This window comes from Paenibacillus vandeheii (assembly GCF_030433635.1).
In the GTDB taxonomy this organism is placed as follows: Bacteria; Bacillota; Bacilli; order Paenibacillales; family Paenibacillaceae; genus Paenibacillus; species Paenibacillus vandeheii.
This window is the reverse complement of the sequence record NZ_JAROCD010000007.1, coordinates 340,393-398,063: the sequence shown is the minus strand read 5'-3', so window position 1 is coordinate 398,063 and position 57,671 is coordinate 340,393. Positions and strand designations below refer to the sequence as shown.

The following is a 57,671-nucleotide window of genomic DNA, read 5'->3' as shown; positions in this document are numbered from 1 at the left end:
TCGCCCGATCCTCCGCTGCTGCTGCATGCCGTTGTTAATACCAGCAATGCCGCCATCATCAGGAATATTGCCTTTTTCACCATGCCAATCTCCCCTTTTATGTTGATATGGTTGTGTGAATGAGTTACCTTCATTTTCTGATAACGCTTTCACAAACTTTATATTGTCATTTTCGCAAATGTGAGACCATAGTTGAATACACAAAACCGTCTTGTTGGTTCAAAAAACAGAGGAGGACAACTGCACCCTCCCGGTGCGGTTCGTCCCCCTCATACTCCGACTACATGATCGTCAGTTGATTGTTATAAGCCAGTTCTACGGAATTCGGTAGGTGTCATGCCGGTCCACTTTTTGAATACCTGACTGAAATATTGCGAGTTTCCTCCGAAGCCAAACAATTCGGCAAGCTCAAATACCTTCACATCCCCACCCCTGCGAATATGGTCGCAGGCACGCTCAATACGCAAACGATTCACATAATTGGAGAAGTTCTCGCCGGTCACTTTTTTGAAAATTTTACCTAAGTAATCTGGGTTCATATATAACATCTGATGAGCGACACCGTTAAGGGATAGATCAGCTTCGCCATAATGACGGTCTACAATATCCATCATCTTCTCCACGGCAGAAGACTGACGGCTAATGTGGTTTTTGTAATAACCGGAGGTTAACCGGGCTGCGCTGCTGGCTACAAAGGATTTTAAGCCAGACAAGGTATCGATATGGGGCAGCTCTGCCATGCGCTGAGTGAATTCCGTTGCCTCCTCAGGTGGACAGACATGAATCATAGCGGAGTACAACTGCACCACATACGAACGGGTAATCCCAATTTCAAGCTGCTGACCGGATAAAAGATCGAAGAGGCGATCTACTTCCGCTGCAGCTTCTTCGGTATTACCTGACTTAATCAACTGGCACAGCTGCTCTGCATCCTGTTCAACGTGTACCCCAGCACATTCCCCGGCCAGGGCCAGATCATTTTTGGTAATCAACTTGCCTTCGCCAATAAAAAAGCGGTGGTTCAGGCATTGCAGCGCCTCACGGAACAAACGCCTGGATTGAATCATTCGATCCGCCTCACTAAGGGCAGCCGTAACTTCGAGTTTATACAGTCTGGTAAAAGCAGCCCGCACTTCCTCAATGCTCTCCTTTAAACCGACCGGATCGGAAGAGTCCCCTAGCAGAATTAACAGTTTGCCTTCAATGGTCGTGCTTAACAGAACATGGGGCAGCAGATCACTGGCGATGTTTTTGATCGCAAATAAATGACTATAATCATGTTCATCTGCAATCCGAAACAGCAGCAGCCGAACTTCGCTATCTTCCAGCTCCAGTTCAAACAGCTCCTGATAATACTCCAAATCAACCGGACCATAGGTTTGGTTCGTCATGAACTCCAGCAGGAACTGCTCCTTCACATGTGGGAGCACCCGCTGCAGCCGCTGTTTCATCTCTCCGGCCACATGTTCCTTCACCTGGGCATCCTGGTGTTCCTGAAGCAGCTCGGACAAGGCATCGTGAATCTGGTTCTCGTTACACGGTTTGAGCAGATAATGCTTCACTCCATATTGCATAGCCCGGCGAGCATATTCGAACTCTTTGTAACCAGACAACATGATAAAGCGGAGTCCAGGGTAAGCTTCGGACGCCTTTTCAATTAATCCAAGACCATCCAGGCCCGGCATCGAAATATCCGTAATGATAATATCCGGTCTGGAATGACCGATTTTATCCAGCGCTTCAATCCCGTTTCTTGCGGTATCCACCAGCTCCGTTCCTGCTGCGGCCCAGTCCACGACTTGCGAAATCCCCTCCAGAATGACACGTTCATCATCTACGAGCATCACTTTGTACATCGTCATCGTCCTCTCTGATCCAAGGTATTCTGATCGATACTACGGTCCCTGATCCGGGATTGCTGCTCATGATCATTTCGCCTTCGTCCCCGAAGGTCAGCCTGATCCGTTCCTTGATGTTCGACAGTCCGATCCCCTGTCCCCTCGTCTGAATACGTCCCTCCTGCAATTGCTCCAGAAATTCGGGAGTCATGCCTGGACCATCATCTTCCACTTCAATCACAACGTTGTCTCCATCCGCTCTCGCTTTGATCCGAATACGGCAAGGTTCTATGCTTGGCTCCAAAGCATAATGAATGGCGTTCTCCACCAGTGGCTGCAGGGTTAACTTCGGAATGCGTGCAGTTCCCACTTCGGGCGCAATGTCCATGTCAAAATCAAGCCTTTCCTCGAATCGCGTGTGCTGGATTGTCACATAGCTGCGGACAATTTCTATTTCTCGTTCCAAAGTAATCCACTTCTCGGACATGTTCACGGAGCTTCGCAGCAGAAATCCGAGGGCCTCAACCATTTCAGAGATTTGATGCTGCTTCTGCACTTTGGCAAGCCAGTTGATTGATTCCAGTGTGTTGTACAGAAAATGTGGATTAATCTGCGCCTGAAGCGCTTTCAATTCAGTCTCTCGTATCACGAGCTGCTTCGCATAATTCTCATCAATGAGTTCACGTATGCGCTGTAACATCATCTTGAACGTGCGATGCAGCAACCCAACCTCATTCTGCGAAGATACCGGAACGTTGCCAAGCGCTGCTTCCTCCAGCTTATCCAGATCCCCTTTTTCGATATTGCGCATTTTCTTGATCAACTGGGCGATCGGCTGTGTAATACTACGGGAAAATTTAGCCCCAAATACAAGCGCCGCCAGGAATATCATGATAAAAATGACAGTCACCAGCTGTTTGACAAACTGGATCTGCTTAAACATCTGGTCAAAGGGCGTCATGTACAGATACACCCAATCCGTATAGGAAGAATGTGCACGGGCGACAAAATTTCTACCCTGCTCAAACATGGCGATCCCATAAGGCTGAGACCGCTTCAGTTCCGACTCAATTTCAGATTTGCTGACAGTCGACTCTGTCGGGTAGATCACTTCCCGGCCATCTGTAATTAATAACTGTGAATCCTCTGCCGGATGCTGCATCTGGTCCTGAACAATCCGATCTAGCCGTACACGAATAACGAGGGTGCCAAGCTTCTCCAGCGTGAATGCTCCACCGGTAAAAGACTTTACCTGTCTAACCGACAACAGCCTGGCTTGCTGGTCCCCACCCGTGTACCAGGCATTGGAGCCCGAATATTGTTGTCCCAGAGCAACCAATTCACTCTGTTTTGCTTCCGAGATTCCCTCACGGTTCCCAGCCGCCATAACATTATTATCATTATCGATAAAGATCATGGAATAGACGTATTTCTCTGAACCTGCATAAGCCACCAATCTGTTGGTGATTTTTTTGCGCAGGCCATTTTGCTCATATCCCGTTTCGGCATTTTCCAACTGGAGAAGGTATTGCTGTAGTGGTTCGTCAGACATGACTTTAAAGGATAGATTGGAAATCTCACGCAGCTGGTTCTCGATGCCCACCGAAGACATATTAAGCACCTGTGAGGATTTCTCATAGATTTGTCGGTCATAAATGTTGAACACGTATCTCAGGACAGATACATAGAATGCGAAGCTGATCAACATCAGAAGTCCGATGAGAAGAATGGTTTTGTGATGAATCGGCAATCTCGTGAAAGCGTTCTTAATTTTTCTCATCCAAAGCGCTCCTTTGGCTGGCGAAGGGTGCTGTCCATTCGAAATGGTTTTCGATCTACTGTAAGTTATTTTCATATTTACACATCCATGGTCAGATGACAAGCCATATTATATTTGGGCTTTACCATGTGTTTGAATCTCTAGTCGATTAACTGATTTAGTTAGTAAATCTAGAAAAATCTCAGGTAAATCTTAGAGATAGTTTTTCGACCGATCCATATTGGGGGAAAGAATAGATGCATAACTAAAGTGTTTTTTACTTATTTACCAAATGTCCACTAACTGATGGAAATCGATGAACAATGATTTATATCAAAGTTCCGTTCATTTTCTTTACTCAGGATAGCCGGGTCTGCCAGTCCGCGCAATCCATAATTCGTCAAGGAAGCAAAAGGATAATCTTAGTATGTCTAGTAAACAATCTTATGTTCTAGCGTTAATGTTCTTCAACGTCTGTCATTATATTTTTTCAGATAATATGTTTTTTCGCTAAGAAACGGTTTAGTTTCACCTTTGTCCAGCAATGGCATCTGCAGTTCAGCAAAGCGCCAGCATTCCTCCATAGTTGTTTACTTGAAAACGATCCAAACTATTGACTAGAAATATAATTACCATCGCTGGACGAACTATATCAATGAAGGCAGCAAAATCCAAATGATAGCTTTTCAATGTAGAAACTACTTTACAAGTAAACGGAATCTATATGTTCAAGGATAATGGTAAAGTTTAATTAATATATTTTTCCAATTGCTTATTCGTGTTCGGTGGGGAAAAACATCCGAAGACTTGCCCTTCAAAAAAAGTTAGTTTTGGTTTTCTAAACTACTGTAACTGTAGATAGAACTCAATTGTTTTTTACTCCTATCTTTGAATACTAATTATCATTTTTTTCTAATTCTAAAATCCTTCTGTCTCTTTTAAAAACTATAACCCCATAATATGGTATCCATTATAGAAATTCGCAATATTGATCTAAATAATTTGAATCGTATTTTTTCTATTTCGGGTTGGTCGTCACAAAAAAACAAGTTTTCCTAAAAATAATAAACGACCGTTTTTCCGGTCGTTTAAATTGACATATCAACATTCAAAAAAAAGTTCCTAGAACAATAAAAATATTTCTATCTTTTTATAAATTTCTTTAGAGAGGATTAACTTTCAGATATCATAAGATCAGTTCACTATTTTTTGCACAGGTATAAACTTTATTTAGTGAATCAATTAACTCTTGAGGTTGAGGTAAAGACGCTTCAGAAAATAATATATTCCCACTAGAAGCTTCTATAGAATGAGCGGAGACATTTAAGAAATGAAAACCATCTTCTTTTAGTTGTTTAACATTGCGTTGTACAGAATGTGAGTTCCACATTAGAGGATTCATATTTGGGGCTACACACACAGGACCACCATAATTCAAAATAGCTAATGTCAACAAATCATCTGCAGCTCCATTGGCTATTTTAAACAAGAAATTTGCTGTTGCTGGTAATACCAAAAATAAATCTGCATCTCTTGGTAAATTAGCATGAGGAATTTTAACGCGGCTATGATCATTCATATTTGTATAAACATATTCTACATATGGGAGACATGCATTACTTACTAAGAATTTCTGAGAATTCTCCGTCATTATTAGATTTATTTCATATTCTTGTGCCAAATAAGCTAAGTAAGTGGGGACATTTGAAGCACCTATCGAACCCGTAACTCCAAACAATAATTTTTTCTTATACATATAATTCTTCCTCATGTATTAAATTTATATATCTTTTAATATTTTTTTTAATTGGTGGACAAGGTGTTCTATTAGCCTCTATTCTCTCTAAAGGACAAGCATTCCCTTGACAAGAAGGCCTGAAATAACATTTTGTGCAGTTGGAATCTTCATTGGCACCACCAGTTACCCACAACATTAATCTTTCCTCAAAAATTTCAAGGAATCCGTCCTCTTTTAAATTTCCTACGTGGTTATCTTGGTTATTAAAGGCAACCGTACATTTATAAATCATTCCATCTGAACCAATTACTAAAGAGTTTGGATTGGAAGCATAACATTCAGATCCATTAGGTCTAAGCGGTCCCTTATAGAAATCAAATGAAAAACCTTTTTCTTGAGCGTACTCATAGTACGGAAATAATTCTTTTGTATCACATAAATGGAGGTCTCCTGACTGTGACCCCTTTAGATCTTTTACTGTAACAAAATGGATGTCAAATCTTGGATCATCTTTGAAATATTCGTCTACTAAATCTATGTAGTTTTCCATGACCACCTTAACTGGATCACTTACATTAGTTCGAAGTAAAATGTGAAATTGATGAGAAGTATTTCGTAAGTTTATTAGATTAGAGAATATCGTAGCAAAAGTAGCTTCCCCCTCTTTGCCCACTCGGAGTTTATCATGCGTTTCATCGATACCATCCAAAGTTATCTGAAAGCTTCTAACACCAAGTTTATTTAATTTATCCATTACATCAGGCGTAAGCAAATATCCATTAGTGGTCATTCCACTAGAGTACATAACGTTGTTTTCCTCACAAATTTTTATTATTTTATGTGACAGGAGCTCTAGTGCTCCAAGCGAAATTAATGGTTCCCCACCAAACCATTGAACTTGAAGATAATCATAGTGTTTTATATTGTTTAATAGAAAGTTTTCTATCCCTTGTATTGTAATGCTCGTTATCTCTTTCTTTTTAAAGTCTTCATAACAGTATACACATCTAAAATTACAATCCTCATTAACAAGGATGATTAACTGCAGTGTTCTATCTGATGAAACTGATCTCAATTTTTGTGCAGTCGCCCTTTTGAATTCATCCAATGATTGATCAACCAAATATTCATTCTCATATAAATATTTAATAAGTTCATCAGACTCAATATCTAAATCAGTTATTTTATTTTGTAATATTCTTTTGGCTTTATCGTAATGTTTCGAATCTATTTTTATAATTTTTCCAGTTAAACTATTATAAAGTTTAAGACCTCCATCCTTAGTATCTGAGATTACATTATATCGTGAAGCTTTAAACCCTTTCTTCAATTCTTTATTTTTAAGAAAATTACTATCTCTATTAAACATAGCTCTCCTCCTTATTAGTAAAACACACCACCCTAATTTCTTAGGTGGTGTGTTTTTGGGTTTCCTTAACAAAAAGCATTAATTACTGTTGGCTTATCATTGTTTGCTTGTTCGATCACAACCATTTATCTCAACTCCTTCCTTCAAATCAACTTACAAGTAGATTATAACAAATATTACCTTGCGTTGTAAATATTTTTTTCGGTAAATTTTTTTTTAATTTGCTTTCTCCTCTAATTTTACCCCTGTTACTAAGTGCGAAGAATTGCTTGCAGTAGATATTCCTCTTAAATTTGGATTCGATAACCAGTAAAGCGAGACATATATCAGACCTATTCCAGCTCCGATAAAAGCATATATACTTCCTAACCATTCAGAAACGAATCCACCTACAAGATTACCAAGCGGTGTGGCTACTACAGTTAAACTAACTATTAAAGAAATGACCCTGCCCAAGATGTTCTCATCAACAGAATTTTGAATAAGTGTCATAAAAATCACATTTGTTATCCCCATAATAATTGATGCTAAACCAAGTAGGATAACCGATATATAAGGGTTGGATATTAATCCAGAAGCCAGCCAAACTAAACCACTAAATAAGAAACCAATTATAGTTAGTTTACCTATTTTTACTTCCTTTAATAATAATGCTAACAAAGATCCTACAAGGGATCCTGCTGAAAAAGCTGCTAAATAATAACCATAGAATTCTACACCACCTCGATCTTGAGCGTAACTAGGTAAACTCACGATAAAAGCACCTATTAGGAAATTTGCAATGATCGATCCAAGCAATATCTGTGGTATAAGGGAATTCCTAATATAACTAAATCCTTCAGTTAGTTCAGAATAATAGTTCTTAATTAATTCATATATGTTCTCATTTGGATTAGGATTTTCATGACTTCTCAGGTTTTTATATCTGATCTTTGTAAATAATATCGAGGTCACCAAAAACAAAAACGAGTTGTAGAAAAGAACTACATGAGTCGCTGTAATTGTAATTAACACTCCTGATATAGCCATAAATAGAATATCTGTCCCTTGATAGGCAAGTGCCATTAAAGAATTAGCTCTGGTCATACTATTTTTATTTACAATTCGAGGCAAAAGGGACATTTGTGCTGGATAGGCAAAAGCACTGGCACAAGAGGCAGCAAACATGATGAATAATAATGTGTATACATTTAAAAAGTTATAGTGGTAAAAAATAGGAATAGAGATTATCAATGCAAATTGCGTTAGTTGAGAAACAATCATTACCTTCTTTAGATTAGCTTTGTCTATATATGGTCCAATCAGAAACTGTAATCCTGATGGAACCATAGTTAAAAAGCCAGCTATACCTGTGAATACACTATTGCCTGTTAATTCAAAAATTAACCACATCGCTGCTACCGAGTATAGACTATCTCCAATATTGCTAAAAAGTCTCCCAGAGACTAAATACCAAAAATCTCGTTTAATAAGTCACTCCTCCATTTAAATTAATTTTAACGTTTAAAACAATTTTATTTCCATTTTTTTATTTTGTCAAATGTTTATATTTTTAGTTAATTACATAAACATAGTACGTAATAAATTGAACAATAAATACTTCTACTGTATGCTTTAGTTGAAGTGCTGGTTATTGTTATTGTATTAATTTAATGCTTTCAAATGAATTGAATATAGGAGTGATTTTCTTTGGAATATAATCATGAGAAGTTGGCAAAGGCTTTGCTAGATAAAACCAAGCAAAGGATTTTAGAATCAATTAGTTCTGAGGAAAAAACAATTAAACAAATTGCTGAAAGTTTAAACGAAGACGCATCCCGTTTGTATTATCATGTAAAACAATTGAAGGAATTAGATTTAGTTAAGATATCTCGAAGTGAGAATTTAAATAATCTAACTCAAAACTACTATTTATCGAATACTGAAAAAAATGTAAATATAACTTTTGATGGAACATTAGCTAAAGAAAGTGCCATTATTCTAAGCCAAAAAATTAATGAAATTTATACTAAGGGTATCTGGGTTTTGAACAGGGATTTTAAAAGAGGGGCGTCTAAAGAGAGTTCTGATGTTGAAGTAACTGTTACAACTTTATCTCTCACTAAAAAACAATGGAAGAAGGTCAATGAGGAAATTCGTCAAATATTAAATAACATTTACACCGAATCAGAAGAAAACTGCGAAGGCATAGAAGATAATCAATTCGAATATTTATTTCTAACTTATAAAAAAGAATTTTGAAACAATATTATGTGAACCTGAGTCTTACCATCAGATATTCACAATCAGAAAACAACTATATGTTATATTCATCATGAAAACGAGCCTTAGAAAAATCCTATAGGCTCGTTTTATCTGGCTATAAATTTGATTTCAAGTTGTTGTTTACGTTACGGATTCACAAATACAGTTTTTAACTTGGCTACATACTGCACATCAAAGCCAAGACCCTCGGCTACCATGGCGAGAGGTACATACGTTTTGGATTCTGTGCCCACTTTGTTCAGGAATGCAGGTGTATCCACAGTCACGGATGCTCCGTTCACTTGAACGGCAGCGGCACCGATCTTCACGGCAACCTTCCGGTCTCCGTATGTAATGGTTGCAGTTGAGGTTTTATTATCCCATACCGTGGTTGCGCCAACAGCGTTCACGATATCCTGGATCGCCACAAAGTTTTTGCCATTACGGATGATTGGTTTGTACGGTGTATCCAGCGTTTTACCACTTACGATGATATTCATCGGTTCACCACTTGCAGGAGCTGTCAGCTTGGTGTAATCGCCCCAGATCGTTTCTGCGAATACTTTGGCAATCGCTTCATATCCGAGCTGATTCGGATGGAAATCGCGGTCCTTAATCATGTGCGTCATCGTGCCTTCTCCGCCAATAAACTCCTTGGCGACATGAGCCACTTTTACATCCATCCCTTTAGCGGAAAATTCAGTAGCAATTCCATCAATGGTCTTCGTAAACCCTTGGGAAGCTTCCATTAGTTTCGCATAAAGCTCCTTACCAGCTACTTCTGGCATAGGTTGGTATTGATCTGCGATTACGATCTTGGCATTAGGATTAATCTCATGAATATCATTGATAACTGCGCTAACATTGGCTGTATAGGATGATAGCAATTCTTTCACTTTTGCTTCCAGTTCCGCATCACTCAGCTTATCTGCCGAGCCGAGCAGCTCGGATACATCGTTTCCTCCGATTGTGATAGCAACGAGATTCGCTCCAGCTACACTCTCCTGGATGGCAGCAATATTGGCTCCAACTTGTGCCGCTCTTGGATCAGGAAGACTCGGTTGAATGGCTTCGGAAGTGAGCGCTTTCCCTTCTTTAATCGCATCTGCAAAGTTTTTCAGACCACTGCTCTTCAATCCGGCTATACCATAGTTGTCCACCTGAGTACGTCCGTGAAGCAGGCCTTGTTCCTGTAACCGTTCCACATAACCATACGGCAGTTCTTTCAGGTTCGGCTCGTAACCCACGGTGATAGAATCGCCCAAAGTGACGATGCGGAATTCCTTAGTTACTGCTAGGGCATCCTTGTTTACAGGTAAAGATGCTGTTGCAGTTCCCGCAGGTAACGTATTGCTATCCGCAGCAAGAGCGGACTGGGCGGTTGATGCCAAAATCAGCATCCCTGCCAGCATACTTGCCGTTAATCCCGCGGCGGTACTTCTCCATATGCGTTTACGCTTCATTCTTAGAACACTCCTTGTCTCGTATCTATACTAAGTAAACAATAATTGCATATTACACTTTCCACTCCGATGACAGAAGTTCGTGTAACTCTATTCTAACATTATTAAAGGGGTGCTGTCGTCTGTACGAAAAAGGAGGAGCTCTCACTATACACGTAAATAGACTGCCCCGAAGTCGTTCACCCACCGGTCGTCGTCGCTGGACCCTACGCTGACGTTCAAAAGGAGCTTCCCGTCATATTCATGACTATTGGAAGCCCCTCATTTAACACAGATAAAATATCAACCTGTCAATATTTCTGTTTACTTCGCGTCTCCAGAATCAGAACCATCCGTGTCGATTTCCGGTTTGTTCCCGGCAGAACGCTCTATATAACGATCATAGCGATCGTCCACTTCACGTGCCATATCCCGGTACTTCAACGTTTCTTCAACAATCGGGTCCCGTTCTGTCTGGATGCGCACCTCGTACTTGGGAGGAATGAGCTGGCGTTCACGCTTATCAGCATCGCCGGACTCCTCCATGTCCCCTTCAGTCAGCATATCACTCAAACGTCGTTCCAGTTCTTTGGATTCATCCATTGTTGTTCGCTCCTTAGATTAAAGTCACAAATGCACTAATCTTACTATTACATTTTCACTTCGTGGACAGAACAATCTTCACTCACTCCAAGCCGGTTGCCTTTGCTTCCTTCAGCACATCCGTCAGTGCATTATGAATCTTGCCATTGCTGGCCACTACATGACTCACCGAGAGTTGATAAGGCGTTCCGATGGTGTCAGTGACCTTGCCTCCGGATTCCTCCACCAGCAGTGCCCCTGCGGCGATATCCCATGGTTTCAGGCCAACTTCGGTATAAGCGCTGAGGCGACCGGCTGCAACATAGGCCAAATGCAGGGCGGCGGAACCGCCTGCCCGCAGACTGCGTACTTGCGGTGCAAGCGCCTGAACTGCGGCCATGTTGATCGGCAAGGCGTAAGTCGTATCCGCCGGGAAGCCAACCGCGATCAGGCTCTGAGCCAGTTCCTGTTCACCAGATACAAGCATCCGGTTTCCGTGGACGTAAGCGCCTTTTCCTTTTTCCGCAACAAACATCTCATCCCGGGAAGGATCGTAGATTACTCCCACAATTACCTCACCGTTATGGGCCAAAGCGATGGATACGGAGTAGAACGGAAAACCATGTACAAAGTTCGTCGTTCCGTCCACCGGGTCCACAATCCAGAGAAACTCTTCTTCCTCAGCTTCTTTCAGTGCTTTTGCCGAAGCTTCCGGTCCTGGTTCCACGCCTTCTTCACCCAGAATGGCATGATGGGGAAAATGCGTCAGAATCAGGCGGCGGATCATCTGTTCCGCGCCTTTATCCACTTCAGTAACGAGATCCTGCGGGGAATACTTGGTTCCGGGCTCCCCCACAGTTCCGAGACGGCTCTTGATCCACTCTCCAGCTTTGGAGGCTGCATTAATGGCGACGGCAGTATAGCTTTTGCTTGTCACGACATAAGGTGTTTTTTCCTTCTCATTCAAAGCGTTCACTCTACTTTCTATATCAATCTACGAAAAATTAAAATACTTGTTAAAAGTATACGCCCCGAGGCTCGTAAAGTTTCTCGCTGCCCAGGCCCCTTTTGGCGCTACGGATGAATGATAACCGTCGACTCGTCCACCCACTCCACACCCTCTTCGTGATAGAATGCTAGTTTCTGCATCAGTTGAACCAATGCTTCATCCTTGTGCTTCGCCTCAATCATCACATCAAGGGCGGGCGTATCTGCTGCGATATGGCGCAAGAAAGTGAGCAAAGGCTCCACTTCAACACCATCAGCATGACCTCGCAGGTCCTTCTCACTCTTGGGACTGGACACGTGAATTTTGGGCGGCAACGGCTTGTCTGCCGATGAATCCGCTTGGGCAAGCGGAGATTCCCATGTCTTCAATATATCAGGCCAGAGATCCCACGGCTGTTCGCCTTCATTGTTCACCCATTGATGATGAATATCCAGCACCATGGGCAGCCCCATACGCTGACATACTGCAAGTGTCTCGGGTGCATTGAAGGTCTTGTCATCATTTTCGAGCGTCATCCGCTCCTGAATATCCCGATCCAGCTTTAGAAAATTCTCCTCAAAACGCAGCGCTGCACTAGGCTTGTCCCCGTATGCACCACCAATATGTATATTGTTCTTGGCAGTGGCATTCAGCCCCATGGCATCCAGCATACGTACATGATGACGAAGGTCGCGCATGGAGTTGCGCAGCACTTCCTCCCGAGGCGTGCTGAGTACTGTAAAATGATCCGGGTGGAAAGATACACGCATCTCGTTCGCCTTCACAAAATCGCCAATCACAGCAAAATCCTGCTTAAGCGCGGGAAACGGGTCCCAATCACTCAGATCCTCATGAGTAGCCAGCGGAATTAATTTGGAGGAGAAGCGATATACATGAATATGGCTGCCTTTATTGTGTCTGAGCAAACGTAATGTATTATGCAAATTCTCGGCTGCAATCCGTTCCAGCTTGCGAATTGCCGCTTCTCTATCATCAATTTTCTTAAAGCTGGACATGGTCATCGTCCGGGAAGGTGAAGCATTCTCCACAAGCACGGACATCGCCACATAGCCAAAACGTACGAGCATGAATTTCTTCCTCTCTATTAGGGCGGAATTCCTTCCCCGGCATATGAAGCCGGCAGACTTCCCTTCACTGTATATAACCAAGTTTTACCCTAAAAGAGTGACCATAATCGTAATTTCGACAAATCCGTCCATTCATTCCGGTCCACGTGTAACAAACTACCCCTGTGCCTGTTCACCAAAGAACATCTCGTCCGCAAGAGCGGTCTGAATGCGTGATTCTTCCTCGTTCAGTTTACGGATCAATTGCATCTCCACTTCGGTCACTTCCTGCCCCTGGAAGTTAATCTCTGCAATGGAGACTACGATTTTTACGATGGCTACCGCCACGTTATCCGGTGTGTAAGCAATGACTTTTTGTCCGGTAGGAAATACACGAAAGCCTTGTTTGACCATTTTGCCACGGCCGTATTCAAGCAATTCGAACAGCTCTTGTTCATTCTTGAATTTGCACACGGAATTGAATTCGGTCTGAAATCCCATTCATACCCCTCCTTATATTGTCGTCCTCAGGCTACACCTGTACGCCGTTCTCGTAGTTCAGCGCCTGCTTGCGGTTGTAGCGTTCCAAAGCCAGGTCAATCATGCGATCCAGAAGTTCTGCATACGATACGCCCGTCTCACGCCACAAGAGCGGATACATGCTGTAGGGGGTGAAACCAGGCATGGTGTTTACTTCATTAATAAGCAATACCCCATCGGATTTGCGAATGAAGAAGTCGGCCCGGGAGATCCCATTGCCTTCAATCGCACGGAATGCCTGCAATGCGGCCTCGCGGATGCGATCTGCTGCTTCCGGGTCAAGCGGAGCAGGGATCAGCATCTGAGACTGACCATCGATGTATTTAGCTGCATAGTCATAATATTCACCAGAGGATACAATTTCTCCTGGTACGGAAGCCATCGGTTCATCATTGCCAAGCACACTAACCTCGACTTCACGCGCCTCTACAAACTCCTCAATGACAACCTTCGTATCATAACGAAGAGCAAACTCCACTGCTGTCTTCAGTTCACCCCGGTTACGCGCTTTCGAGATCCCCACGCTGGAACCGAGATTGGCCGGCTTAATGAAACACGGATAGCCTAACTGATCCTCCACCTGCAGGATCATTTCATGTTCGGTCTGCTTCCACTGCGTAGCGTTAAAATACGTAAAGGCACATTGGTCGATTCCAGCCTGTGCGAACAGTTTCTTCATGACCACTTTGTCCATGCCACCTGCCGAAGCAAGTACGCCTGCACCAACATAAGGCATATCTGCCATCTCGAACATTCCTTGAATCGTACCATCCTCACCAAACGTACCGTGCAGCAGCGGGAACATGACGTCCATCGCCTCTTCTCCGCCATATAAACGGCCAAACAGCGCGTTCAGCGCTTCCTGGGTTCCGCCCGCCGCCTGCTCCAGCTTCAAATCTTCAATCTGCGCGAATGGCGCATGCATGACAGATCCTTTTTTCCACGTACCCTGCTTGGAGATATAAAAAGGAACCAATTCATACTTCTCATAATCAAATGCGTTCGTTACAGCAAACGCCGTTTGCAGCGACACCTCATGCTCGCCTGACTTTCCGCCGTAAACGACGCCTACTGTTAATTTATCCATACTCATGTGTAACCTCCGATTATCTGTGCAATGATGCTGTCATGCCTGCATGTTCAGCACCACTTTTATTCTGTTATCTAGACTTATTTTACACGGAACCGGATGTCCACGTCACCGAATCCCGTAAAATCTTTGACCATCAAAATTCATCTGCAATATGAAAAAGCCGATACACCGTCCGCTCGTTCCAAGCGTAAGAATCCCGGTAATCCCAGAAACGGTGGCGGCTGCTGACTGTATGTGCATTCACAAGCGGCATTCCCCCCGCATCAAAAGCGGTCACAACGGTACTGTGTTGAAACCTGCCATCCCCATCCCAGTCGTAGAGAATGACATCTCCAAGCATCAGCTGCTCGGGACGCTCCACTTCGGTTGCTGACAACCCCCAGCTGCTGCCGGATAAATAGCGCTCCAGGCTATTGGAGACCGCCCAACTGTAGCTCCACATTTCGGCGCCATTCACATAGCCTTTGTACCACCATCCTGCTTCTCTTTTACCAGTATAGTGGATGGGTGCTCCCCCTGCAAAGAGACATTGGGACACATAGTTGGTGCAGTCCACATCGAATTCCTCAAAGGCCGGATTACCCGCATTCCACCACCGATCCGCGTAGGCCACAGCAAGATCCCTGCGATACAGCTGCTGCTTTGATTTCCTACCCTGTCCCAGTACTTCCCGGTTAAGCAGCGGCCGGTTCATCGCCTGTACAAAATCAGCTTGTTGAAAAGGACGACCCTCGCCTACCGGACGACGCTCCGGCACCTCACGTTCCACACGTGCAATGGTCCAAGCTCCACCTTGCCTAAGAAAGGTCAGGCGTTCCCGCTCAATCCGGTCTTCCCGATGGGTCAAACCGTTCTTCTCATAGAACAGCCTGCTGTACAATTGCACGTCCACCACCGATTCATCTGCCCCATCCATCAGTGTCCGCACAAGCTTGGCGCTGGTCTCACTGCGAAGAGGCACGGCCCGCCGCTTGCGATACCATTGGTCCAGTCTGGCCATCCGCTCTCCCCGTTCCAGCACAAATTCCGGATCGGTTACAATCCGTTCGCTTGTCTGTGGACGGTAGTCGATCTCACAGCGATTATACTGGTTCACGTAGGTATATAAGGCACTCTTCCATTCGCGTTCCAAGCCTGTGTCCCCCTTTGGCATGAGTTATGTCCGGAATGCTCCATTGCATGAAAACTCTTTTTTATTTATATGAGAGAATTTCGGTTGTATGTGTCTGGTTCTGTTTTGAAGCCTTAATAACGGGGATAATGCGTACGGAAGAGATCACGTCCATTCCCTTTACTTGAGAACGCATTCAATGTCTAATTCGCTTGGCTGGACAGGCAAAAAGCCCTTTACGTACGGCGTTGAAAACGGTATACTTAAAACTAAAGTTACGATTATGAAATTACGTTTCACCTAATGAAACCAGTGAACAAGGACACGGAACGATGAAGGCCTGTTCTTCACCTATATGGACGTTTTCTTCATCTCACCGACACATTTTAAGGAGGTACATGTATGTCAGCCAAGAATCATTTCTCCGCGGCCCGCAGTCTTGAGGTCGGAGGCAAGTCTTATCGCTACTACAGTTTAGATGCTCTTCAGGAAGGCGGCTACGGCGACCTTTCCAAGCTTCCTTTCTCCATTAAAGTGCTGCTCGAAGCAGCTATTCGTCAATTTGACGGACGTGCAATTACCGAAGAACATGTTAAACAACTGACCGGCTGGGCAGAAGGCCGTGACAATAACAAAGAAATTCCATTTATCCCTGCACGTATCGTTCTGCAAGATTTCACCGGTGTACCGGTTGTCGTTGACCTTGCAGCAATGCGTGATACCGTGAAAAAAGCAGGCGGCGATCCCAAACAAATCAACCCACTCGTTCCCGTCGATCTCGTTATCGACCACTCCGTTATGGTTGATGCGTTCGGAACGAATGATGCACTCGACTACAACATCAAGGTTGAGTTCGAGCGTAATGAAGAGCGTTACCGTTTCTTGCGCTGGGCGCAAACGGCATTCAACAACTTCCGTGCAGTTCCACCATCCACAGGGATCGTTCACCAGGTTAACCTGGAGTACCTGGCTTCCGTGGCTGCAACCAAAACCATTGACGGCGAAACCGTTGTATTCCCGGATTCCCTCGTAGGAACGGACTCCCACACCACCATGATCAACGGACTCGGCGTTGTTGGTTGGGGTGTTGGCGGGATCGAGGCTGAAGCAGGCATGCTGGGCCAACCGCTTTATTTTGTAACACCGGACGTTATCGGTTTCAAATTAACAGGCAGCCTGAGCGAAGGTTCAACCGCAACGGATCTGGCACTCACAGTTACCCAAATGCTGCGTAAAAAAGGCGTTGTCGGCAAATTTGTTGAGTTCTACGGACCAGGTCTTTCCAATATCAGCTTGGCTGACCGTGCGACTGTTGCCAACATGGCACCAGAATACGGTGCAACAATCGGTTTCTTCCCTGTAGATAGTGAAACACTGAACTATATGCGTAATACCGGCCGTACCGACGAACAGGTGGATCTGGTTGAAGCTTATTACAAAGCTCAGAACATGTTCCGTACTGCTGATACGGTTGACCCTGAGTTTACAGATGTGATTGAACTTGACCTGGCATCTGTTGTACCAAGTCTCGCGGGACCTAAACGTCCACAGGATCGCATCGAGCTGACTCAAATGAAAGAAGGCTTCAATAGCATTATCCGCACGCCGATCGACAAAGGCGGTTATGGACTGAGCGACGAGAAAATCGCTGAGAAAGTGCCTGTGAAACACCCTGACGGTTCCGCTAGTGAACTGTCTGCTGGTGCTGTCGTTATCGCGGCAATCACAAGCTGCACTAACACATCTAACCCTAGCGTTATGGTCGGAGCGGGTCTGCTTGCGAAAAAAGCCGTTGAACGTGGTCTGACCACGCCTGGCTACGTGAAAACCAGCTTGACTCCAGGTTCCCTCGTTGTTACCGAGTATCTCCAAAAAGCAGGTCTCATTGAATACCTCGACAAACTCGGATTCAACGTAGCCGGCTACGGTTGCGCAACTTGCATCGGTAACTCTGGCCCACTGCCAGACGAAGTAAGTGAAGCAATCGCTGAGAACGACATGACGGTAGCGGCTGTATTGTCCGGTAACCGTAACTTTGAAGGTCGTGTGCACGCACAGGTCAAAGCCAACTACTTGGCTTCACCGCCGCTCGTTGTGGCGTATGCTCTTGCGGGTACCGTTAATATTGATTTTGCAACCGATCCAATCGGCTATGATACCAACAACGAACCTGTATTCCTGAAAGACCTCTGGCCTAGCTCCGAGGAAATCAAGGATACCATCGCTAGCTCGCTGAACGCACAGATGTTCCGCAACAAATACGAGAACGTATTTACAGCTAACGAACGCTGGAATACGATCCCTGTACCGGAAGGCGAATTGTATGAGTGGGATCCTAACTCCACGTACATTCAGAATCCACCATTCTTCCAGGAGCTTGGCGACAAGTTAACTGATATCGCAGATATTCGTTCCGCACGTGTCATGGCATTGCTTGCTGATTCCGTAACAACGGATCACATCTCGCCAGCGGGTAATATCGCACCATCCAGTCCGGCTGGACTGTACCTGAAAGAACATGGCGTAGAACGCAAAGACTTCAACTCCTACGGCTCCCGTCGTGGTAACCATGAAGTCATGATGCGTGGTACGTTTGCCAACATTCGTATTCGTAACCAAGTGGCTCCAGGTACTGAGGGTGGTATTACGAAATACCTGCCAACGGACGAAGAAATGTCCATCTACGATGCTTCCATGAAGTATCAGGATGAAGGACAGAACCTGATCGTTATCGCTGGTAAAGAATATGGTACAGGAAGCTCGCGTGACTGGGCGGCAAAAGGAACATTCCTGCTCGGCGTCAAAGCCGTTATCGCAGAAAGCTTCGAGCGTATTCACCGCAGTAACCTGGTGGGCATGGGCGTAATGCCATTGCAATTCCAGGAAGGTCATGGCTGGTCCAGCCTCGGTCTGAACGGTCGTGAAACGTATGACATCACAGGTCTGAGCAATGATGTGAAACCAGGTCAAGAGCTGACAGTTACCGTAACCCGTGAGGACGGCACCAAGTTCGACTTCCCTGTCATCGCTCGTCTGGACAGCATGGTGGACGTGGACTACTACCATAACGGCGGTATCCTGCAAACCGTATTGCGTCAAATGATGAAAAAATCTTAATTGCCTTTATATTTAATGCAATTAAGTTATACAGAAAAGCTCCCCGTCACGTGCGCTCTGCACGGTGACGGGGAGCTTTTTGATTTTGTTATAATCGATATATGCTTAAAAATCAATCTTCAATCCAACTTCCGAATCATCAGGTGGCTCGGGAATGCGATACACACCTCTGCAGTTCAATTTCTCGACGTTGATCCAGTCCATAAAATCATCCCCTCCGTAACTACGGACAAAAACAGCGTATTCCAACTTGCCCTCATAATTAATGGACTCTGTATATTCTGTGAACGGATGTTTCCCTTCTATACTCTGCAAAAAATCTGAAAACTCCCTTCTCCACTTATCTATTTGCTCTGCATATTGATCGGGAACATAATAATAGAAACCATCTGGCGTATAGTAAGAAATTTTCATTATCATCTTGCAGACCTCCTAGATCCTAATTGGCAGACTAAAGTTTCAGGATTTCCATACCTTCTTTTAGTTGTTCTGACACAGCCGTATAATATTCGATGCCATGGGCAAGCTCCTGTTTGGTCTTATGTACCAGATAGTAGGAATATTTTCGCATCAACTCATGATTGTTCAACTCAATCGGTAAGTTAATGATTTCAATTTCATTTGAATTAAAATGATATCGATACCCTCTCTCCGATCTTCCAACTTTCATTACCGTTTTGATGACCAGCAACTCATCACGTGAAAAGGTTTTTATCAAATCTGACCTTTTCTGTTCTAAATCACGTACAAGCTTTTCACCTTGGTGTTCACTTTCTCTTTCAGCTTCAGCAATATCACTTTCAATTTCCATGATCGCTTTCATTCTTCCTGCGAGTTGTTTAGCCAATGAATACAATATATGTCCTCCTTGTAAGGATCTAGGTAAATAGGGTTATCCTCTCTACTCTACCTTATTAGCAATTCCAATCGCAAACTGTACCATTATTTGCTCCCACTTACTTCACCCTATCTGGCACTGACGTAAAAGCTCCCCAACACGTACTTAGTACGTGTTGGGGAGCTGCTCTTATTAATATGAAAAAGGCTGTGTAATGCCTTTACACTTCCTTTTAATGTCCAATGTAATGTGAAGCTTGATCCCGGGGATTGCGTGTACGCCCCCTCCTTACACGCGACTCTGATTGGAATTATACTCTTCTCTCGCGGTGCCAGCCGCTCCACCTACGATTATGCGTTTCAGACCGATAAGCATCGTATACAGGACATAACCAATCACCCCACCAAAGGTATTCAGCATAAGATCATCCACGTCGAATATGCCCATGCCCGTCAATAGCTGTGTCACTTCAAAAGCAAAACTTAAGAGCAAGGAAAGTACAAGTACCTTTGCCCCTGACAATAGCTTGTTACCCATCAGCACTGGAATGAAGATACCCAGCGGGATAAAGGCCATGATATTACCGAGCAGATGAATTGCGGTTCCGGGACGATGTAACGACAGGCTATGCCAGTCTCTTGAAATTTCCTGAAATGGCGTCAGGTTAACGGTACGCGTATGAATCAGATCCGGCTGTTGCGCGAACGTCATAAGTTGAACTCTAACGACGTTCCAATCCATCGTATGTCCCTTGAACAGGATCAGCTTGGTCAACAGATACAGATAGATGATGAATGCCGCCACCCAAACGATCTTCATATTGAACTCTTTAGGTTTCATAATGAACCTCCGTGTATATCTTGTTGTTGTTTATTCCTCCACCGTCACGACAACTCCGTTCATGTTGTCTCCCGATATCTCATATTGACCGTGTTCAGGTACGTTAATGCTCTTCTCTTTGGATGCATCGTAATAACGCACATGATAGTGCTTGTCCCCGACTTCAGCGGAAATGCTCTTTTTCTGTTGCAGCAGATCCAAATACTGCTCCAGCACCAGGTGATTATGATACATGATGGCACTGTGCGGCAGTCCCACATACCTAAAATGCCAAGGTTCATATTGAATGCCAGTGATGTGCACTTTATCCTTCGGGTAACGTAAAATGAATCCGTATTTCCATGCATTCTTCTCCAACCAAGCTCCTTCTGGCGCTTCACTCATGGCAGCCAGGGTAGAGCCGATATCCATGGACAAGCCCAGATTATGTTCACTGTGACCCGCAGGAAGCGCATAGTCCGAACCCTTTTCCTCGTAAAGCTGCTCCTGTTTCGTAAAGTCTCGATAACCACTGCTGATGAGGAAGTAACGCACGTCATCTTTCGCTGCAGCTTCAATCATCTTCTGGAACGCTTGCGCTACGTACTTTGACAACATGATACTCTGATCCAGCAAGCCGTATCCACGAACCAGATCTTGTTGTTCAGCCAAATTCACAATGTCCGTTCTAATACCCTCCGCATGAACAGGATACTCCGAATTGACGAGCAGTAAATTCCCTTTATGTACTTGATTCTTCATATCCACGTTAATGGTTTTGGTATATCCCGCCCGATTTTCAGCCGTATTCTGAATTTGCAGATTCGCTTCTTCCTTCTGCTCAAACAATGCAGGTGACTTGGAAAAAATATATCCCAGTACAATGATACATATCAAAAATCCCCACTTCTTCATCCCTTGTTCCTCCTTTACCTCGTATTATCAAGGATAGAGAAAACTAGTTAAAAAAAAGCAGGGCAATTCTAAAGTTTTTCTTAAATTTGGCATGTAACTTCATTCTAATGCAGGTAACCGAACTTCAAATACGGTCCGTACGACATCACTCTGGGCCGAAATGGTCCCATCATGCTGCTCCACAATATTTTTGGCGATAAAAAGTCCCAGACCTGTTCCACCTTCCTGAGGTGTCCGCGCTCGATCCCCGGTATAATACATATCGAAAATATGAGGCAGATCATCTGGATGAATATGTCCCCCATAGTTCATGATTTGAATGATAACCTGTCCTGCATCACGATGCCCATGAATATCCACATAAAGGCCATCGGTACCGTGACGCGCCGCATTGATTAACAGGTTCTCAAACACGCGTGCAAGCACCTCACCATCGCCGGAGATGGTTAATTCGGAATCGATATGCAGTCGGGTGACCAGATGGTTCTTTTCAAAAACGGGGTACAGCTCTTCGTTCATCTGTCTCAGCAGCTCACTAAGATCAAGTCTCTTTTTCTCAATTGGCAACATGCCATAGTTCATTCGTGTAATCTCAAACAAATCATCAATCAGTTTCTCAAGACGCTGGGATTTGGTAAAAGCAATCGCTGTAAAGTGTCTGACCTGCTCTTCCGTCAGCTGATCATCCTTCATCAACAGATCCAGATAACCCAATACTGACGTTAGGGGTGTACGCAAATCATGCGCCAGGTTTACTACCAGCTGGTCCCTGCTGCTCTCCGCAAAATCTCCCCGCTCTACCGCTTCCTTCAGCTTCAGATTTGCCAGATTGATATCCTCTGCAATCGCGCCCAGCTCGTCCTTCGTCGAAATCTGAACACGGTGCTGGAAATCTCCACTCGCGAGTTGCCGGATACCAGTAGAGATATCTTTGAAATAGGTAACATAAGGCTTCGTAAACCAGAAGAAAAACAGTATAGCAAGGGGTATGAACAGGATAAGGAAAAAGTAAATATCCCCTATGCTTTTCATAAAGTGACGATATTCAGCTAACTGATCTTCCGCACGCACTCCGGTGTAATAGTATTGCATCAGTTTATATACCCCAAAGGTAATCGCGCCAGATGCCAGCATGCTTAGACCAAGCAACAGAATCATGGTTGTTCGAAAACTTCTGCGTTTATTCATTGAATGTGTACCCCACACCCCAGATCGTTTTGATAAACTTGTTCTTGTCTACATCTTCCCCCAGCTTCTTGCGCAGGGTCCGAATATGAACCATCACGGTATTGCCGCTCTCATAATAAGCCTCTCCCCACACTTGTTCAAAGATGCTCTCTGCACTGAACACCTGTTTGGGATGATTTGCGAGCAGATACAGGATGTCAAACTCCTTCGGTGTTAATTCGATGGGCTTGCCATAAAGGGTGACGCTATGCTGATCTGGCGAGATAATGAGGCCGCCTTTCTCCAGAATGGAACGCTGGATCGGTACAGACTGGCTGAATTGAAGTGAACGACGCAGCTGGGAATTGACCCGGGCGACCAGTTCCATCGGGTTAAATGGCTTGGTCATGTAATCGTCTGCGCCCATCACGAGCCCAGTGATTTTATCCATATCCGAGGTTTTGGCGCTTAGAAAAATAATAGGCAGGTGATACTGCTCTCGAATTTTGCGGGTTACCTCATATCCATCCATACCAGGCATCATAATATCCAAAATAGCCAAATCGATTGTTTGTGTCTGAACGGCTTGAACCGCCGCTTTCCCATCGAATGCCTTGATGATGTGATATCCTTCTTTTTGCAAGTGCAATGCAACCAGATCAGCGATCTCAACTTCATCATCTGCGATCAAAATCGTAATACGTTTCATTGCTTATTCCACTCCTATATGTGATGCTCAACAATATAACATATCTGAATCCAACTTATAAATGATTGAAGGGAATCCAATATATGAAACTGGATCGTTTATTAGCCATTGTTGTGCTGTTGATCAATCGTGGCCGGGTGCAGGCCAAGGATTTGGCGGATACGTTTGAGGTGTCCATTCGTACCATCTACCGGGATATAGACACGCTGGGTCAGGCGGGTATCCCTGTCGTCACCTATCAGGGTGCAAGCGGTGGTATTGGCCTTGCAGAAGGTTACCGGCTTGACCGAAATGTGCTGACCGACAAAGATCTGGCCTCCATTGTCACTGCGCTGCGCAGTGTCTCCACCTCCCATACGAATGTGGCACGAGACCTGTTGATGGAGAAGCTCAGCAGTATCGTGCCTGAAGCCAAAAATGAAGATTTCCAGGCCAATACCAGCCGCTTTATTGTGGATTATTCCATGTGGACCCATCCCGAAGCGCTGCAAATCAAGCTCCAGCTCATTGAACAGGGCATGGATCAACTGCGGCCCATAACCTTTACCTATTGCAGTGCCGAAGGTACCCAGACCCATAGAACGACCGATCCGCATACCCTTGTGCTCAAAAAGCATTCCTGGTACCTCTATGCGTTCTGTCACGAACGCAACGAGTTCCGTATGTTTAAGCTGGTCCGCATGCGAGACGTCGCTCTTGCCCAAGGAAACTTCGAACGCAAGCCGATTAACCTGCAGGACAGGCCTTGGCTGCAAGAGTGGGCAACTCCAGATAACAAGGTGGCCCTGAGCCTGAGATTCCATGCTCGTATCCGTCACATTGCGGAGGAATGGTTTGGCATAGAGAACGTCATGCCGGATGGTGAGGGGTATTATATGAGCCAGGTCGCATTTCCGGAGGACAACTGGCTGTACGGGTTCATTCTTGGGTTTGGCGCCGATGTCGAAGTGCTGGAGCCTCTGCATATTCGGGAAGAGATTCGTAGAATTGCTGAACAAATTGCGCAAAATTATAATGCCCCGCCTCGAACCTGACAGACAGGTGTCCAGTTCCTCCCGTTATACTTCTATTATATTCAAGCTGTACATAACGAGGAGGAATTGATTATGAACGTCACCGTATGCCAGAGCTGTGGAATGCCACTCACTACGCCTGCCCAATTCGGAACAGAAACGGATGGTACTACAACCCGCGAATACTGTATCTATTGTTATAAAGAAGGCAAGTTTGAGCAACCCGATATTACGCTTGAAGGTATGATTGAAATGTGCACCGCCATCCTGAATCAGGAAGGTATGGATGAAGAATCAGCAAAGTCAATGCTGCGCAACCAACTTCCTTTTTTGAAAAGATGGAGTACGTCTGCCTCTGAACGGAACGCGGCATTTTCGGCAGAACATTCAGCTAAATCTGTTCATCCCGGTCAGGTAGATGACAATAACTCCCTATCTGCCCAACCCGTGAAATATGTCACGCTGCCAGGAAAGCGCCTTGCGGGTATGTCCGCCAGAACAACCAATGCCATTGAAATTAGTGGCACAGGCTGTATTCAGGGACTCTGGAACAGCTACTTCGCCTCAGACTATCAGCCAGCCCCTGAAGCGGCCCGCTATGGCTGTTACGCAGACTATACGGATGGCATACATGGAGAATATACCATACTGGTGGGTCATGAGGTGGGCTCGGATGAATCGTTGCCTGAGGGGGTGGATTCCGTTGATTTGCCCCCTGCAACTTATGCAGTGTTCACCTCCAGAAAGGGACCGATGGCCGAAGTCGTGGGTGAAGCCTGGGGTGCGGTGTGGTCCTGGAAAAATCAGGGGGAACGCACGTTTACCGGAGATTTCGAATTGTATGATGAGCGGAGTCTCGATCCTGAGAACGTACAAGTGGACCTGTATATTGCTGTTCACCACGAAAAATAAGTAGAAAAGTGATCATGTTCATTTCTTGATCCAAATTAGACCGTTTCGATCGGTATCTTACCGATTGAAATTCAATCCCAGATTTATGCAAAATGCTGTTAGGCTGCCAGGTTTTCCTGGCGGCTTTTTGGTGTACTCCGTTTATCTGCCTTTCGAAAAATGCTCTAATATGCACCCGACAACCGACCATGGTACCAAGTTAGCTAGCTTGCGTCGTACCTATTCAACCAGATAATAGGTCTTAATTTCGACACCATTGGCATTCCCAAAACTGGGTCTATTCACTTAACAACAGCTTCTATCCTCCCATACGAAACCTCACATATGCGGTCCTTTCCTCCTGAATTTCCTTAAAAACGTTTACATCTCCTGAATACGGGGTAAAATCACTACAACCCAATTGGAATTACACCTTAAGTTGCCTATTTCTTCTAACAAGTCACATATACCTATTTGCGTAACAGGGACGATAACCAGTCGGAATACATAACCTATTTATTAATCACATATGCATATTCGAAAATGCATTTAAGGAGGAACCAAGATGATCCGCATGCCTATTCAGCAAATGATCCCGTACCACCACCAATATCCGCGCAACACGGCGACCGTTGCTCCTAAAAAGGAGAATGAGAACACTCAAGGTCTATCCTTTCATGAAATTTTACAGCAAAAAATGGCTAAAAAGAACGCTTCTCCTTCCTTGCGATAAATGAAATGATAAGCAAAATGAGAATCGCTTGCGTGGCTGCACCGTTCTTCTGCGAAGTTGTAGATGAACGGTTATTCGCGTTTTCCCGCTAAATGTTATTACCTCAGTATTTTACTTATGTACAGTCTATTGTTACATCCCTATAAACCTCTATAATGGGTTAAACATCTGCGACACTTTATTGAATCAACATCCATTTCAGGGGGCAAATATGATGATGACTATCGGCTGTTTTCACGCTCACTATTCCAACATTGCATTGATTGAAGAAGCACTCGCTCCTTATGAGGTTGAACTCGTACACTATGTCGATCCGGGTCTGGATCGCCTCAAACATGATGCTGATTTCACAGAGGCAATGACGCATGAGAAAGTATCCCAAACGCTGCAATGGATCGCACACTGTCACGCAGATACCATACTCGTCACCTGTACCCTGTTTGCGGCCGTACTTGAGCAGGAGGCACAACATATTCCCGTCCCGGTGATTGGCATCGATGATCCATTACTTCAGGAAATGAAACGAGTACCGGGGAAATACATATTGGCGTTTACCAACCCTGCAACAGTTGAAGGAACGCTGGCACGGGTGAATCAGGCTTTGCAGCAGGATGATGAGAATGGACAGCGAAACGGGATTGACACTGTAGAAGCTGAAGCGGTATTGATCCCGGGTACATTCTAGTTAATTATGCGAGGCGATAAGGAAGGTTATCTTGCGGAAGTGAGTGCTGGATTGCAGCAGATTGCTGAGCAGTCCCCGGGAAGCACGTTAGTAGCTGCTCAACTGTCCATGGCTCCCGCAGCAGCACGAGTTACAGCAGCTACCGGCATGTTGATCTTTAGCCCGCTGGCATCGCTTTCGACTTATTTGGAGAAGAAGTTGAGCATAGTTCGGCGTTAATGTTGAGCGGTGAGCGGTAAGTGTTTTTTGAGCGGTGCGTCGATATTTGAAAGTGATTTTCCAGACTGCTTATATCGGTAACGTCACGCCAAAGATGAATCAGTGATGCGACATCTCATCTGAAGAACTTGTTCCAGAAGTTCTCTTGCTCTAGATTGGAGCAAAGGCTCTAACGAACCCAGCGCGTCTTATTATCAGAATTATCGTGATCTGCTAAGTTTAACGAATCTCAGCCACGCTATTGGGGTCCAGACATGCGATTTCAGTACAGCAGGACATGCATTTCAAGAAATAACGTCTCTATGATTCGTTAAATCGCAGACCTGTGGAAATTACGGCAAATAGCGTGTGCTCGGTTCGTTAGGGGCTGAGCTACTCTTTCAACGACGTAATCATGTTCACAATGTTAATTATTGCGCTCCTCACATACATAGACCGTAAAAAGAAGTGACCCGCACAGGTTGACGGCCTGACGGGTCACTTCGTCTGAACTAAATAGGTTGTTTCGTACTTCTTGTCCTCTTAGATTAAGTGTGCACACCACATACCGGGTTAAAGCCGCTCTTCTCCACGATCACGGAGAGGAACGGCTTTTCACCATATCAGGCTGCCCAGATTGCGTTGTAACAACGCTTAGGAGCGTGTTCGGTATTCCTCAGCCTTTTCCTGCATGCCAGCAGCCAGGGCCTCATTCTCGGACAATCCTTTGTCCGCGGCAAAAGCACGAATATCCTGCGTAATGCGCATGCTGCAGAATTTAGGCCCACACATGGAGCAAAAATGGGCCTCCTTGGCCCCTTCAGCCGGGAGTGTCTCATCGTGATATGATAGCGCCCGTTCCGGATCCAGCGACAGGTTGAACTGATCCCGCCAGCGGAACTCGAACCGTGCTTTGGACAGCGCATCGTCCCGTCGCTGGGCACGCGGATGACCTTTCGCCAGATCGGCAGCATGTGCAGCGATCTTGTAGGCGATAACCCCTTCCCGCACGTCATCCTTATTGGGTAGGCCCAGATGTTCTTTTGGCGTAACATAACAGAGCATCGACGTACCGAACCAGCCGATCATCGCTGCTCCAATTGCTGAGGTAATATGGTCATATCCCGGTGCAATATCGGTCGTCAACGGTCCCAACGTATAGAACGGCGCTTCTTTGCAAATCTCCATTTGCAGATCGACATTCTCCTTGATCTTGTGCATCGGCACATGTCCCGGACCTTCGATCATCACCTGCACATCATGCTTCCAGGCGATTTGCGTCAGTTCACCAAGCGTAGCCAGTTCCGCCATCTGGGCTTCATCATTGGCATCGTAGATGCTTCCTGGGCGCAGCCCGTCTCCAAGAGAGAACGCCACGTCATACCTTTTCATAATCTCACAGATTTCTTCAAAATGGGTATACAGAAAATTCTCCTGATGATGCGCAAGGCACCATGCCGCCATAATAGACCCGCCCCGTGACACAATGCCCGTCATGCGTTTGGCGGTCATCGGGATATAACGCAGCAGCACGCCTGCATGGATCGTAAAGTAATCCACGCCCTGCTCTGCCTGCTCAATGAGTGTGTCACGATACAACTCCCAGGTCAGTGCTTCGGCTTCACCATTGACCTTCTCCAGCGCCTGATAGAGCGGCACCGTTCCGATCGGTACCGGAGAATTGCGAATGATCCATTCCCGAGTCGTATGAATGTCCTTGCCTGTGGAAAGATCCATCACCGTATCCGACCCCCAGCGTACCGCCCAGGTCATCTTCTCCACCTCTTCCTCGATAGAGGACGATACGGCAGAGTTTCCGATGTTCGCATTAATCTTCACATGAAAATGACGCCCGATCAGCATCGGCTCGCTCTCCGGGTGATTGATGTTCGACGGAAGGATCGCCCTGCCACTCGCCAGCTCCTGTCGCACAAACTCCGGCTCCACGCTTTCACGAATGGCGGCGAACTCCATTTCCGGTGTGATGATTCCCTGTCGTGCATAATGCATCTGGGTCACGCTGCGCCCAGCTATTCCTCGCAAGGGTTGACCACGCAACCCTGGATACTCCTCGGCTCCAGCTCGCTTCCCTCCTGGCTTCAGACCGTTATCTTCCGGCTTTACCGTCCGTCCCCGGTAAGCTTCAACATCTTCACGCTCCGTAATCCAGCGTGTACGCAGCGCTGGCAGACCCGCCCGGATATCGGCATGAAATCCGGGATCGGTCATCGGCCCGCTCGTATCGTAGACACGCAGCGGTTCGTTATGCTCCACTCCTTGGGGAGTATTCGTGTCATGAAGGGCAATTTCACGCTCCGGTACAGCAATGTCCGGTCGAGAGCCATAAATGTAAACTTTGCGGCTGCCCGGGAAGGGCTGAACCCGTCCTGTTGTCCCTTTTTCCTTTGCCAACTGCTGATCCTGCTCGTCCTGTCCCATCGTTCTGTTCCCTTTACTCATCGCTCTTGTCTCCTCCTCATTGGTGATCGTCTGGATTAAAATGCTTGCGCACTTGTCCCGAATCATCCACAACATAGATAAAGAAAGAGCGACCATACGACAGAAAGCAGGGACATCACATTTAGTAATACGTAGGCAGTCAATGCAAATGAACTCTATCCCAGAAGCTTGGCAGATGCTCCCGGGTACTTTGCCCAAAAGCAGTTCTGGCAGCTTCTTCCGCCTGTTTACTGTATAAAAAAAGCCGGTTCCCAAGGGAACCGGCTTATGTCCATCACCAATAACGCACCTTATAAAGGCTCCATAGCGGAGCCCATCCATAGGCCACATCATGTGGTGTTCGTGGTCGTATCGCCGATTACTTCCCTACGCTGGTATGATCCAGATCAGGTGCAAAGGGTCCGGAATCTCATGCGATTCCGTCTCAGTCCGGACAATTCGGACTCCCCCAGTAACGTTAACAAGTTGCAGCATCTAAGCCGCAAATGCATATTCAATTATGCTGGCCCCGTTGGGCCGTCCATTACAGAGTAGCGCAACCGAATCATAAAAACAACCTTTATATTCAAGAAAATAAAATCAGGATAACATAAGCCCCATCTGGGTGGCCGCTTCCTTCAACACAGGTGCATATTCATGCAACGTCTCCTGTGAGAGACGACTGACAGGCCCGGATACCGACAGGGCAGCAGCGATGTTGCCTCTTCGATCCATGATAGGTACAGATACTGCCGCAGCTCCCGGCTCACGCTCCTCATAACTTGTGGCGTAACCGTTCTCCACAATATCCATCATCTGTGCCAAGTATACTTTGGGATCAATAAACACCGGCCACTCCGGTCCGTTCATCAGCTCTTCCCGGTCCTCTTCGGTTGCAAACGCCATGAGCACCTTGCTGGATGCCCCTACAGACAACGGAAGTCTGACCCCAACCGGTGCCACCCGGCGAATCGCCTGATCACTCTGCACGGCTTGAATCCGAATCCGCTCACTGCCATCACGCAGATACAAGCTCACGGTTTCGCCCAGTCGATCTCTCAGCCGCTCCATCGCAGGAAGGAGCAGAATGGCCGGATCATCACTGCGAGACATGTGGGCAGACAGCTCCCAGATGCGTATGCCGAGTCGATACTTCTCGGTTGCTGCATCCCGGATCACGAACCCTTTCTCCTCCAAAGTAGCCATCAGACGATGGACTGTACTTTTATGCAGACCGATCTGAGTGGCAATTTCAGTGAGTCCCAGATCACTGCGCGTTGTAAAACACAATAATATATCCAGCGCCCGTTCTACAGCCCGGACGGTTAACTTTCGGTCTTCCATGGCATATTGCCCTCCTCATGTTTCATCACATGAAACTTGGTTACATAAATTATATGAGAAACGGTCTCATCTGTAAACTAAAAAGCGCCAATTGGAATAGGGATAATTGTAAATATTTTCTTTTTATAAATATAAATCCCCTGCAATTTGCACCCTCAGGAAATGTTAACCATATATCTTCAGAACTATATAACAATTGCGTAACAAATGGCTCCAATCAATTGACTTTGACTATATTGGAACATACGATAAAGATATATTAAATTAAGATTTTGCTTCATACGTAGTCAGTACAATCATTTATCCGCTCTGTTCGTCTCGTTGTTATCTTCATTTGATTTTTTAAAGGAGGGGCAATCATGTATCCGACATCCCAGAGCGAAGCCCCGCTGCAAACGAAAGTGTCAGATCTGCCTTCTTCGTTATCACCGAGGCTGATCCGGTTCAAACATATTGTCGTGGCGTTGCTGCTCTCCGTTGTATTTTTTCTGCTCTTTTGTTTCATTGCACTACACGGTTATATTGCTTGGGTATTATCCAATCCAACGGTAGCGCCTGTCTTCTCTAATCCCATGCAGGCCAAGAACATGAAGTATCAAGACATCACGTTTCCAGCAGCAGACGGCAGTCGAACGATGCAGGGTTGGTATATCCCGGCTGACGATAATGCAAATAAAACCATCATATTCAGCCATGGATATGGTGCAAATCGTGAAGAAACCTGGGTACCGATGTATGACCTGGCCCATTATGCTCACCAACTCGGCTTCAATGTGGTCATGTTCGATTACGGCTTCGCTTCACAGGTGAACAAAGCCGTCGCCACAGGCGGCAAAGCCGAATCCCAGCAGCTGCTTGGCGCAATCCAGTTTGCGAAGCAGCGCGGAGCTCAGGAGCTTGTTGTATGGGGCTTCTCCATGGGTGCAGGTACAGCCCTCCAGACTGGGCTGATTACCAAAGATGTGGATGCGATGATTCTGGACAGCACGTTCCTGCTTGAGCCGGATACACTGTACCATAACATCCATAATCAGATTGATCTGCCGCGTCAGCCTACGCTGCAGATTATGAATCTGCTGTTCCCAATTCTGAACGGGACCGGATTGCAGCAGATTCCGTATCAGGAAGTGAAAAAGGAAGATTATCCGTTCCCTATTTTCTTCATCCATGGTACCGAGGATGAGAAAGCTCCTTACCCGATTGCGGAGCTGCTCGCTGCCAACCAGACCAATCCGTATTCCGATGAATGGATTGTGGATGGTGCGCATCATGAGCTGATCTTCCGGGAGCATCCGAAGGAGTACCTGCGCCGCGTCTCTACATTCCTGAGTCATGTGACAAAGACGAGCAGCGATGATGTGGATAATACCAATAATGGAGAATCGTGATGATTCGGTAATTCAAGAGCCCTTAGGGGCTCTTTTTTTTATGTACACATAGGACAACATGCCGGGAGAATATACTCTTGGGACGTAATTAAAGACAGCTCTAGCTTGTGTATTACAAAATTGAGCGAACCGGGGGGTCCAATTTCATTTCTGCTGCTGGATCTAGATTTTAATTCATTTGAACGGAGGTTTACCACTTATGAATTGGTATGGATATGGACATCTGCTGCCTCTGCGGGTACTTGAAGAAGTTCGTTTCTGGAAAGAGCAAGAAAAGGAACATACGATTATCATCCGTGCATTGATTCCTGATCTTGAACCCTCATATGTCCAATGGCTTGCGGAATGGGAAGCCATCTTTGAGAACAGCGAAAGAGTCGCGAATCAGTTGTTGAAGCAAGTACTGCCGGGAACCCAGCCTCCTGCCCCCTACATCATCCGCTGTATTGAACAGCTCGTGGCTGAAGCCTGCGCACAATCGCGAGAGTTCATTAGACAGCTATATGTCCTGTTGGAGCAAAGCACTGCTGTTCAGTCTGTCCCGCTTGCCAAAATGGTTATTCTGCATTTCATTCGCGAATCCGAGTATTTCCTGGGGGTACTTGAAACGCTGAAACAACATGGAGCTATGCGAGATTCGGTGTCTGATTCTACTTTTTCACTGGAACATATTCTTCAAACCTCGGGGCAACCGGCTGATCCCAACCTACACGTTGCCTCCACGTCCGTGTCTGGACAGTCCCATCGTGAAGCTGTAGAAAATCCGTCTTCGGCTGCGGGAAAAGTCAACACCCCCCATCCATCCGTACAGGCGCAGTCTTCAGCTGCTGTTCAGTCTCCCAATGCAAACGAAGAGGGCACACCCAACTCTAACGCAGCGGGGGTCAAGGAGAAACCTGTGCCTATTGGCGGACACACATTGCCACCCTTACCTTATGCCTACAATGCGCTGGAGCCACATATTGACGAGATGACCATGCGCATACATCATGACAAGCACCATCAATCCTACGTCGACGGACTGAACACCGCGGAGAAAAAGCTGGCAGAATCGCGGAAAAAGAATAATTTCGAACTCGTCAAACATTGGGAACGAGAACTCGCGTTTAATGGTGCAGGCCATTACCTGCATACGATCTTCTGGACGATCATGAATCCCAAAGGTGGAGGCAAGCCTTCCGGCATGCTCGCTGAACAGATCAAGCGGGATTTCGGCAGCTATGAAGCGTTCAAGAATCAATTCACCGAAGCCGCGAACAAAGTGGAAGGCAGCGGCTGGTCCATGCTGGTCTGGAGCCCACGGGCACACAGATTGGAAATTTTGCAGGCGGAGAAACACCAGAACTTATCCCAGTCCGACATTGTGCCTCTCCTGCCGCTTGATGTATGGGAACACGCCTACTATCTGAAACATCAGAATGAACGCAAAAAATATATCGAGGACTGGTGGAAGGTTGTGTACTGGCCAGCTGTGGCCGAACGTTACGAAACTGCACGCAAGCTGTTATGGCCGCCTTATTAGGATTCTCGGGCTAAGCATAGCATCGGGGGAGTACTCTGGAGCGCATTGAATCTATCGTGCAATATGTTGATGTAAAAAAAGAGATATCTCCAGCCGAATGACTGAAAGATATCTCTTTGAGTTTGAATACAACTATTTACTTGCGGATAGAAGCTGCCTCAATCGCTTCAGAAGCCCAATGTGTGGCAGGTACATCCGACCACTGTCCTGCCGCATTCGTTTCAGCTTGAAGTCCAATCAGCTTATTCAGCATTGTAACAGCTTCAGCGCGGGTTATCGGCTGACTTGGACGGAACGTGCCATCCTTGTATCCGGTAACTACTCCCGCCGAACTTAATTGTTCTACTGCTTGTTGCGCCCAATGCTCGTTCACATCGGTAAATGCTGTCGGCGCAGTAGTCATCTGATTAGATGTTAATAACGGCTGTAACACGACAGCCATTTCCGCGCGGGTAATCGCTTGATCCGGCTTAAAGCTGCCATCTGTATAGCCTTGAACAGAACCGGATTGGGCTGCTGCTGATATAGCCGCCTGTGCCCAGTGGCTGGATGTAACATCTGTAAATTCATGACTTCCCTCAAGAGTAGATGTTCCCAGAATACGCGTGATTAATGTTGCCATTTCCGCACGAGTTACATTACGCTCTGGTCGGAAGCTGCCATCCGTATACCCCTGAATATAAGGTTGTGCTTTCAAGGTGTTGTCTGTCCAGCCTTTGACCTTAACAATGGAGAATGTACTGAATTTGTTTACTTCAATCTCGACGCCTTGCTGATTGTCACCGTTTAGGGTAACCCGTTTGCCGTGAACAAGCTCCTTCGTTCCATCACTATGCTCAATATATACACCTAGCTCCTCAGACTTCACACCTGCAACCTGATTAGCATCTAAAGGCAATATGAGCGTAACAGGTCTGCTCTGTAGATTCGTTTCGATCGTCATTGGACGTCCAATGATCTGGATATCTGTTGTGCCTACGAATTGGATGATCGACTCATTCGCCTGTGCTCTCGTTTGGATCTCTAAACGTTGGGATTCCTTCTTCACCGGTACAAGACGGAAATAAATATCATCTGTGCGTCCGTTTAAGGAACTCGCCGGAATGGTAATCTTCACATTAGGATTGGAAATAACCAGATCCACTCCTTGCTCAGCCAGCATTGCTGACGATTGTGGAGAGAGCTTCAGATCCCACTGTGATACTTCATCTTTTGCGTCTGGAATCAAGACAACCGCTGTGCGGGAGCCTGTCTGTTTCAACTGGTCGATAATGGTTTGCGTTTTGCTCTGATCAAGAAGAAGTTCATCCTTAACCGTACCATCTGTTCCTCGAGTACGATTAATCTCCAAGGAAGCTATGGTTGAAGCCTGATCTCCATTCTCCACATTTACTTTGATAACTTCTCTCTGTGGAGTTGGTGGAGTTGTTGGCGTTACAGGAGTAGGAGTAATAACTCCCCCACTTCCCCCATTACCTGGCGTTTCTGGATTGGATGGAGTTATGTTAATCTTCACTGAATTAGAAATTCCATATTCGGATACGCCATCTTCATATACAGCTCTAACAGCGAAAATATATTTTCCGCCTTCTCTAAGATCATTAATTTCCCAACTACTATTCAAAATATTAGAAGTAACAAGTACCCATTGTGAAGGGTCTACTGGTGCTGATGAACCTTCGTACATATAGACCGAAGCTAATCCGTTCATGATTGGATCCCAAGTTAACGTAACCTTTTTCTCACCTTTTGTTGCCACTACATGCTGTGGTACAGGAAAGTTCGGGTCTGGGTCTGGACTCGGGATCACAACGTTAGATGCAACATAATCTGAATTTTCTTCATCGGAAGTATACGATCTAACTGCAAATATATAGGACTGCCCATTTGTCAGATCACTGATATGTCCATCACTGTAACTGTCCGTCACATCTGTCCACAGATCGGGATCCTCAGGCGCTGCTGTTCCTTGGTACATATACACGCGATAATCTAATTCTGGCTCTGTAGTCCATTCAATGGCAACCTGACCATCACCAGGTGTAGCCACTAAGTTTTTTGGAAGAGGAGTTGAGTTTGCAAGTGTTGAATATCCCCGATCTCCCATGTTCTTGAGCTGACCATTCTTATCTTCTACCGCCAGGAACACTCGGTACCAAGTGTTCTCGTCCAATCCTGTGAACAAGAACGATTTTTCTTCATTAGCTTCTAGATCAACATAAGATAGATTAGCTAAGGCATGTAATTTAGTATCTTCTTCCGACTGTCCTACGATTTCCTGATCAAACAATTGATTGTCATAATAAAATCTACCAGCTTCATTAAGCTTCACCGTAACTTTAGATGTGGACTGAGTAACTGTTCCGTACATAGGATATGGATACAGATAACCTATTGTAGGATCGGGCAGTGGTGGAGTCGGTGCATTCATAAGCTTGGATGAACGCAATATCGGATACCCATCATTGATGCCTTGTCGAAGTGTCCAAACTTCATCGAAATCCCATCCGCTGTAATTGGATTGTTGTTTCATCTGTTCGGTAAGAACTCCCAATGCGTAGATCGAATTGCTCTGCTGGCTAGTATTACTTTTGTTCAAATCATAATAATTACTGGACAAGCTTACTTCACCTTCTGGATCATCAAAAGAACCTATGACTGACCCAATGGTCTGTTCATCAATCGGTGATGATGAATGATCAGGAACAGTGATATCCATAGACGCAGCCATATAATTATTTTGAATATTGATTTTTGCGGAGGCTGTTTCTCCATTTTTTTTCACTTCACCAATCAGTCCGCCAATGGCTTCAGCAGAAAAATCATTATACCCTGTAGCATTAGATCTCACTGAACCAACCACATAGTTATCCGCAACGGTTTGGCCAAGTTCATAATTAAGTTGGCCAATCAAGCCGCCTACCTGGTAGTTACCCGTCACCTGTCCTGAAGCGTAGCTCTGACGAATGAAATTATCATTCGACTCTCCGATTAGTCCACCTATAGCCTCATAACCACTCACTGTACCCTCAGCAGCATTTGCAATGAACGTGCTTTTATTACTTTCTCCAACAAGTCCCCCGAGTGAGTCGCCATCCTCACCTAAGGCGATTACCGCGACATTAGTGCTGTTATTTATATATTCACTTTCGTCCGATAAACCTGAAATACCGCCTACTCTCATATTCCCTTGTATATTTCCACTGATGTGGACCCCTTCAATGCGCGACTCTATACTCCGTCCGGCAAGTCCGCCTACGATCACATTTCCTTTTATAGAGACATCGTTTAATATAAGATTTTTAACCTCAGCACCTTGTAATACAGAGAACAGCCCCACATCGTTCTGATTCTCATCCGTCGTTTTCAAACCGGAAATCGAGTAACCATTCCCATCGAACTTGCCTGTAAAAGGTATACGTTCACCTTCTACTTCATCGGCAATCGGTGACCAAGATCCCCCATTCAAATACGTACTCATCACTGCTTCAGTAATATCATTCTTCAGCTTGTAATTACCGTTTAAATCTTCTCTCACACAAGCTAGTTCTTCAGGCGTACTAATGAGCTTCCACTCAACATCATCAGAATCCTTTTCCGTCAGGTCATAGCAACTCTTGGCCTGTACGACACCTTGTTGAAATACGACTGGCAGCATGCCGAAGACCATAAGGAATGTTAGTATCACAATCCCTATTCGTCTCAGGAGCCTGGAGCGCTTCTGGTGATCCTTTTTTCGCATGTTCGAATCTTCCCTTCTCTATCTGTTGTAGGAAGATTATACCTATCAGCTCTGAACGGATTCTGAACATTTATCGGCATTTTTCGTGAAAACATGCCTTTTCTCGCATTTTCGCAAAAAACTTTCAAATGAGCATGTTTCTTCCCGTGCAATTGTTGTTCAGCGGGGCGCGCCTGAATCGAATAATCCAAATGCAGATAAAAAAAAGCAAGCCTCTATACTAGAGACTTGCTTATCATTTGAGGCCCACTATACAGAGCGTTTACCTTAAGAGGCGCAACCCTCACAGGCAACATAATTGTCGCCAACCTGTTTGCTAATCGCGATCAGATCGCCCAGCTTGATATCTTCCTCACCTGTAAATTCAAGATCAGCGATACGTGCAATGATCAGAGCAGCTGCTTCTTCTTTGCTTGTTGCCATTTGACTGAACTCAGACTTTTCGCCTGTGGAAATGACCTCATATAAATACGTATATCTTAATGTTTCCATGTAGACACTCTCCTTCCGAAATCACATCATATCATCTCTATTACCCAATTCCAAGTCCAAGCTTCTGAACCTAATCATAACGCAGCTTCATCTGCTCAGCCGTCCGTCTGACAGCTTCCTGATCCACGGTCAACACTCGGCTTGTCTCCGCCAGGGGAAAACGCTGACGCAGTGTGCGTACCAGCGAAGCGGTATACGCCGCAGCAGAAGGGACACCTGCCAGCTCCTGCAAACTGGCCATCGTTCCGGGCCGAACATCTGGATACCCTTCGTTGGCACCGTCTGCTGCGTCCTGATAGAACTGACGCACATCTGCTGCCAGTTGATCTCCTTGTCCCTCCACGATGATAAAGGCAGTAATAATATAAGCCTTGGCCTGTCTGCGCTGGGCAATACCACAGAATTTCAGTCCACCCACACTGACATCATAATCGCCAGGACAGAAAGCACCCTCGATCTCCCCCGTACGTGCCTGACTCGACCATGGGGTTAGCGATTCAGCGATCAATGAGGCCATCTCCCGGAAATCGTCGTGAATATTAATGGCACGTCCCGGGTTAGGCAAAATTAAAGACACGTTAACCACCCCTGGATTCAGGGGAACTGCTGCACCACCGGATGGACGAACACAGACCGCTGTGCCTTGGCTTCTCATGCGTTCCATGGCTTCTACGGCCTGTGGCAACCTCCTGTCTCGCAGTCCCGCTACAAAGGCATCTGGATGTCGCCAAATGTGAGCAACAGGCAACTGACCTTCACCCACTCGGCGGCACATGACTTCTTCCCAGGCAAATGCTTCAAGCACACTGCTCCCGTGCCGCAGCAGCGGGGTCTCCCAAATCTGTAGACGCAAGGAATGATTCAGCTGTATCTGCTGCTCTGCTCCCGGCGATCCGGGATGATCTGAATTGGACGGTACACTCATATAAGATAGCCTCCGACTAAACTAATCTGGATGAATTAAAGTAATTGCGTGATCCTTATGTATCCTCTTGTGTGAATGCAAAAGTAATATATAAATAAGCCGGTTCCCCAGGGAACACGGCTCATTTATGAAAGCTTCCATTGGCACAAGCATCATTCTTCCATTTCAGATCCAGCCAAATTGCCGAACGTAACCAACATGATGGCGCCAAAGGATTTAAATGCTTCCGGCTTGTCCAGCAAGTGGAACAAGCCAATCTTAATCTTTCACCAGCGACAGGAACTCGGCACGCTGTGCCGGATTGTCACGGAAAGAACCACGTACAGCAGACGTCACCGTCTTGCTGCCAGGCTTCTTCACGCCGCGGGAACACATGCACAAGTGCTCGCCTTCCACCACGACCATGACACCATTCGGCTCTACCGCTTCAGTCAGAATATCAGCAATCTGTGAGGTAATGCGCTCCTGAACCTGCAGGCGGCGGGTAACCGCCTCCACCAGACGGGCCATTTTGCTCAGTCCCACAATCTTGCCGCTCGGTACATATCCAATGTGCACCTTGCCGAAGAAAGGCGCCATATGGTGTTCACATTGGCTGTAATAGACAATGTCCTTCACTATGACCAGTTCTTCATGATTCTCGTCAAACGTAACCCCAAGTACATCGCGCGGGTCCACTTCATACCCGCCAAAAATCTCTTCATACATCCGGGTTACGCGTGCAGGCGTTTCCAGCAGCCCTTCACGCGTACTATCCTCACCGATCAATTTCAGGATCTGCTCAACGTGATACTCGATCTTCTCCCGATTGTCGGATACTTTTGAATTCAAATAATCTTTAACGCCAGCCACTGCCGAACGCCTCCTTTCGAACCACATGCTGTAAGCAGTCATTCACTTCAGCATTATGCATAATTCGATTCTAACCGCTCCCGGGTATATTATATAGACGAATAAAACCATTTCGATCTACACATTCATGATTGGAAGTCGCTTTTTTGATTTATGCAAAATGCTCACTCACAGCTATTATTTTCGGCGGCCCGAGTTTTTACGCGCAGGATGTTGCCCCGGCTGAGGCATCTTCGCGCCAGGCTGCTGGTTCTTCATCATCTGCTGGGCGCGCTGCATTTGCTTGCCATTCAGGTTGTAACCCATTTGCTTCGCCATCTTCTGGAGCATATCGGGATCACTTTGCATTTTCTCAAGCTGTTTCCGCAAGTAGTATACCCCAATGAAAAATCCTCCGACCAGACCAACAATCAATGTAATAATCGGTATTGCTATTGCCATCTCTTAGACACCTCTGTATGCAATCTAAAAAGCCTGATGATCCGTGTCAGCACATGATGTTGAACGCTCACGATGCAAACATGACACGTACCGGATTTCCTGAAAGTTATCATAGCATTTCCGCACGCCTTGAGCAAACGGATTTTCCAGCTAACTGCCGAATTTAACATCCAGGAAACAGATCGAAAACATTCAGTAAATCTCTCAGCAACATCCGTTTAAGTTACATCAGGACCGCCTCTATGAAAACGGTTGTATGCTGAGCCAAGTCCACTTCTATCACATCCAGATCATAACGTGTACTGCCTCGTGCAACCCGGATGACTGGCCTGCCGGGCAATCCCCGGTGCTGACGTACAATGACTCCGGTCTCCCTGGTAGACAATCGAACTGCTGTTCCATTCGGATAAACGGACACACTCCGGTTGAATTCGATCAGAATATCTCGATCCAGCTTCGTGCCAGACATCGCCATCATTTCTTCGCAGGCCTCATGTGGCAGCATACTTCGACCCGAAAGGCCATTGATCAGATTATCATACGTGTTAGCTGCACTGACGATTCTGGCGAACAGATGAATGTCCTTTCCCTTGATACTTCTCGGCAGTCCTGTACCATCTACATGCTCATGATGCTGCAATGCCGTATGTGCCACAAGCAGATTAAACTCCCGTTTGGACTTGATCAACTCGAACCCTTTCCACGTGTGATGCAGAGAAGAATTCGCTGCTGAACCGCTGCCGGGTGGCCCCTCCACTTTGCCGATGTCATGCAATAGGGCTCCGACAGCCAGATCCTTGAGCTGCGCATAGTTAAGCCCCAGATTCAGACCAATGACAGAAGACAGCAAACATACATTCATGGCGTGAACATACTGTGCGTTATCTTTGGTCCGAATATCTGTGAGCTGGACAAGCAATTCACGCCCGTTCAGAACATCGTTCAACAATTTATCTATGCTGATGGCGACCTTCTTCGGGCTCCAGTCCTTCCCGGAACGAATAGATTCAAGCGTGACACTCATTTCATTAATTACTGCCTTTTTCGTGGCTTCATCCAGAATGTCTTCTGTATCCACATCTTTATACGCTTCATCCTGGATGTACAGCATGGTCACGCCAATACGCTTCAGCGTATTAACCATAAATACGGTAAGCTGGACTCCGGCAGACAGCAATACCGTGCCGTTGCCGGAATATATGGTTTTACCCAGAAACTCCCCCGCCTCCACGCTCTCCACGTTAACATACTTCATGAACGTCCCCCGCTCTTACGATTGCTGCTCCAATGTGAGCAATTGCTCTTTGGTTTGCAGACCGCCTACATAACCCACCAGGGTTCCGTCTTTACCGCTGATGCGGTGACAGGGAATCATAATCGGAATCGGATTTTTGCTAATCGCATCCAGAACTGCTCGAACAGCTTTGGGCCTGCCGATGATTTCCGCAACCTGTTGGTGTGTTGAGGCCTCTCCATAAGATATATCGGACAGGACTTGCCATACTTGTAGCTGGAATGGTGTTCCAAACAAATCGAGCTTCAGTTCAAACGCTTTTCGTTCTCCTGCAAAATACTGCTTCAACTGCTGTGCAGCTTCACTCAGCTTCTCTTCATTTTTCTCATATCGATATTCCCCAATCCAGGTACGGGCCCATTGTTGCAGATGCGCCTCGCGCACATGGAAAGCACCAAAATCAATGTGACACAGCCCCTTTTCCGTAGCACAAAGCGTAAGTGTTCCGATCGGTGTCAGTACCTCATCGTAATATACGGGTGTACCATGCAGACCTGTTACGGCTGACGGTTTCCATGCTGCAGCTTCCGGTTTGACAGGCTCTGTCGTCTGTCCGTTCTCCTGTTTGGGTGCCTCATCCGTTACCTGATTTGGCTGTTGCCCATTCAATTGGTTAAGCTGATTATTCTGTTCCTTCTGATCCTCAGGCTTATTGTTGCTCGATTGTTCTGCCTGAGGCTTATCGGGTAAGGTCGCGGACGAACTCAGTCGTTCCTTGGCCTTCTGCAGCATGCTTAGCACGTTCCCATCTTGTTCGTTAGCGGCAGCTTCCCCAATAGCTCTCATTGCGTCTTCTCCTCCAATTCTGCTCAGCGCCCAGGCTGCAGTTCCCCGCAGCTCGGGACGCGGATCACGCTTCAGTACCTCCGTTAGTTTCGGTACAGCGGTTTTGTCTTTGAAATTGCCCAGGGCAATTACGGCGTTGCGCTGGATTGGCTTCTTGCCCCGCCAAGCGGCGGAGCTTTGGCCAAAGCGCTCTTTGAATTCACGGTTACCGATGTCGAGCAGCGGTATCAGCAAAGGTTTTACAATCTCCGGATCGGGATGAAACTCGGGATGGTGGTCCCAGTTTTTACCCCGATTCTTCGGGCAAACAATCTGACAGGTATCACAACCGTACAGGCGATTGCCAATTTTCAGCATAAACTCTTCATCCACGAAGCCTTTCGTCTGGGTCACAAACGAAATACAGCGCTGTGCATTCAGCTGTCCCGGCCCCACCAATGCTCCTGTTGGACAGGCATCAATACACTTCGTACATTCACCACAATCCTCGGTCACCGGGTTATCTGGCTGAAACGGAATATTGGTTACCAGCTCGCCCAGAAAGATCCATGAACCAAATTTCGGCGATATAATAGCACAGTTCTTGGCACTGAATCCAATCCCCGCACGCTGGGAAACAGCTCGGTCCACCAACGCCCCGGTGTCTACCATACTTTCGATCATGGCTTCAGGTACGCGCTCACGTATAAAATGAACCAGCTTGTCCATCGCAGCACGCAGAACTTGGTGATAATCCTGTCCCCAGGCGGAACGAGCCAGAATACCGCGATAAGCACCCGGCTCCGACTTCGGCGGATTGATCATCTTCGAAGGATAAGCCACGGCTATCGCAATGAGCGAAGCAGGCTCGCCGTCCTTCAACTCGGGACGCACCCTTTTCTCAATGTCAGGCTCCTCAAATCCGGATTCAAACCCTTTAGCCCGATGCTGCTCCAGAATAGACTTCAATGTCACGAAAGGCTCTGCCGAAGCAAACCCAATATCATCAATGCCCATCTCGGGAGCGGCTGCCTTAATCTCTTGTTTTAACTTCTCCCATACAGCTGCCGCATTTGCTGCTCCGGTCTGTGCACTCGTCATATCTATTCCCTCTCTTCTTCCAACGCTAATTCCGTAAATAGTGAACGCCCGCCTCAGGTGGGAGGACAGGCGCTGATTTCGATATACAAGTCGGACATACCGGAGCTAAAAGAAACCGAGTCTATATCGTTTAACGCAAAATGCAGCGCGAAGTTGTTGTCCATGTCCTGCTAACATTTTACAGTTTCTTAATTTCCGAGAACGGCCAAAAAATAAACTCCGCCCTGCCTACAATTTCACTGGATGTAATGCTTCCAAACACACGGCTATCCTTGCTCTTGCCCTCATGACGATTATCTCCCATCACAAAGTAATGATCCGCTTCAAGCGTAATCGGTCCAAAATCAGGGTCCTGAACCTCCGTATCCGTGTACGTTTCCGCTTGCTGCTCCCCATTTACGAACAGATGGTGATCCCGCACTTCAACCGTATCCCCAGGAAGTCCGACAATCCGTTTGACCAGAAAATCTTTTTTCTCTACACCTTCACTTGGATCACGAAGCACAATGACATCCCATCGGGTCGGTGCCCCAAAATCATATACAATTTTATTCACAAACAGACGGTCCCGCTCGACCAGCGTTGGCTGCATTGATTGACCTTTGACCATCGAAAGATTAAACACAAACAGGTTGAGCAGCATCATGATCACAAAAGCAATCACAATGGTTTTCACCCAGTCCCAAAGCTCTGCACCCCAGGATTTTCCCGGTTGATTAGGCACTCCTGGCCCGTTTCGTTCCTTGGAAGCCACATGCTCCGTTGAAAGGTTATTGGAGTTCAAAGAGACACCTCGTTTATCAATTTTGTTAGAAAAACGTCTATCAATGTACTTTCAAGGGAGAAAGACCACATATAGTGAAAGTTTTTTTTAAAATATGAGGAAGTTGGCGCACCATCTTTATATGTTCTGATATTACCAAAATCGAGTGATCGTAATCGTTTTAATTCTACTTCATTTGCAAAGGTGAAACAATTGGTTATGAGCACCAATACATCTGGAAAGGTGAATAACCATGCGAATATAACCGGTAAAACAGGGGCCCAAGTTAAAATGTAATAGCATTCAGAAGTGGCGAAAAAAGGGGAATAATCGGTGAATAGCCCCCATATAAATAGAAAGGCATATCCCTCACGTTGTTACACGCTGAAAGATACGCCTAATATGAAATGAAAATCTGTTATATTTCTTTATTAACCATACAAACTAAGCTTTGGACAAGATACTGAGTTTCTGGAAAGCGCTCATAATCTGATTGGCACCGTAACCCATTGCTTCATACAAAGGCATGGCTACTTTGTTGTGCTCATCACCCGCCACCCAAATTTGACTGACTTTACGCTGCTGGAACCGTTGTTCCATGGCCTCGACAAGTTTTTTGCCGACTCCGCGGCGACGATAGTCTGGATGGACCGCAATACGATAGATGCATCCCTGGTTGTGGTCAATCGTGCCGATCAAAGCGCCGACGAGGTCTCCCTCTTCTTCCGCAACCATGATCAGGTCAGAATCCCATGACAATTGACGGGCAAACGGGCCCATCGTGTTCTCATAACACTCTTCCGATAGTGCAACCTGGAGAAGCTCCGTCATCTGGCTTGCATCACTCAACTGAAAGGAACGAACGTGCATGTCTTAAATCTCCCTTTTCGTTAGCTTAGATGAGGTTTTACAAAAAGGGGTTCCCCTTTTTACCAAAAACCCAATGTTCATATAATGACAAAAAACGAGAAAATACCGCTTCTTCGTCAATTAAACCATACTTTACGCCATAAAACACGCATTTTCTTTTGAAAGCGCTTAATTGTAACCGTTTACATCCGAATATTAAACTTTTTCTCTATTTAAACCCCAAAAATCACATAAATAGTTTCATAATGGGTAAAATATGTTTGTTATCTCTAACCCATAAATGGATTAACGTCTGGGGGGACTTAATAAACAAAAATGTTGCTTAATTAGCCCGGATGCGGTTTAATATTAGTGACAAGGGTATTTTTACATATGTACCTGGGCAATTTGCATAAATCCTAATGAGCGACTTTCATTCAGCAAGATATAGATCGAAGTGAACCTATTCGACTAGAACTTGTCCCGGAAGCGATTCGAATTGAATTATGCAAAAGGCTGACCTTAACAAAATCCAAAAATCTCAGGAGGTATTTCACTATGACTTTTCAATTACCAGCACTTCCTTACGCTAACGACGCACTGGAACCACATATTGATGCACAAACGATGGAAATCCACCACGATCGCCATCACAATACTTACGTAACGAACTTGAACGCAGCTCTGGAAAGCGCTCCTGAACTGCAAGGAAAAAGCTTGGAAGATCTGATTGCTAACTTGGACAGCGTACCTGAAGGTATCCGCACAGCTGTTCGCAACAATGGTGGCGGACATGCGAACCACAGCCTGTTCTGGGAAATCATCGGACCTAACGGCGGCGGCGCTCCTACTGGCGACATCGCAGCAGCAATCGATAGCGAACTGGGTGGCTTTGACAAATTCAAAGAAGATTTTGCAAAAGCAGCTACAACTCGTTTCGGTTCCGGCTGGGCCTGGCTCGTAGTTGGCAAAGATGGCAAATTGTCCATCACTAGCACACCTAACCAAGACAGCCCTCTCTTCGAAGGTCTGACTCCGGTTCTGGGTCTGGATGTATGGGAACACGCTTACTACCTGAAATATCAAAACAAACGTCCTGACTACATCGGTGCTTTCTGGAATGTAATCAACTGGGACGAAGTAAACAAACGTTACGCTGCAGCGAAATAAGACTGCTGGCATAATAGAAGAGCCTGATCCGGTCAATGCGACCGGATCAGGCTCTTTTTGTGTGCTTTTACATGCTGCACGTTAGTTCATTTAATATCCATATGGCACGTGCCCATTATTCATTAACATCGTCATACGCTCCTGCAAAATAACTGCTGATCAGCTTAAGGAAGATGTTCGGGAATGCCATCTTGTCCATATCTTCCGGACCAATCCAACGGTAGGTCAGGCCATCGCCTTTGCCAGTCAGCGTAAGCTGAGCGTCATATGCCACTGGAGATTCATCCAACAGGTCCGCATCTTCCGATGGGTTGGAGAGCAGAGAAGTAACCGAATGGAACTGCTCTGAGTGAGTTGTTGCCAACTCAGACGCAGCAGACGCTGAGGATGAGTGATCCTTCCCAGCCGCCTGTGCGTCGTAGGCGGCTCTGGCTTCCGCGGCGATCAGCGGAAGCTCGTTACTCTGGTCCTGCTCGGTGCACTTGTACACCTGCAGGCTCCAGACAATATGGCTGAACACATGCTCCGCATGGGTAGCCAGCCCTTCCGGGCGGGCAGCGAAGCCTTCCGCCCACAGACTGCCGGCCAGCAAAGCCATGGCCGGCTCATCGGCCAGCGGCCCCGCCGCCTTGCCGGCTGCGGCGGGCGCCGCCAGCACATGCGGCAGCTCCCACATGCGGGCCAATAGGCCCGTCGCTGGGCGCTGGCGCACAAGCACACGGCCGCGATGAGCACCGCGGCCCTCCACAATGGCGACCAGCCGCTGCTCAGGGCGCGGCGGCTTCGCCTTGGTCTTGACCGGCAGCGTGAGCTCCCGTCCGGCGATGCGGCCGGAACATTGCTCCATGACCGGGCAAGTCAGGCAGTGCGGCGCTTTGGGCGTACACACCAGCGCGCCAAGTTCCATCAGCGCCTGATTGAAATCACGCGCCCGCCCTTCCGGAATGAGCTCTCCCGCGAGCTCTTCCATCAACACCCGGGTGCTGCCCTTCATAATGTCCTCATCAATGAGGAAGTATCGGGACAGGACCCGCATTACATTGCCATCCACCGCTGGCTGCGGCTGGTTGAAGGCAATGCTGAGAATGGCCCCGGCTGTATACGGGCCTACCCCTTTTAACGCAAAGACCGCCTGCTTGTCCTGCGGCATCTCCCCGCCGTGCAGCTCCATGACTTGTCTGGCAGCTGCCTGAAGATTACGGGCACGCGAATAATATCCGAGTCCCTCCCAATTTTTCAAAACCTCTTCTTCCGGAGCCTCAGCCAGAGCCTGTACAGTCGGAAAGTTTCCGATAAAACGGTTGAAATACGGGATTACCGTATCCACCCGAGTCTGCTGCAGCATAATTTCCGATACCCACGTAAAATAGGGGTTGTTGTGGCGGCGCCACGGCAAATCCCGTCTGTTAACCATATACCAATCCAGCAAATTCACACTGAAATGTCGTTTCTGTTCCAATAAACCCATATTCCCGTCCTCTCCTGTTACCGTGCTTACATGCTTATGTTCTTGAGACTTTCCCTCGTTGTTACTGCTCGGATCCAGGCAGCGTCTTCTCCGTCTGCTCCACGATAGCAAAAGCTGCAGCCAGCTCCGTCTGGTGTGTAATGCTCAAATGAATGTCATACTGTTGACCGTATGGCAGTTGCAGTCGTTCCCATGCCTCCGCAGACAGTGTGGCAACGGGACGTCCTTTCTCATCAGGCAGTACTTCAATGTCGGTAAAACTCATCACGCTTCCAATTCCGCAGCCAAACGCCTTGGACACCGCTTCCTTCGCCGCGAAGCGGCCGGATACAAACTCGACCCTCCGTTTTCCCCGACGATCCGCAATCTCCCGCTCTGCATGCGTTAAAATTCGCTTCATAAACGCTTCTGCGTGGCGACCGGACATCAGCTTGCGCATGCGTCCAATCTCCAGCACGTCGTTTCCAATGCCATATATCATTAACGCTTCACCCGCTTAACCTTTTATGCTGTAAACGATCTCCATTCGGTCATATGATCCGTAACTTATCCGAACACGTATTCTATTGTAGCAGGAGGGGCGTACGGAAGCGAGTACCTTCGTGCACATTACCATTTATGTTAAAATATGAATCGGGAATATTATGAAACTTTAGGAGGAATAAGATATGTCCACAGCATTTGAACTGCCTGCTGGCGGAGATGCCGTCATTCGCGGAAATATATTCACTGCACGGCAACCCGCTCAAGGGATCATTATCCTGGCTCACGGTTACAAAGGCTTCAAAGACTGGGGCATGTTCCCCTACGCAGCATCCCAGCTAAGCGAAAAGCATCACGTCCTGACCTTCAATTTCTCTCACAACGGTGTCGGAGAAGATCTGGAGCAATTTTCTGAACTTGAAAAGTTTGCAGTCAATACGTACAGCCGGGAGCTTGCCGATTTGGCAACGCTGCTTGACTATGTCTCCACACAGTCAGAGCTTAACGGACTGCCAGTAATTCTGATTGGACATAGCCGCGGTGCAGGCGTATGCCTCGTGTACGCGCTTGATCATCCCGAGCAGATTGCGGGTGTACTGTCCTGGAACGGCATAACCAACCTGGATCTCTTTACACCGGAGCAAAAAGAGGAAATGCGTACGCATGGCCGCAGCCATGTCACGAACGGCCGAACAGGTCAGCAGATGCCACTGGATGTATCTATTCTGGAGGATTTGGACAAGCACAAGAACCGCTATGCCATTATTGATCGCTTGTCTGCCTCTTCGCTAAAAGTAGCACTTATTCAGGGAACAGAGGACGGGAAACGTCTGCGTGACGGCTCGGCGGCACTGGTTCAGGCTCGTCCGGATATCCCGTGGCACCAGATCCTTGGAGGAAACCATACATTTAACACTGTGCATCCATTCAAAGAATCGACACCGCAGCTTGAGCAGGCGATCGCCGAGACGCTTGGCCAGATCGAAGCTTGGAGTAAGTAGTTCCTGCATAACAAAAAGAGTCGCTGCCTTATGCAGTGACTCTTTGCTGTTTAGATGCTTGCATTGTCCATAACTTGGCATGCTTGCCATCCATATTAGATGCCAGGAATAGCATTACGTTTGTGATGTGTACGCGTGTAAAATGCTTCAAGACGCTCCTGTGCAGCCGGATCGATCTGTTTGCCCTCCAGATAGTCACTGTTCGCTTCATACGAAATGCCCAGTTCATCTTCATCGGTCTGGCCTTCCCAGAGTCCTGCTGATGGAGCCTTGTCCAAAATGGCCTGTGGCACATTCAAATATGCAGCCAGCTGACGCACCTGACGTTTGTTCAGGGTGCTCAGTGGTGTAATATCCACGGCGCCATCACCCCATTTGGTGTAGAAACCCGTGATGGCTTCAGAAGCATGGTCTGTTCCGACAACCAGCAGGTTTTCCTCAAAAGACAGAGCATATTGCATCACCATACGGGTTCTCGCTTTCACGTTCCCTTTGCCTTGGTGAGTCATATGACGCGGACTACCCATGGATTTGAAACCTTGCTCCACTTCGAGTGCAATCTCGTTAACTGCATCTTCGATGTTTGTTTCCACGACATGTTTCAGGTCATAGGCTTTTGCCACAGCATAGCTGTGGTCAATGTCCGACTGCTCACCATAAGGCTGGAATACGCCCAGCGTTTTGTATTCTTTATTCTCTTCTGCTGTAAGCTCGTCCGTTGCTTTTTTGCAAAGCGCCGTAGCTACAGCGCTGTCAATCCCGCCACTGATCGCGATGAGCAACCCTTTAGAACCGGCATTTTTCACATACGTTTTGAGAAAGTCAACGCGCTTGCGCACTTCCTCTTCTTCATTAATGCTTGGTTTAACCTTCAATTCAGCGATGATCTGTTGTTGCAAACTCATCGTTCACACACCCCGTTTCTAAATTAATGAAATTTGATGTCCATTTTGAAAGGTCCGAATGGTTCAATAACCTTATTCGCTCAAAATGAAACGCCCCGGCATCGGTCATCCGAAAGGCGGGGCGTTGCTTGAGCTAATTAACGGCAGTAACGGTCAAACACACTTGTGAGCTCAGCTGCAATTTCCTCTGCAGAACGGTCTTCCACTTGATGACGCTCAATAAAATGAACAAGTTCTCCGTCTTTCATCAGAGCGATGGAAGGTGAAGATGGAGGATACGGTGCAAAGTATTCACGTGCTTTCGCTGTAGCTTCCTTATCCTGACCGGCAAATACCGTGTACAGGTGGTCTGGTGTAATATCATGCTGAAGGGCTTGGGATACACCTGGGCGGCATTGACCTGCGGCACATCCGCAGACCGAGTTAATAACTACCAGAGCAGTTCCTTTGGCATCTGGCAAACTTGCTTCAACTTCTTCTGGTGTACGCAACTCCTGGATTCCCAAACGAGTCAAATCATCCCGCATTGGTTGAACCATATCTTTCATGTATTGATCAAATGACATAGACATTCGGTTTCACTCCTTAAACATGTAAGTTCTATTATTTAAAAAATTAAATGCTTTTGTGCTATTCCTATTATACATCGCTAATCAATGAAAGCAAGGTTCAAAGACCGCCTGCGGAAAGGCTTCTCCTTCAATATTATGTCTCAATCCCTGGCAAAACATGCTTGAAGTTCAGCGTTGGAATGCAACCTTGAACGTTGTACCCTGACCTTCCTCCGATTCGACGGTAATGGTTCCGTTATGTCGTTCAACAATGCTTAGACACATGGATAATCCCAGTCCGGTTCCTTTGGCTTTGGTCGTAAAAAAAGGTTCGAACAGCTTCTCCTTTTTCACTCTGGGTATCCCCGGGCCTGTATCACGTACACACAGCTCCACAGTGTCATCTACCAACCGGGTCTCCAAAGTAAGTACTCCTTTTTCATTCATGGCTTCCATCCCGTTGCGAGCCAGATTAAGTACCACTTGTTTGATTTCCTTTGAATTCAGATGCAGCTTCGGCACATCGTGAGCCAGTATAAATTCAATACTCTGACCTCGCAAATTTGCATCTGCCCATAACAAAGGACTTAGTTCATGAATGATATCATGCAGCTGGGATTCTTCTTTCTCGGCAATTCTATTCTGCGCCAATGATAGAAAATCATTAATAATGCTGTTTGCCCGATCAAGCTCTTCCAGCACGATCCGGTAATAGTGATCCAGGGACTCCGGGCTCTTTTCCTGCATTAATTGAAGAAAACCACGCACAACCGCCATTGGATTTCTTACCTCATGGGTAATACTTGCAGCCATTTGTCCGACAAGACTGAGGCGATCCACATTATCAAGCTCGCTTCGCAACATTTCAAGTTCAGTAATATCCTGAATGATCAACATGGCCCCTATAGCCTCTCTTGGTTCTGGGGATAAAGCGTAAATAGGAACCGTCCGGGACTGGAACACGTTTGAGCCATAACGCACTGTCAGCCCACTCACTTCTCCATGAACAATGGCTTTGCGAATACTGTTCTCCATCTTGTCTGCCTGAGCTTGTTCGACAAACTGGCTAGCAGGTTGCCCAATCAAATCAGGTGTTGTTGTGCAGGGCAGTTGATCCCGCGCCGTTTGCTCCATGGTATCATTGACGAACTGCACGGTACCCTCCCTATCTACGGTCGCTATGGATAAAGGAACGGCATTCAGAATTTGGTTAAGCTTTTCCGTTTCGGCTATGTATCGATGATGAACTTCGGACAAATGCTGTTCAAGCCCCCGGTGATGCTGCATTTGTTCAATCCAGAGCATACTAAGACTTCCGGCGAGGATTGCACCGATCGTGTATCCTAGAGCTGGCAATAGCCAATGTAACATTGAGAATGTTGCATGACTTTCAATGGATAGGATATATAGCAGACTGTCCACAACCAGCTCTGCCGTTATCAAGGCGATAACTGTTCCCATTTTGCGTGAACGTGTATAATGCTTGAATCGTTTGGCTGACAACCATACAATAGGATAGAGAAGAATGCCCGTTTGAAATAGAAATCCGTACAGATTATAGGGATGCGCAAAGAGAAAATAGAAGAGTATCTGGAGAAGAGACAGCGTTAGGCCTACGCGGGGCCTGCAATACAATATGACAAGCGTCAGGGGCACAATGCCCAAGGAGATGGGAACGGATACCGGGCTTCCATAGAGAGCAAAAAGCAGACACAGTAACATGCTCACCACACTGGTTGCGGCAAAACTGGTCAGTATCATCCTGTGATTTCCTGCCTTGGCGACCGCGTGTCTGGAGAGCCCCAAGTGCAATAATGGAATCAGGAATACCGCAGCTCCTGCAAGCAGTATTTGTAAAAGAATGTCCTTTAACGCGACCACAATGCCATCTCCCTCCTCTGCCTGCACATTCCCTTATGTATTTCTGATTAAAACATAGGCGACAGTATATTACAATATATCCCTTAAGACAGCATAATAGAACTGCTAAAACATTTGTATTGTTTCATAAACAGGCAGGAGTAGACAGCGTTTACGGAAATCAGACAAAATCAATGAAAAAAGAGGGTAATAACGCATGTATGATGTCATTGTAATTGGCGGCGGCTCTGCGGGCCTCATGGCCTGTGTTGCTGCTGCCGAGCATGGAGCCTCCGTGCTTCTGCTGGATAAAGGAGATCAACTCGGCCGCAAACTCGGGATCTCTGGTGGCGGTCGTTGCAATGTGACCAATGCCAAGGAGACGGATGAACTGATCCGGCATATTCCGGGCAATGGACGCTTTTTATATAGTTCATTTCAGAATCTGGACAATCAGGGAATTATGCGTTTTTTTGAAAATCTCGGTATTGCCCTGAAAGAGGAGGATAACGGGAGAATGTTCCCGGTAACTGATAAAGCCAAAACGGTGGTTGATGCGTTGGTAGGCAAAATCGTTTCTCTTGGGGTAGAGATTCGCACCAAACAGCCGGTTAAGGAATTAATTCAGAATGGTCAACACGTGCAGGGCGTGAAGCTGGCATCTGGCACAACAATACTTGGACGCTCCGTTATTATCGCTACCGGGGGCAAATCGGTCCCACAAACCGGCTCAACCGGGGATGGCTATCCTTGGGCTGAAGCGGCTGGACATACGATTACGGAGCTATATCCGACGGAAGTGCCGATTGTGTCTGGTGAGAGCTGGATTCAATCCAAAGAATTACAAGGCTTGTCCTTGCGGAATGTAGGGTTATCTGTTCTGGATGCCAAAGGCAAATCGGTTATCTCCCATCGCGGAGATATGATCTTTACCCATTTTGGCGTATCCGGGCCGATTGCGCTTCGTTGCAGCCAGTTTATTCGCAAAGTGCAGATGAAATCTGGACAACCACAGGTCACGATGAGTATTGATCTGTTCCCGGATCTGTCTGCCGGCGCTTTGGAAGCCCAGGTTCAGCAGGTGCTGGAGCAGGAATCCCGAAAGGCCGTCAAAAACATACTCAAAACATGGGTTCCTGAACGCATGATTCCATTGATGATGAAGCGTGCGGAGATCAGCGAAGACCTCACATTCCACCATTTTCCCAAAGGTATGTTAACTACGTTAGTGGGGTTGATGAAGGCTTTTACCTTCCGCGCAGACGGTACACGTTCTCTCAAGGAGGCCTTTGTAACTGGCGGGGGAATCCACTTAAAGGAGATATACCCAAAAACCATGGAATCCAAGCTGCTGCCGGGGCTATTCTTTTGCGGTGAAGTTCTGGATATTCATGGCTACACGGGAGGCTACAATATTACTGCCGCCTTCTCTACGGGGTATACGGCGGGTATGCATGCTGCAGAATATAAAAACTTTCGCTCATAACATGAACCTACGATGTTGATGGACGGATTCACGTTCCACATCAGCTAAGGTACTAAAAGTAAGTATTAAAAAAACCTCGAACCCCTACTATCGGTGGGGGTTCGAGGTTTTTTGAGATGTGTGCCAATCAGAATCACGGCTACATACTAAGACAAACAGCGGCATCGCCCATATGACTTTACGCCTTCACACTGCCGGAAAATCCATCGACTGAATCATCGAATGTCGGGTCATCATCCCGGTTATGCATCCCCTGTTCAGGATTGCTCCCCTGGCTTCCACGCGCATAACCCTCATTCCAATCTTCATTCACGAGATGAGCCGGAATGGATATATTCTGAAACTGATCCAATCCGTCTGTTTCGGAAAGAAATACGGCACTGCCTCCGTGAGACTGTACGATTTCCACAGCAGACTGCGTATCCTGACGATCTGTAGGAATGTACAATTCGAGCGGTCCTGACTGATATGGTTTATACCCCAGTTCCTCCAAAGTCGCCTGCGCAGCGAGCAGTGCCGCATGATCTGAGAAGTGCACCTGAAGTTCGCTATCATCCATCATAATTTTTCCTCCTTGCGAGAGCTGATCTCTTATCTTCTAAAATGATAAGATCCGTCTCCTCTAGCATGGTCAGTTATTTCATCGGATATGCTACTGCACAAGTAAGAATATCATTTAAGCAGATCGGATGTAACGAATCCAGCCTGTTATAGACAGGACGAACAGGCCAAATGCCACCGCAGCCGCTGCTGTAAGGATACCTTCGAGCCAACCCAGCCAGGCTGCCCCCATTGAATATCCCATTAGAATCCCGATCGGAACGAATAACATTCGGACCATGGTCGTCGCAGCTTGATTCAACGCCTCGGCATCGTAGGATACGAGCTGAACATAGTCGGAGGTGGCAAATACATCCCATGAACGATAAAAGAGCACACTCAGCATGATAATCAATAATCCACACACAATCACATTGACCGGAAAAGGGGGCAAAGCAACGGCAGCGATGGACAGACCACCAAGCTGCAAATACAGTTTCATGGTCGATGTGTTACGAAAGAATGCCTTGAATGCTATCTCGGCTGTCCGATTAGAGATGGATCGATGACGCAGCAGCTTGCGCGGCTTGCGAAATATCACGGTCCGAGTGCGCGGCGCTTTGGGCTTGGTGATGGAGCGACTTAGTATAAGTGCTGTAAGCTTCAGTCTTTCCCGTAAATCCTCTCTCACATCGCCCTCAAAGGTCCCCTTCATCTCCAGCCTCATTCGGCCAACCATTATTAGTAGAAGGATTGCGGCCACGATGCCTGCAAGCAGTGTCCAGATCTGTCCATGCATCCAAAACGTTGCCCCAATCGTAATGATGCCCATTACAATTGCCAAAGGAACCATGCGAAGCCAGCGTCTCCACCCGGTATAACGCACTTTTGTCATATGGAGTACAATGACCTGAAATGAAGCCACTGCGCCAAACCAGATCGCTATAAGCGCGATTTGGATAAAGGACATGTCATACACACGAGACCATAGTGGGGCAGTCAACGCGGTAATTGCAATCATTTTGCCCAGATGCTGCAAACAAGCCCGGTAGATCCCCTGTCTCATCAACGTTCGCATCCAAAGCGACCTCGACTTCAGGAATAACACATCCGCTTCCTCCACAAATATAATAATTCCACCTGTAAGCATAACGATGTCGATTAGCCCTGTCAGTGCAGGCAGTGTTAATCCGGTCGTCCATGAGGGCAGCGGTTTGGACCATAAGCTCACATACCATCCGCTAAGGTACAACAAACCCGGAACAAGCAGGTAAACCCATACCGTCCAATCTACTACCAGTTTCAGGTTTTTTAGCTGTTCATTGAAGTGCTCCTTGCGCCTGCGTCTATATAAACCAAGTGGTGTATATGTTTGAAAGGTCTGCATCTCTTCTCCCCTTCCCGGTTAGGATGTCAGTGTGTCAAAGCAATCGAATAACGAGGCGTCCGGCAAATCTGCGGCTGCACGGATTTCATCCAGCGTTCCTTCGGCAGCGGATCGCCCGGAGTGGATGAGAATAAAACGATCACAGATTCGCTCAGCGGTATCCAGTACATGGGTTGACATAAGTACGCCTGCACCACGGCGGCGCTCATCGTCTAGCAATTTCAGAAAATCTTTGGTTGCTCGCGGATCCAGTCCGATGAAAGGCTCGTCCACAATATATACATCCGGCGAGGAGAGGAAGCCGATCATCAGCATCATTTTTTGCCTCATGCCCTTGGAGAAACTAGCCGGAAGATCATTGCGAACGTGGTCCATACCGAAACGAATCAACAGCTCCTCCGCCCTGGCGACAAAGACATCTTCCTCCATCTCATAGGCTGCCGCAGCCAGATCGAGATGTTCCCACAGGGTCATATATTCGTAAAAAACAGGCTGTTCCGGGATATAGGCATAGCGCCCGTCTCCCCCAATGGTTACTTCATACTTCGCATGCTCAAGCAGGCCAAGCAGCGTTTTGATGGTCGTACTTTTGCCAGCCCCATTCGGTCCGATAATACCCACCAATTCTCCGGGAGCCACGTGTATTCGGATATTTCGTATCGTGGATTGACCCGCCTCATATCCTGCTTCCTTAATATGTACGTCCAATATAGACTCCTGTGCGGATGTACCTTTATATTCGCTTTCCATATCATTCACTCCCTGTCCTGTCAGGTGCTTGTTCGGTTCTTTATTGTTATTGTAATCGAGTTCGTTAGGGATTGTTTGATCATTTTGAGCTTTTGTATTCTATATTAAATGGAACAAAGATTATTTTACACTTACCACTCCGATGCCAGAACAACCCTCCGATCGCTGTTATCCCCAGATTTTTTTGAATTCCCTTTTTCAGATTATAAATTGGATTTAGATAGGAAATTAAAGAAAACAATAAATCATAGTAAGGAATGACCTATTGTTTCTTTTCTTCGTTTTTGGAAAAGCAGTATGTACGGATAGTCAAGACTACATCTTCAAAAGTATATTTGTGATTCACCATATCAACGGTAAAGTCCTCAGCCAAAGACTGTTCCATTTGGAGATGCAGATTGTTATAACGCAGAAAGATAACTAATGCAGTAAAAGCAGTCCTTTTATTCGCATTGTGAAAAGGATGATTTTGCCCCAGCGATTCAAATAAGGCTGACGCCTTTTCATATATTGTTGAATAAGCATCATTAAAAAAAGCGGAGGACTTGGGTCGTAATACAGCAGATTCAAGCAGACCGGAATCCTTTACCCCGATCTGCTCCCCCGGACTGTAGCGCTTTATCATGGCTACGTTGATCGCTATAACTTCTTGGACAGTCAAATATCGAATTTGGTTCATCTGTCTTTAAGACCTTTCAAAGTTTGGTCATATTCATCCATAACATCAGAGAGTGTATCCATAAAATCACTGCTGATTCCATTCGGTAAATTAACTTTTGTCGACTTTTTAATAACAATTTCTCCGTTGGACTGGTCCACCTCGATATGAACCATATCTCCCTGTTCAAGTCCGATCTGTTTTAAAGCATCTGTCATGGTTAAACCCAAACTATTACCAAATTTAGTTACTTTTCGTTCCATCTCATTCACCCTATTCATTCAATATCCCTCCTTAATTATATTATTCAACTGTTATAACAATTATACTAACACTTAACCTACTCTATATAAATTCAAAACTGGAAATATTCTTGTTACATGTATCATAAAAACAAAAGAAGCAGGGGCTCCGGAACCCCTGCTTCTTTATATTACAGTGAAAAACTCATGTTACCGATTTGACTCCACCACAGTTGAATTTTCGCTCTCTGCATCTGCATTTACGTTCAGACCCAAATCCAATGCTCCACGGCTTTCGCTCGCATAGCTAGTGCTATCGTTACGATCACGGTCATTCACGCTGTTGTTGCGTTCAGATTGAGTCATTGTTTCACTCTCTCCTTCAGCTTTCGCGTTC

General features: G+C 46.4%; 52 protein-coding genes, 1 pseudogene and 1 riboswitch (1 of these 54 running past the window's edge). Of the genes and pseudogenes, 13 read left to right on the top strand and 40 right to left on the bottom strand.

The window, feature by feature from the left end; translation table 11 throughout:
- From P5G61_RS16485 to P5G61_RS16460, 6 genes are all read right to left on the bottom strand, one after another.
- Positions 1-83 carry the 5' end (the start) of an ABC transporter substrate-binding protein gene (locus tag P5G61_RS16485; RefSeq protein ID WP_301247510.1) on the bottom strand. 1,201 nt of this gene lie to the left of the window's left edge, so the window shows 83 of its 1,284 coding nt (coding positions 1-83); its start codon is at positions 81-83; the stop codon falls past the left edge of the window.
- Between the two features lie 219 nt (positions 84-302).
- A complete protein-coding gene (locus P5G61_RS16480) occupies positions 303-1,856 on the bottom strand; it encodes a response regulator transcription factor (RefSeq protein WP_301247509.1) in 1,554 nt (517 codons plus the stop codon).
- Positions 1,831-3,618: a cache domain-containing sensor histidine kinase gene (locus tag P5G61_RS16475; RefSeq protein ID WP_301247508.1), complete on the bottom strand. Its 1,788-nt coding sequence runs from the start codon at positions 3,616-3,618 to the stop codon at positions 1,831-1,833. The genes P5G61_RS16480 and P5G61_RS16475 overlap by 26 nt, the downstream gene beginning before the upstream one ends.
- A 1,165-nt stretch (positions 3,619-4,783) precedes the next feature.
- A complete protein-coding gene (locus tag P5G61_RS16470) occupies positions 4,784-5,353 on the bottom strand; it encodes a flavoprotein (RefSeq protein WP_179132625.1) in 570 nt (189 codons plus the stop codon).
- Positions 5,346-6,704, bottom strand: a complete 1,359-nt coding sequence (locus P5G61_RS16465) for a radical SAM/SPASM domain-containing protein (protein WP_079345179.1) — start codon at positions 6,702-6,704, stop codon at positions 5,346-5,348. Before P5G61_RS16465 ends, P5G61_RS16470 begins: the two co-directional genes overlap by 8 nt.
- A 216-nt stretch (positions 6,705-6,920) precedes the next feature.
- A complete protein-coding gene (locus P5G61_RS16460; protein ID WP_301247552.1) occupies positions 6,921-8,174 on the bottom strand; it encodes an MFS transporter in 1,254 nt (417 codons plus the stop codon).
- Positions 8,175-8,393: 219 nt separating this feature from the next.
- Here P5G61_RS16460 and P5G61_RS16455 point away from each other — a divergent pair, with 219 nt between their 5' ends.
- Positions 8,394-8,945: a winged helix-turn-helix domain-containing protein gene (locus P5G61_RS16455; RefSeq protein WP_079348893.1), complete on the top strand. Its 552-nt coding sequence runs from the start codon at positions 8,394-8,396 to the stop codon at positions 8,943-8,945.
- 149 nt (positions 8,946-9,094) lie between these two features.
- Here the strand turns inward: P5G61_RS16455 and P5G61_RS16450 are convergent, their stop codons facing one another.
- The 7 genes from P5G61_RS16450 to P5G61_RS16420 all read right to left on the bottom strand — a co-directional run bounded on the left by P5G61_RS16450 (position 9,095) and on the right by P5G61_RS16420 (position 15,813).
- Positions 9,095-10,411, bottom strand: coding sequence for an SGNH/GDSL hydrolase family protein (locus P5G61_RS16450; RefSeq protein ID WP_301247507.1), 1,317 nt, complete (start codon positions 10,409-10,411; stop codon positions 9,095-9,097).
- Positions 10,412-10,714: 303 nt separating this feature from the next.
- Positions 10,715-10,993, bottom strand: coding sequence for a hypothetical protein (locus P5G61_RS16445; protein ID WP_024633022.1), 279 nt, complete (start codon positions 10,991-10,993; stop codon positions 10,715-10,717).
- 82 nt (positions 10,994-11,075) lie between these two features.
- The gene (locus P5G61_RS16440; RefSeq protein ID WP_435874192.1) at positions 11,076-11,939 is read right to left on the bottom strand and encodes an inositol monophosphatase family protein; all 864 of its coding nucleotides are present in this window, start codon (positions 11,937-11,939) and stop codon (positions 11,076-11,078) included.
- A gap of 107 nt (positions 11,940-12,046) precedes the next feature.
- Positions 12,047-13,048 (bottom strand): UV DNA damage repair endonuclease UvsE, encoded by a 1,002-nt coding sequence (gene uvsE / locus P5G61_RS16435; RefSeq protein ID WP_301247505.1) that lies wholly within the window; start codon positions 13,046-13,048, stop codon positions 12,047-12,049.
- A gap of 156 nt (positions 13,049-13,204) precedes the next feature.
- Positions 13,205-13,528 carry a hypothetical protein gene (locus P5G61_RS16430; protein ID WP_053779624.1) on the bottom strand — a complete coding sequence of 108 codons (324 nt, stop codon included), beginning with the start codon at positions 13,526-13,528 and terminating at the stop codon, positions 13,205-13,207.
- A 31-nt stretch (positions 13,529-13,559) separates the two neighbouring features.
- The gene (locus P5G61_RS16425; RefSeq protein WP_301247504.1) at positions 13,560-14,660 is read right to left on the bottom strand and encodes a D-alanine--D-alanine ligase; all 1,101 of its coding nucleotides are present in this window, start codon (positions 14,658-14,660) and stop codon (positions 13,560-13,562) included.
- A gap of 133 nt (positions 14,661-14,793) precedes the next feature.
- A complete protein-coding gene (locus P5G61_RS16420; protein WP_301247503.1) occupies positions 14,794-15,813 on the bottom strand; it encodes an amidase domain-containing protein in 1,020 nt (339 codons plus the stop codon).
- Between the two features lie 360 nt (positions 15,814-16,173).
- Here P5G61_RS16420 and acnA point away from each other — a divergent pair, with 360 nt between their 5' ends.
- The gene (acnA, locus tag P5G61_RS16415; protein ID WP_301247502.1) at positions 16,174-18,888 is read left to right on the top strand and encodes an aconitate hydratase AcnA; all 2,715 of its coding nucleotides are present in this window, start codon (positions 16,174-16,176) and stop codon (positions 18,886-18,888) included.
- Positions 18,889-18,993: 105 nt separating this feature from the next.
- Here acnA and P5G61_RS16410 read toward each other — a convergent pair whose 3' ends face one another.
- From P5G61_RS16410 to P5G61_RS16385, 6 genes and pseudogenes are all read right to left on the bottom strand, one after another.
- Positions 18,994-19,308: a hypothetical protein gene (locus tag P5G61_RS16410; protein WP_094939450.1), complete on the bottom strand. Its 315-nt coding sequence runs from the start codon at positions 19,306-19,308 to the stop codon at positions 18,994-18,996.
- Between the two features lie 31 nt (positions 19,309-19,339).
- Complete coding sequence (locus P5G61_RS16405; RefSeq protein ID WP_301247501.1) at positions 19,340-19,744, bottom strand: hypothetical protein; 405 nt, start codon at positions 19,742-19,744, stop codon at positions 19,340-19,342.
- 270 nt (positions 19,745-20,014) lie between these two features.
- A complete protein-coding gene (locus tag P5G61_RS16400) occupies positions 20,015-20,566 on the bottom strand; it encodes a VanZ family protein (RefSeq protein ID WP_301247500.1) in 552 nt (183 codons plus the stop codon).
- A 233-nt stretch (positions 20,567-20,799) separates the two neighbouring features.
- Positions 20,800-21,127: pseudogene (locus tag P5G61_RS32065) on the bottom strand (M15 family metallopeptidase); the annotation flags it as partial.
- Positions 21,128-21,559: 432 nt separating this feature from the next.
- On the bottom strand, positions 21,560-22,648 hold the full coding sequence (locus P5G61_RS16390; RefSeq protein WP_079348883.1) for a HAMP domain-containing sensor histidine kinase: 1,089 nt from the start codon (positions 22,646-22,648) through the stop codon (positions 21,560-21,562).
- Entirely contained in the window at positions 22,641-23,336 is a 696-nt protein-coding gene (locus P5G61_RS16385) for a response regulator transcription factor (protein WP_024633012.1), read from the bottom strand. Before P5G61_RS16385 ends, P5G61_RS16390 begins: the two co-directional genes overlap by 8 nt.
- 83 nt (positions 23,337-23,419) lie before the next feature.
- On the opposite strand from P5G61_RS16385, the gene P5G61_RS16380 reads away from it, so the two are divergent.
- From P5G61_RS16380 to P5G61_RS31935, 6 genes are all read left to right on the top strand, one after another.
- Positions 23,420-24,370 carry a helix-turn-helix transcriptional regulator gene (locus P5G61_RS16380; protein WP_301247498.1) on the top strand — a complete coding sequence of 317 codons (951 nt, stop codon included), beginning with the start codon at positions 23,420-23,422 and terminating at the stop codon, positions 24,368-24,370.
- 72 nt (positions 24,371-24,442) lie between these two features.
- The gene (locus tag P5G61_RS16375) at positions 24,443-25,261 is read left to right on the top strand and encodes a zinc ribbon domain-containing protein (protein WP_301247497.1); all 819 of its coding nucleotides are present in this window, start codon (positions 24,443-24,445) and stop codon (positions 25,259-25,261) included.
- A gap of 544 nt (positions 25,262-25,805) precedes the next feature.
- Positions 25,806-25,973 carry a hypothetical protein gene (locus tag P5G61_RS16370; protein WP_179132768.1) on the top strand — a complete coding sequence of 56 codons (168 nt, stop codon included), beginning with the start codon at positions 25,806-25,808 and terminating at the stop codon, positions 25,971-25,973.
- Positions 25,974-26,187: 214 nt separating this feature from the next.
- Positions 26,188-26,658, top strand: coding sequence for a hypothetical protein (locus P5G61_RS16365; protein WP_301247496.1), 471 nt, complete (start codon positions 26,188-26,190; stop codon positions 26,656-26,658).
- Positions 26,659-26,664: 6 nt separating this feature from the next.
- Positions 26,665-26,877, top strand: a complete 213-nt coding sequence (locus P5G61_RS16360; protein WP_301247495.1) for a hypothetical protein — start codon at positions 26,665-26,667, stop codon at positions 26,875-26,877.
- A gap of 367 nt (positions 26,878-27,244) precedes the next feature.
- Positions 27,245-27,328, top strand: coding sequence for a putative holin-like toxin (locus P5G61_RS31935; RefSeq protein ID WP_363325748.1), 84 nt, complete (start codon positions 27,245-27,247; stop codon positions 27,326-27,328).
- 182 nt (positions 27,329-27,510) lie between these two features.
- Here the strand turns inward: P5G61_RS31935 and thiC are convergent, their stop codons facing one another.
- Complete coding sequence (thiC, locus tag P5G61_RS16355) at positions 27,511-29,295, bottom strand: phosphomethylpyrimidine synthase ThiC (RefSeq protein ID WP_301247551.1); 1,785 nt, start codon at positions 29,293-29,295, stop codon at positions 27,511-27,513.
- A gap of 367 nt (positions 29,296-29,662) precedes the next feature.
- A riboswitch (TPP riboswitch) is annotated at positions 29,663-29,776 on the bottom strand.
- A 119-nt stretch (positions 29,777-29,895) separates the two neighbouring features.
- Entirely contained in the window at positions 29,896-30,639 is a 744-nt protein-coding gene (locus P5G61_RS16350) for an IclR family transcriptional regulator (RefSeq protein WP_301247494.1), read from the bottom strand.
- 359 nt (positions 30,640-30,998) lie between these two features.
- Here P5G61_RS16350 and P5G61_RS16345 point away from each other — a divergent pair, with 359 nt between their 5' ends.
- Entirely contained in the window at positions 30,999-32,027 is a 1,029-nt protein-coding gene (locus P5G61_RS16345) for an alpha/beta hydrolase (RefSeq protein WP_301247493.1), read from the top strand.
- Positions 32,028-32,226: 199 nt separating this feature from the next.
- Positions 32,227-33,549 (top strand): Fe-Mn family superoxide dismutase, encoded by a 1,323-nt coding sequence (locus P5G61_RS16340; RefSeq protein WP_301247492.1) that lies wholly within the window; start codon positions 32,227-32,229, stop codon positions 33,547-33,549.
- Between the two features lie 136 nt (positions 33,550-33,685).
- Here the strand turns inward: P5G61_RS16340 and P5G61_RS16335 are convergent, their stop codons facing one another.
- The 9 genes from P5G61_RS16335 to P5G61_RS16295 all read right to left on the bottom strand — a co-directional run bounded on the left by P5G61_RS16335 (position 33,686) and on the right by P5G61_RS16295 (position 44,794).
- Positions 33,686-37,291: an S-layer homology domain-containing protein gene (locus P5G61_RS16335; protein ID WP_301247491.1), complete on the bottom strand. Its 3,606-nt coding sequence runs from the start codon at positions 37,289-37,291 to the stop codon at positions 33,686-33,688.
- Between the two features lie 267 nt (positions 37,292-37,558).
- Positions 37,559-37,783, bottom strand: a complete 225-nt coding sequence (locus P5G61_RS16330; RefSeq protein ID WP_024633003.1) for a hypothetical protein — start codon at positions 37,781-37,783, stop codon at positions 37,559-37,561.
- 70 nt (positions 37,784-37,853) lie between these two features.
- On the bottom strand, positions 37,854-38,708 hold the full coding sequence (locus tag P5G61_RS16325) for a lipoate--protein ligase family protein (protein ID WP_301247490.1): 855 nt from the start codon (positions 38,706-38,708) through the stop codon (positions 37,854-37,856).
- A 258-nt stretch (positions 38,709-38,966) separates the two neighbouring features.
- Positions 38,967-39,560: a GTP cyclohydrolase I FolE gene (gene folE, locus P5G61_RS16320; protein ID WP_024633001.1), complete on the bottom strand. Its 594-nt coding sequence runs from the start codon at positions 39,558-39,560 to the stop codon at positions 38,967-38,969.
- A 177-nt stretch (positions 39,561-39,737) separates the two neighbouring features.
- A complete protein-coding gene (locus P5G61_RS16315) occupies positions 39,738-40,001 on the bottom strand; it encodes a YneF family protein (protein WP_024633000.1) in 264 nt (87 codons plus the stop codon).
- Between the two features lie 223 nt (positions 40,002-40,224).
- Positions 40,225-41,256 (bottom strand): HD-GYP domain-containing protein, encoded by a 1,032-nt coding sequence (locus P5G61_RS16310; protein WP_301247489.1) that lies wholly within the window; start codon positions 41,254-41,256, stop codon positions 40,225-40,227.
- A gap of 15 nt (positions 41,257-41,271) precedes the next feature.
- Complete coding sequence (queG, locus tag P5G61_RS16305) at positions 41,272-43,161, bottom strand: tRNA epoxyqueuosine(34) reductase QueG (protein ID WP_301247488.1); 1,890 nt, start codon at positions 43,159-43,161, stop codon at positions 41,272-41,274.
- A 178-nt stretch (positions 43,162-43,339) separates the two neighbouring features.
- Positions 43,340-43,945 carry a signal peptidase I gene (gene lepB, locus P5G61_RS16300; RefSeq protein WP_301247487.1) on the bottom strand — a complete coding sequence of 202 codons (606 nt, stop codon included), beginning with the start codon at positions 43,943-43,945 and terminating at the stop codon, positions 43,340-43,342.
- 423 nt (positions 43,946-44,368) lie between these two features.
- A complete protein-coding gene (locus P5G61_RS16295) occupies positions 44,369-44,794 on the bottom strand; it encodes a GNAT family N-acetyltransferase (RefSeq protein ID WP_024632996.1) in 426 nt (141 codons plus the stop codon).
- Positions 44,795-45,331: 537 nt separating this feature from the next.
- Here P5G61_RS16295 and P5G61_RS16290 point away from each other — a divergent pair.
- Positions 45,332-45,943, top strand: a complete 612-nt coding sequence (locus P5G61_RS16290; RefSeq protein ID WP_024632995.1) for a superoxide dismutase — start codon at positions 45,332-45,334, stop codon at positions 45,941-45,943.
- A gap of 115 nt (positions 45,944-46,058) precedes the next feature.
- Here P5G61_RS16290 and mutY read toward each other — a convergent pair whose 3' ends face one another.
- Both mutY and acpS read right to left on the bottom strand, forming a co-directional pair.
- On the bottom strand, positions 46,059-47,411 hold the full coding sequence (gene mutY, locus P5G61_RS16285) for an A/G-specific adenine glycosylase (protein WP_301247486.1): 1,353 nt from the start codon (positions 47,409-47,411) through the stop codon (positions 46,059-46,061).
- A 61-nt stretch (positions 47,412-47,472) separates the two neighbouring features.
- On the bottom strand, positions 47,473-47,892 hold the full coding sequence (gene acpS, locus P5G61_RS16280; RefSeq protein WP_301247485.1) for a holo-ACP synthase: 420 nt from the start codon (positions 47,890-47,892) through the stop codon (positions 47,473-47,475).
- A gap of 187 nt (positions 47,893-48,079) precedes the next feature.
- Between acpS and P5G61_RS16275 the strand changes: the two genes are divergently transcribed.
- Positions 48,080-48,895 carry an alpha/beta hydrolase family protein gene (locus P5G61_RS16275; protein WP_301247484.1) on the top strand — a complete coding sequence of 272 codons (816 nt, stop codon included), beginning with the start codon at positions 48,080-48,082 and terminating at the stop codon, positions 48,893-48,895.
- A gap of 95 nt (positions 48,896-48,990) precedes the next feature.
- Here P5G61_RS16275 and nadE read toward each other — a convergent pair whose 3' ends face one another.
- The 3 genes from nadE to P5G61_RS16260 form a co-directional block, all read right to left on the bottom strand.
- The gene (gene nadE / locus P5G61_RS16270; protein ID WP_301247483.1) at positions 48,991-49,800 is read right to left on the bottom strand and encodes an NAD(+) synthase; all 810 of its coding nucleotides are present in this window, start codon (positions 49,798-49,800) and stop codon (positions 48,991-48,993) included.
- A 137-nt stretch (positions 49,801-49,937) separates the two neighbouring features.
- On the bottom strand, positions 49,938-50,372 hold the full coding sequence (locus P5G61_RS16265; protein WP_053779648.1) for a BrxA/BrxB family bacilliredoxin: 435 nt from the start codon (positions 50,370-50,372) through the stop codon (positions 49,938-49,940).
- 168 nt (positions 50,373-50,540) lie between these two features.
- A complete protein-coding gene (locus tag P5G61_RS16260; RefSeq protein WP_301247482.1) occupies positions 50,541-52,232 on the bottom strand; it encodes a two-component system sensor histidine kinase NtrB in 1,692 nt (563 codons plus the stop codon).
- A gap of 196 nt (positions 52,233-52,428) precedes the next feature.
- Between P5G61_RS16260 and P5G61_RS16255 the strand changes: the two genes are divergently transcribed.
- The gene (locus P5G61_RS16255; protein ID WP_301247481.1) at positions 52,429-53,697 is read left to right on the top strand and encodes a BaiN/RdsA family NAD(P)/FAD-dependent oxidoreductase; all 1,269 of its coding nucleotides are present in this window, start codon (positions 52,429-52,431) and stop codon (positions 53,695-53,697) included.
- 178 nt (positions 53,698-53,875) lie between these two features.
- Here P5G61_RS16255 and P5G61_RS16250 read toward each other — a convergent pair whose 3' ends face one another.
- The 5 genes from P5G61_RS16250 to P5G61_RS16230 form a co-directional block, all read right to left on the bottom strand.
- Complete coding sequence (locus P5G61_RS16250) at positions 53,876-54,259, bottom strand: hypothetical protein (RefSeq protein ID WP_301247480.1); 384 nt, start codon at positions 54,257-54,259, stop codon at positions 53,876-53,878.
- A 114-nt stretch (positions 54,260-54,373) separates the two neighbouring features.
- Positions 54,374-55,624: an ABC transporter permease gene (locus P5G61_RS16245; protein ID WP_301247479.1), complete on the bottom strand. Its 1,251-nt coding sequence runs from the start codon at positions 55,622-55,624 to the stop codon at positions 54,374-54,376.
- 18 nt (positions 55,625-55,642) lie between these two features.
- Positions 55,643-56,374, bottom strand: a complete 732-nt coding sequence (locus tag P5G61_RS16240; RefSeq protein ID WP_301247478.1) for an ABC transporter ATP-binding protein — start codon at positions 56,372-56,374, stop codon at positions 55,643-55,645.
- Positions 56,375-56,636: 262 nt separating this feature from the next.
- Complete coding sequence (locus P5G61_RS16235; RefSeq protein ID WP_301247477.1) at positions 56,637-57,053, bottom strand: type II toxin-antitoxin system death-on-curing family toxin; 417 nt, start codon at positions 57,051-57,053, stop codon at positions 56,637-56,639.
- Positions 57,050-57,313, bottom strand: coding sequence for an AbrB/MazE/SpoVT family DNA-binding domain-containing protein (locus P5G61_RS16230; protein ID WP_301247476.1), 264 nt, complete (start codon positions 57,311-57,313; stop codon positions 57,050-57,052). The genes P5G61_RS16235 and P5G61_RS16230 overlap by 4 nt, the downstream gene beginning before the upstream one ends.
- Positions 57,314-57,671 lie beyond the last annotated feature (358 nt).

What these genes read in the sequence shown, in the direction of transcription:
- P5G61_RS16480 (WP_301247509.1), bottom strand. Translation starts at nt 1,856, where the DNA reads ATGTACAAAGTGATGCTCGTAGATGATGAACGTGTCATTCTGGAGGGG.
- P5G61_RS16475 (WP_301247508.1), bottom strand. Translation starts at nt 3,618, where the DNA reads ATGAGAAAAATTAAGAACGCTTTCACGAGATTGCCGATTCATCACAAA.
- P5G61_RS16470 (WP_179132625.1), bottom strand. Translation starts at nt 5,353, where the DNA reads ATGTATAAGAAAAAATTATTGTTTGGAGTTACGGGTTCGATAGGTGCT.
- P5G61_RS16465 (WP_079345179.1), bottom strand. Translation starts at nt 6,704, where the DNA reads ATGTTTAATAGAGATAGTAATTTTCTTAAAAATAAAGAATTGAAGAAA.
- P5G61_RS16450 (WP_301247507.1), bottom strand. Translation starts at nt 10,411, where the DNA reads ATGAAGCGTAAACGCATATGGAGAAGTACCGCCGCGGGATTAACGGCA.
- P5G61_RS16445 (WP_024633022.1), bottom strand. Translation starts at nt 10,993, where the DNA reads ATGGATGAATCCAAAGAACTGGAACGACGTTTGAGTGATATGCTGACT.
- uvsE (WP_301247505.1), bottom strand. Translation starts at nt 13,048, where the DNA reads ATGCTCGTACGTTTTGGCTATGTGGCGATGTCCGTGCTTGTGGAGAAT.
- P5G61_RS16430 (WP_053779624.1), bottom strand. Translation starts at nt 13,528, where the DNA reads ATGGGATTTCAGACCGAATTCAATTCCGTGTGCAAATTCAAGAATGAA.
- P5G61_RS16425 (WP_301247504.1), bottom strand. Translation starts at nt 14,660, where the DNA reads ATGAGTATGGATAAATTAACAGTAGGCGTCGTTTACGGCGGAAAGTCA.
- P5G61_RS16420 (WP_301247503.1), bottom strand. Translation starts at nt 15,813, where the DNA reads ATGCCAAAGGGGGACACAGGCTTGGAACGCGAATGGAAGAGTGCCTTA.
- acnA (WP_301247502.1), top strand. Translation starts at nt 16,174, where the DNA reads ATGTCAGCCAAGAATCATTTCTCCGCGGCCCGCAGTCTTGAGGTCGGA.
- P5G61_RS16410 (WP_094939450.1), bottom strand. Translation starts at nt 19,308, where the DNA reads ATGATAATGAAAATTTCTTACTATACGCCAGATGGTTTCTATTATTAT.
- P5G61_RS16400 (WP_301247500.1), bottom strand. Translation starts at nt 20,566, where the DNA reads ATGAAACCTAAAGAGTTCAATATGAAGATCGTTTGGGTGGCGGCATTC.
- P5G61_RS16390 (WP_079348883.1), bottom strand. Translation starts at nt 22,648, where the DNA reads ATGAATAAACGCAGAAGTTTTCGAACAACCATGATTCTGTTGCTTGGT.
- P5G61_RS16385 (WP_024633012.1), bottom strand. Translation starts at nt 23,336, where the DNA reads ATGAAACGTATTACGATTTTGATCGCAGATGATGAAGTTGAGATCGCT.
- P5G61_RS16380 (WP_301247498.1), top strand. Translation starts at nt 23,420, where the DNA reads ATGAAACTGGATCGTTTATTAGCCATTGTTGTGCTGTTGATCAATCGT.
- P5G61_RS16375 (WP_301247497.1), top strand. Translation starts at nt 24,443, where the DNA reads ATGAACGTCACCGTATGCCAGAGCTGTGGAATGCCACTCACTACGCCT.
- P5G61_RS16370 (WP_179132768.1), top strand. Translation starts at nt 25,806, where the DNA reads ATGATCCGCATGCCTATTCAGCAAATGATCCCGTACCACCACCAATAT.
- P5G61_RS16365 (WP_301247496.1), top strand. Translation starts at nt 26,188, where the DNA reads ATGATGACTATCGGCTGTTTTCACGCTCACTATTCCAACATTGCATTG.
- P5G61_RS16360 (WP_301247495.1), top strand. Translation starts at nt 26,665, where the DNA reads ATGCGAGGCGATAAGGAAGGTTATCTTGCGGAAGTGAGTGCTGGATTG.
- thiC (WP_301247551.1), bottom strand. Translation starts at nt 29,295, where the DNA reads ATGGGACAGGACGAGCAGGATCAGCAGTTGGCAAAGGAAAAAGGGACA.
- P5G61_RS16350 (WP_301247494.1), bottom strand. Translation starts at nt 30,639, where the DNA reads ATGGAAGACCGAAAGTTAACCGTCCGGGCTGTAGAACGGGCGCTGGAT.
- P5G61_RS16345 (WP_301247493.1), top strand. Translation starts at nt 30,999, where the DNA reads ATGTATCCGACATCCCAGAGCGAAGCCCCGCTGCAAACGAAAGTGTCA.
- P5G61_RS16340 (WP_301247492.1), top strand. Translation starts at nt 32,227, where the DNA reads ATGAATTGGTATGGATATGGACATCTGCTGCCTCTGCGGGTACTTGAA.
- P5G61_RS16335 (WP_301247491.1), bottom strand. Translation starts at nt 37,291, where the DNA reads ATGCGAAAAAAGGATCACCAGAAGCGCTCCAGGCTCCTGAGACGAATA.
- P5G61_RS16330 (WP_024633003.1), bottom strand. Translation starts at nt 37,783, where the DNA reads ATGGAAACATTAAGATATACGTATTTATATGAGGTCATTTCCACAGGC.
- P5G61_RS16325 (WP_301247490.1), bottom strand. Translation starts at nt 38,708, where the DNA reads ATGAGTGTACCGTCCAATTCAGATCATCCCGGATCGCCGGGAGCAGAG.
- P5G61_RS16315 (WP_024633000.1), bottom strand. Translation starts at nt 40,001, where the DNA reads ATGGCAATAGCAATACCGATTATTACATTGATTGTTGGTCTGGTCGGA.
- P5G61_RS16310 (WP_301247489.1), bottom strand. Translation starts at nt 41,256, where the DNA reads ATGAAGTATGTTAACGTGGAGAGCGTGGAGGCGGGGGAGTTTCTGGGT.
- queG (WP_301247488.1), bottom strand. Translation starts at nt 43,161, where the DNA reads ATGACGAGTGCACAGACCGGAGCAGCAAATGCGGCAGCTGTATGGGAG.
- P5G61_RS16295 (WP_024632996.1), bottom strand. Translation starts at nt 44,794, where the DNA reads ATGCACGTTCGTTCCTTTCAGTTGAGTGATGCAAGCCAGATGACGGAG.
- P5G61_RS16290 (WP_024632995.1), top strand. Translation starts at nt 45,332, where the DNA reads ATGACTTTTCAATTACCAGCACTTCCTTACGCTAACGACGCACTGGAA.
- mutY (WP_301247486.1), bottom strand. Translation starts at nt 47,411, where the DNA reads ATGGGTTTATTGGAACAGAAACGACATTTCAGTGTGAATTTGCTGGAT.
- acpS (WP_301247485.1), bottom strand. Translation starts at nt 47,892, where the DNA reads ATGATATATGGCATTGGAAACGACGTGCTGGAGATTGGACGCATGCGC.
- P5G61_RS16275 (WP_301247484.1), top strand. Translation starts at nt 48,080, where the DNA reads ATGTCCACAGCATTTGAACTGCCTGCTGGCGGAGATGCCGTCATTCGC.
- nadE (WP_301247483.1), bottom strand. Translation starts at nt 49,800, where the DNA reads ATGAGTTTGCAACAACAGATCATCGCTGAATTGAAGGTTAAACCAAGC.
- P5G61_RS16265 (WP_053779648.1), bottom strand. Translation starts at nt 50,372, where the DNA reads ATGTCTATGTCATTTGATCAATACATGAAAGATATGGTTCAACCAATG.
- P5G61_RS16255 (WP_301247481.1), top strand. Translation starts at nt 52,429, where the DNA reads ATGTATGATGTCATTGTAATTGGCGGCGGCTCTGCGGGCCTCATGGCC.
- P5G61_RS16250 (WP_301247480.1), bottom strand. Translation starts at nt 54,259, where the DNA reads ATGATGGATGATAGCGAACTTCAGGTGCACTTCTCAGATCATGCGGCA.
- P5G61_RS16245 (WP_301247479.1), bottom strand. Translation starts at nt 55,624, where the DNA reads ATGCAGACCTTTCAAACATATACACCACTTGGTTTATATAGACGCAGG.
- P5G61_RS16240 (WP_301247478.1), bottom strand. Translation starts at nt 56,374, where the DNA reads ATGGAAAGCGAATATAAAGGTACATCCGCACAGGAGTCTATATTGGAC.
- P5G61_RS16235 (WP_301247477.1), bottom strand. Translation starts at nt 57,053, where the DNA reads ATGAACCAAATTCGATATTTGACTGTCCAAGAAGTTATAGCGATCAAC.
- P5G61_RS16230 (WP_301247476.1), bottom strand. Translation starts at nt 57,313, where the DNA reads ATGAATAGGGTGAATGAGATGGAACGAAAAGTAACTAAATTTGGTAAT.